This window comes from Megamonas sp. (assembly GCF_986095205.1).
The window spans coordinates 1-54,580 of sequence record NZ_CFQVBI010000038.1 but is presented as its reverse complement, the minus strand read 5'-3'; the positions used below and the strand labels follow the sequence as shown (position 1 = coordinate 54,580).

Here is a 54,580-nt window from a genome sequence, read left to right as displayed (position 1 = left end):
GAAGATTATAGAGCTGAATATTCTATTGGTAGCATAGATAGAAGACCTACTATTATGCCAACATTTACAGACACTACCGTATCACCGTTTGCACAAGGAATATATCATATATATGATAACAAAATGGTATAGCAAGATACTCAAGCTATAAACCCAATGGACGTTAACGGTATATTTGATTTAGTAACAGCTGATATATGTTTTAATAAAGAAAATTCAGATTCTATTGTTACTAGTAATATGAATATAGTTCCATTATATTGTGCTCATTCCGCTACATATTGTAATGATAATAGATATAAACATCACAGACTAGGAATACCTTTCACAAAAGTGTTAGGTAGAAATGATAACAATTAGACTGAAAATTCATTTGGTGGTGTAGTAGAAGGATCGGATTATGATGGAGATCGACCAGCTATTAAATTGGAATCTGGAGTATTTGATGGATTTGAGCAAAATGATGGCAGACTTAGTGGAGGGGTATGTAAATATTATTAGATGTTTGGTAAGAACTATGCTCATAAAGACAATTCTAATTTGCGTCAATCTTTTCCTATAAAAGACGTCGTTAAACCTACTAATATATCTCCTTACCAAGAAGCTTTTGATGCTAAACAAATAGTAAACTATATAGATAGATTTGGGTTTATCAATTATAGCATTGGTTCTAACGAAGCTCTTGGACCTCACGGAGTATGTTTAGCTGTTAGTGCCCCAGATGTATATTCTGGTGGTTTTACAGGTATACGTACAACGCCAATGTTGAGAAAGTTTAGATACAACTCTGTGCTTTTTGTTAATATAAAGAAGAGTGCTACTTAGTATGGTGGCAATACATTTATAAGTAGAAGTTATTCTACTTATTATAGTACTAATACTTATGTCAAAACATCTTGGGAAAAATATGATACAGCTATGTGTTTCGGTGGTGATACATATTTAGGAGTGTTAGATTATGCACACACCTTGTTGTTTACTAGAAATGATCCAGACGATAGAAACGGTTTCAAGAGATTTGTTGCAGCTTATATACCTTTAGAATCCAGTGTAAACTTGCACTATAGAAACGATGAACATTTTTCTCAAGATACAACAGTATCTACTGGCAATGCTCAAACTGGAGAGGCTAATATATATTTTTTAACAGAACCTGGTGCACTAAATACAAACTATACTCAAGGAAAACCTATGTATACATATAATTCAGCATATTCTAGTACTAATACCGCTAAAGGTTATATTCAAAGTTCTATATACGCTGAAGATAACGTAAAGAGTATGAATCGTATTACGTGTTCTGAAGTAAAGTCTATTAACGAATAGACAGATAGTTGGACTAAATTTAAATTTGCTAATTATTTAGATACAGATAGTACATACGGACCAGTTACTAATTTAAAAGTATTCAAGAATAGGTTATACTTCTTTTAGGACAGTTCTGTTGGTATAGCTTCTGTCAATGATAGATCATTAATTAATGACAACAACGCTGGAGAACTAGTATTAGGTACTGGAGGAGTATTAACTAGGTATGATTATTTAGTTACACAAAATGGTAGCAGTATCATAAATGATAAAAGTATTACTAATTCAGAAACAACTTTATACTGGCACGATTTTGATAAAAATATAATATGTTCATTGGGTAATGGATTTAATGAATTATCTAAAGTAAAACAAGTATAGACATATTTAAATAGATTGCCAGACTCAGCTAGAAAAAATCCAGTATCATTTTATGATAAGAAATATAATGAAGTATGGTTTAGAATATACGATAGATGTTTAATATTTAATGAATAGTTAAATGTATTTACATCTTTCTATACTCATAATCCAAACTGGTTCTTCCCATTTTCTACTAGATTAGTTACTATTAAAGATAATAATTGTTACTATCTACACAATATGTATTACGTAGATGATAGTAAAGAGAAAGAAGAACGTATATCTTATGTAAGGTTTGTAGTAAATAAAGATATAGCATATACTAAAGTATTTGATAATCAATGGTTTTCTGCTGAATTTGAAGATGTTGGAGATGAAGAAAAACCTACATTAATAACAGATATACATTTTGAAACTAAAACCCAAGTAACAGACTCTATTGATTACAACAACATAGAAGTTCGAGAAGATAATTATAGATTTGCGATAAGTAGAGAAAAACAAGATAAACCTGATTTACAATAGCAAACTAACATGTCTTATGCTGGAAGAATGAGAGGAAAGTATTTAATTTGTAATTACACATTTGATTGTAATGATAACAAAGAGTTCAAACTTCCATATGTTAAAACAACTTATAGATATTCAATGTTATAATATGAAAACTAAGAAATTAAAAAAAATTCCTCAATACGCTTTTGGCGCTGACGCTATTTCAAATTGGGGGAATATGAGTGGAGTAGATAAAGCTAATGTAGTTACACAAGGAGTTGGTGCTGTAGGTAGTATGATAGGTAATGCTACTAGTGGAAAGAAACCTACAGCAGCTGGTGTAATAGGTGGAATAGGATCTGGAGCTGCAATGGGCGCTTCTATTGGTGGACCTTGGGGAGCAGTAATAGGTGGAGCTATTGGTGGTATTACTTCAAGTATAGGTTCTGGTGGTTCTGTTAATGAGTAGACTGGTGAGTATGAATTACCATCAGGAATCGCAGGTCTGTTTGGTCATAGTAAAAGTTATATACGTAATAAGGCTGGTAGAATTAAAAATGGTATTCAAGCTAGACAAATGTCTGAACAAGTAGCAGCTGATTACTATTAGGAAAATGGATATAATGAATTAAGTTTATCTAAAGGTGGTGTAGTACCATCTACTATGGCTTACTTAGATGATGGTGAGATGTTAAGAACACCAGATGGAACTATAGGATCTATACCAGAAGAAGGTAAACCTACAGATTCTAATTTATTAAATGTACCTGTTGGAACTCAAGTATTAAGCGATAAGATTAAAGTTCCAGGAACAAATAAAACATTTGCAGAAATGGGAAAGAAATTAATGAAAAAAAGCAATAAGAAAGCTAATAATATATATGCTGAAAATAGTTAGATGCTAAATGAAAGAAACAATCAAATAGCATATCAAGTATTGTTAGATTAGCAAGAAGCTTTAAAAAACAGTAAGATAAACAAGAAAAATACAGCTGCTTATGCAGATGGTACTAGAGGTATTAAACCATATGGATATAATAAAAATATGTCTGATTTTAAATACTGGGATCCAAATAAAAATAACTATACACAAGATTATTTAAACTGGGTTAATAGTATTACAGATCAAGATGTAAAAGATATCTATGGCGGTAAATACGGAGACATGTCTACTTACTTAGGTAAGAACAAAGGAGTTATACCTACAGTAGAACAAGCTAGATCTTTAATGACAGACAGAAAGTATGGCGATTGGCATAAGATTGGTCAAGCATATGTGGATAGTAGATCTAATCAAAGTAGTGGACCTAGACATATACCATCTTCTGAAGTAGCAAATAGATTAGGTATTCCTTATAATATCAACGCTCCCATTGGTAACGTAGATACTGCTAATGCTAGAAGTAGTAAATACTTTAACTACACTAGTAATCCTGGATAGCTTCCAGTAGGTAATATATATGGTACAAATGGTAAAAAGCCAAAAACTCCAAGTGATAATAACTGGTTAGATCTAATAGACAATATAGCTGCATTAGCTGGACCTATTGGTAATATATTCTCAGGTAGTCCTGAAAGAGTAGAAACATATACTTATGATCCAGTATATGGTCCTACTGATTATAATATAGATCCTATACTTAGAGAAGCTACACTAAGTGATAGAATTGCTAGATACAATATGGCTAATCTTAATCCTAATACTGGAGCTAATATGGCATTTGGTTTGTAGTCAGCTGTTAATAGAAATAAAGCTATTGCTAATGCTTATGCTACTAAAAATAATGCTGAAAATCAAATGGCATTTAACAATGCTCAAATAGCTAATCAATGGGGACAACAGTATGCTAATGCTAGACATTTAGCTTCTGTAGAACAAGCTCAAAATGATGCAGCTACTAGAAATATTCGTAGAAAAGGATTTGGTGATTTATCTACAAGAATATAGTAGATAAGTAAAGATAAACGTTTAACTAAAAGAGACTCTGCTGTACTAGAAGCTATGTTACCTTATTTGGAATATGGTATGACATCAGATCAATTAACTAAATTATATAATAATTTGAAAAGATAATGGCAACGAATAGATTTGATAAACCAATAGAAAGTGAGTATATTAGTTAGTATACACCAATACCCTTTGAATAGTTATATGCTATAGGTAAAGCAAATAACGAAAGAGTAGATAAAGCTTATTAGGATTTAGGTAATCAGTTTACTAAGTGGTCAGAGTTTAGATCACCATCAGCTGTAGATACTAAGAGATGGTATGATTTAACAGTTGGAGCTGGACAAGATGTAGTAAATAAATTAGCAGCTAATCCAGATTTGATTAAAACAGCAGAAGGTAGATCCTTAATACAATCGTTTATTAATACTAGACCTTATAATGAGCTAAGTTAGTTACAACAGAGTAGAGAAGGATTACTTTAGAGATAGAAAGTAAATCAACAACTTATGCTGTCTGGTAAGTATAATCCTTTATGGCATGAAGTTGATTTTACTAATTATAATACTTTAGATAGTGGAGTATTTAATGATGTTGCTCCATTAGCTTATAAGTCAGAAGTAGACTTAGTAAAGCCTTATGTTGATAATCTAAAGCCTGGATTTATTAGACAAGAAGGTGCTTATGATTGGAGAGGAGTTTCATCTGAAAGAATAGATCAAGAAATAGCTAACAATATTTCTGCTATATATAACACTCCTGAAGCACAGAAACATATACAAGTATTAATACAGCAAGGATATACTCCAGAACAAGCTAATGCTTTATTTGCTAATCGTATATATAGAGCTGGTAGAGAATTTGCATATGAAGATAGAGAACTTAATCCTTTATCTAAGATATACGAAGAGGATAGATTAAAAAGAGCTAGAACAAAAGAACAACAAGCTACTTAGAAACCTTTCAGATTGACAGAATCTATTGCAGCTACTGGTGGAGATGCATTTAAATTAGGAACTCAAGCTTACATAGCTAATAAATATAGAGATCAGATAAATTCTTTAACCGATCAATATAATAAAGCTGTCGAATCAAATGATACTCTATCTGCAAATATATTTAAGGAACAATTACGAAAAATATATAATGAATCTAATAGTTACACACCAAATAAACTGTTTAATGAAATATTTAAAGAATATGCTACAGATGGTAAATTAACTAATATAGATTTATCAAACGCTACTAATGATATTTTGAATAGATTTGCAGCTCCATCTCCTATAGCTTCTGTAAATGATTTGTTACAAACTACTATACCAGGTGTTACATCTGAAACGGTTACTACTCCATTAGGTAAATATAGAGTAATAGCTAATCCTAGACAATTAGATTTAGCTACAGATGTTATATCTGAAATAGCTGGTTATAAACATGTAGAATCTGGAAAGAATAAGTTTAGAGATGCTCTTAAAAACGGTAAGCTTACTAATGTTATTCTTCAATAGGGAGGTAATATTCTTACTTTACCTGTAAATAAAAATGGACAAGTACAGCCTAATTCTAGTTAGGTAATTACAGTAGCTATACCCCAAAGTCAATTAGATGCGTTAGGTATAACAGACGCAGATATGGTTATATCTGGAGCTAAAAGAATATACGATCGCTCTGGTAAGGTGTCTCTATCTACAGAAATAAAAGAAGGAGATAAACGTAAACTACCATTTCAAAGATACTTAGAAGAAGGAGAGTATAGCAGTAAATATAACTATGAAGGAAAAGTATCTTACAATGTTCCTACAGAAGATGTATATTGGTAGATAGAATTACTAAATAAACTTCCAGATCCACAAGATAAATTAAATACTGAATACTTAGATCAACAAGCATGGAAGCTATCTATGACAGATGCATTTAGATCTGAATTATATCCAAGTACACAATAGGAAGCTTACGGCATTGGTTATTCTGCCGGAGAAGAAGAAAAATAAAATCGCATAAAAAATGGCTAAGAAAAATAAATTTAATTTGAATTCCCCCTCACTAGGACAATAGCTAGTGAGGGAAGCTATGACTCCGTACAGCGAAGGGTTTGATATATCGCAACTACCATAGTCATATGGAATAAATGAATTTACTACAGAACAAGAAGTGCCAGTAGTAGAAGAAGCTAAAGATAATAAAAGATCTTTAGCTGAAGATATTGTATGGAATACTGGAAAACTAATAACTAATGTATTAGATAATGCTAATCCATTATATCAGTATATACAAAAAGAAAGACTTAGTGTTGGATTGTCTAAATTACAAGACAATTTAATGGAAACAGAATCTAAATGGATACCACAGATATAGGAAGCTCAAAACTATTTAGAAGCTAAGTCTATTGTAGATAATATCTCTAATAATATACTTACAGATGAATAGAAAATGGCAGTGCAAACTGTTAATTAGTTAGAACCTAATATAAAAGAGTATGCTAAATCTAATCCGTACTTAAGAGATTTATTCTACGATACAGATCCTACGAATGTAAATGGTAGTATAGCTATAAACTTTAAAGCTTTGCTAAATGACTTTAAAAATAATAATATATTCAATGTAAATCCTCTAGATAATATAGCTACAGCGTTAGAAGATAACGCATTAAACTAGGAAGAACAAGATTTCTTATGGAACAATAAATAGCAACAAATGTCTGATAAAGAAAGATTAGACGCTATTTAGAAAGTGTTATCTGATGCTAATGATGAATACGAAGATAAAACAGCTAAGATAGTAAAAAGATAGAATACTTTAAAGAAAGGTAATTGGTTGTACGATCCTACTGCTCTTACTAAAGAATTTGAGCAGAGAGTAAATGAATCTGAGTTATCTATTACTGATCCTAAATCTTGGTTTTATAATCTAGGTCATATTGGTAGTTCTTTGTCTGAAATAGAAATGATGTTCTTACAAACAGGAACTTCAATATTAGCTAATAAAGCAGCTAGAAGTCTAGCTGTTAGAGGTGCTATAACTGCTGTTCCAGGTATTGGTCAAGCAGCTACAGCAATCGCTTTAGGAGAATCAGCTTTTAATCTTTGGTTAGCTAAATATTACAGGCAATCTGAAACAGCTAGTGAAGTATTTGATAACTATCAGCAAAGAGTATTACAAAGTGCTAACGATAATAAGACAGATGTAAATAGAGTATTAGAATCTTGGGAGCCTAGATTGGGTGAGTTAGGTTATCCTGTAGATTAGATGGACGAAAATGAAAAACTACAAGCTGGTTTAGCTCAAGGTCTTACTACAGATCAAAAAGATTTTGAAGAAATCAGAAACAATGCTTTTGATGGCTTACAAATGGTTAGAGATGTGAATGACGCTTTAAGTTATTCAGATTATTTACAAAGTATGCCGTTTTCCTATGGAGGTAAAATATTATGGAATTAGGCTAGTAAAGCATTAGCAAAAGCTAGAGGTATAGAAAGACCTTTAGATGAAATACCAAGTATAGCAGACCAGATTGGTTTGGGTAAAGCTATTGACAGAGGGGTTGAAAATATTCTGAACAAAGCATCTAGACCTGGACAAAATATTACTAGGAAACATTTATTAGAAAACATTGGTAAATTCGCTAAAGCTAATGCTATTAATTTTGTATCTGAACGTAGTGAAGAAGGTGTTCAATCTGTAGTTGGTAGTAGATATCAAAGAGGAGAATACGACTATTTAAAAGACAAAGGAATAAATCCTATATCTGCTGCATACAACGCTGGTCTTCTTGGGTATGAAGCCAATCTTGCTTACTTTGGTTTATCAAATGATAATTATCTAAATACAGATGATGAATTAAAGAAGGCGATGGATATTGGTGGATTCATAGGTTTAGTAATGCCATTTGCTGGTAATGCAGTACAATTGAAAAATGCAGTAAGACAGTATGCTTCAGATAAAGAAGTACAAAAACTTATTGCTAAAGGATATAGTAATGCTGAACAGGATAACAAAATGGATGTCTTCCTCGATGCTTTACAAGCTGGTAAAGATATTAATTATGTTACAGATTATTTAGAGTCTGCTAAAAAATTGAAACAGCCTGGAGTAACAGATGAAATGATAGATGAAGACAAAAATCTAGCTACTAATCTGTGGGCTGAATATCGTAATAAATCTATTGATGAAAATTTAAAAGATTTAGGTATTAAGAGAGGCAGCTCTGAGCATAGAAAAATAGTTAAGAACTATCTACATATTAAAGATAGATTGAATGAGGCAGAGCAATCAACTAACGATGTAGCCAAAGAGTTAGAAAAGATAATAGAGCAAGGTAAAACTAATAAAGATGATGTATTCCTACAAAAAGCTAGAGAATCTTATGATGCATTTGTTGAAAGTAAAAGATAGTCTGATGAAGATTATCAATACAAAATGAATGCCACTCCAGAATATGCAGACGAAATAGAACAAGATTTTTTATCTACTTTACCTACTTTTGATGAATATTCAAATGCTGTATATGATATTACTTATCTAAAATTATAGAATCAAGCTATAACAGATTTGTATAAAGCTCTTACTAATAGAACTAAAACTTTACAACAGTTATCAGAGGATACTGGTTTAGATGTAGATCTCAGAAATATAAATAATATGAGAAACTACATTAAAAGAGAAAAAGAAAGAATAGAAAGAAACGTTCAACAAATAGTAAGTACATACGGTATACAAAATTTAGATTAGGCTCAAGATCCAGTAAATGCTGAATAGATAAAGAATTATGTAACAGCGTTTGTAATGAATAAAGCTGTGAGAGATAGATTGAGAGATCAAGCTACAGCTTATATTACTGGTAAACTTAAAGCAGAATCATATTAGGATATCAAAGGATATTTGTTCAAAGATTTATCTGAAGAGCAATAGGATAATATTATACAAGAATATACAGATAAAGCACTAAGAGAAGGTAAACCTCAACCTAGTAGAAAATCTATTATATCTAAGTATAATCAACAAGCTCAGATGAAGTATAATGATTTACTAGAATTAGCTGATCAGGAACGTGCGTCTAGAATTGTAGCCAATTCGTTATTTGCTGAACATCTAAGTAAATCAGTTAGATAGGAAAAAGTTGCTAGAAAAGAAAAAGAGGAAGCTGGTGAAGTACTACCAGAAGAGGGAGTAATAGAAAATCCAGCAGCTGCTATTGAAGATACTACTAAGAAACAAGAAAAAGTAGAAGTTAAACCAGAAACTCCAATACAAGAAGGAGTACAACAACAGCCTGTAGTACAAGAAACTAAAACAGAAACAGCAGAACCTGTAATACCAGAGTCTATGTCTACAGATGTAGATGAAATTCTTAGAGAAGAAGAGCAAGCTTTACTAAATCAAAAAGGTAGATAGTTAGAAATAGAACCTAGTAGCGAAGATGTTCTGGTAGAAGGTTCTATAGAAGAATAGATACAATAGCCAGAAAAAGAAGTACAGGATATTATAGCCAGAGAAGAAAAAGTTGATGTAACTGTAGACGATGTTAGTCACGTAGAAGATAGCACACCTTCTCCACAAGAGCTAGAATAGGAAGATATACGTAACAGAACTTTATAGAATCCTGATGAAGTATCTGGTGTTAGTGAACAAACATCTGAAGAAGTAACAGAAATTGCTGTAGCTACAGATGCTCAAGAAGCAAACGAAGAACAGAATACTAATACAAAAGATAAAAGTAATCCAGTACCACCAGCTCCAACTCAAGTAGAAGACAGCAAGCCTGCTCAGGATGCTCCTACTATAACTATAGTTGATGGAGGTATATATGTAAATGATGGAACTACTTTTATATCTGATGAAGTATTGGCAGCAGAAGCTCAAATGCTAGAAGATACTTCTACTGAAGTATATGGAGAAACTGGCTACGCTAATATGAAACCTGAAACTGTTACTAATAACTCTGATGCATTGAGTAATAGAAAGGTATAGAAAGTAAAACATGTTTCTAACGCGTTTTTCTTCCAACCAGATGCTGCATCTCCAATGAATATTACTGTGAATGGTAAACCTATTACTTTTACTAATAGTAAAGGAGAAGTAATACCTGTATTACCAGGAAAAGAATTATCTAAAAGACTTTTAAAGAACGGTTGGATAAATTCTGTAAATGCTTATTATATAGTAACTAACCATAGATACGGAGACACTTCTCCATATATGCAAGCTATTCACTTAGTATTAGAAGATACTGATGGAGTAATGATAGCTTCTCTAAGAACTCCAGATTATGTAGATAAAGAAATAGCATCTGGTAATTATAATTCTGAACAAGTTCAGTAGTTACAAAAGTAGAAAGAAAAGTTAATAGAAATTAGGCAACAGATAGTAAATGCTTACCTTGGTAGTAATAAAACTATACCTACGACTATTATAAAGTCTGTTAAACCAGCTAAATTAAGAATAAGTAATGGAGAATTTAATAACCAAAAATCCCCAGAAGGAGCTCCTATAAGACGTAAACTTACAGAAGTTAATGACTTTGGATTAGAACAAAATAACGTAAGAAAGTTAGACCAACAAGTAAAGGAAATGCAAATTGGTTATGGTACTGGTTCTGTGGAAGACTTTGTTACTGAGCCTTTTGTAATTCGCAAATTAGGGTCCAATGACGAATTAGCGGGTAATGGTGTTGGTAGATCTGGAGCATTATATATATTCCCAAAAGCAGAACAAACACCTAATGGTTCTATAGCTCCTATTCAATTATCTATACATAAATTAGATTATGATATTTATGGAGATGAAGTTGAATTGGGAAAAGATGGTAAGGTTAATTCTTTAGCTGAATTAGCATATAAGTTATTAATTGGTAAAGTAAAACTTGGTGGAGCTGAGCAAGATGTGCTTGATATTATTGTTAATAATGGTTCCAAAACCATTATTAGTGATGAAGTTGGAGAAAAATATCCATTTCTAATGGATAAAATGTTGTATTATCATCCTGAAGAAGGTAATACGCATATACAATTTGCTGTAAGAAATTCTAATGGTAGACACATAAAAGTAGAATTTGATCCTAGCAGAGCTTCAGAATCTCAGCATAAATTAGCTATAAGAAAAATAGCTAAAGATCTGCATTGGAATACAGATAAGTATGCTTTATTAGAACCTATACCAGATAGTATTGTTAGACTAGCTACTTCTTATTTTAAACAGTATCCGAATGCTAAACAATTTAAGATAGCAGGTTTAGAGCAATTAGCTTTTACTAGAGAAGACTTAGGAATAGGTACTGATAAAGGACCAGTGTCTTTACTTACTTGGTTAATTAACACTGGTAAAATTGAAACAGATTTAGGTGATACTATATACAGAGCTCCTTTCATATATACAGACGGAGTAGCTGTACCACAAGTTACTGAAACAGAATTAGCTAGTGCAAGCAAACAATAGCCAGTATAGAAATCAGCATAGAAAAAGGTAGAGGAAACTAACAATAAACAAGTAAAATTAGATAATAAACCTATTTCTACTACAGGTATAGAATATGTTTCTACTGATGAGAATTGGTCTGAAGAATAGATTAAAGATTGGATGAAAGCTAATTCTCCTCAATACAAATATAAAACTGGTAAATGGCAAATAATTCGTAGAAACGGTAAACTGCAAGCTGCTCAGAAATTAGCTAAAAGGGGTTTAACTTCACAAGTAAAAGGCGAAGGTAAATTAAATGTGGATGAAGCTAGGTAGTGGTTGCAAGACAAACTGGGCATTGACAAATCAGATATTGTTACTTCAGAAGCAGTATTTAGAATGGCTAATGCTCCACAAGTATATGGTGCTTTAAAAGTATGTATAGATAGACTCAGTGGTGATGCAGCAGCTAGAATATTCTTATCAGAACAATCTGGGCAAGGAGTAGAATTCCACGAAGGTTTCCATTATGTAAGTTAGTTATTAATAAACGATAAGCTTAGAGAACAAGTATATCAAGATTATGTAAAACAATATCCATATTTAAAAGATGCTTCTAAACAAGAAGTAGAAGAAGCTCTTGCTGAAGAATTTAGACAATATATGCTAAATGAAACTAAGCCATCTATAGCATATAGAATTAAAAAACTATTCAACGTAATACTTAAGGTATTAGGTATTACTAGGAATGGAGATTTAGTTAGAACTTTATTCAATAAGATACGCAAAGGAGAATTTTCAAAATATAAACCATCTAAGTCCACATTAGAAGATTTTGAAAAAAGATTTGGTGGTGTATTATACTATTATGTTCCAGGAGTAGAGGATAAAGAATTAAAGAAAATGGCTTCTATAGCAGACGCTACTACTTTCTATGCAGTAGTAGATTCTTTAAATGCTACAGTAATGGATACATTTAATATTAGTAGTATTGAAGATTTACAAAGTTTGCCTAAGAAGATTAATGATATATTCGATGATATTCTAACTACTAACTTAGAGTTAGGAATGTATGATGAATCTCAAGAACAACTTATCAAAGATGTAATCAATAATAAAGAAGTATTCAAGAAGCAAATAGATGATTATTTAAGAAACTTTAGTATTATCAAAAAGAATACTGAAGAATCAGAAGAACAAGAAAGAGAAGAAAGAGAACTTGGGGATAATCCTGATAATACTTGGGATAAAGAAAGTTATACAATAAGTAAAAAAGCCAATGTAGCTTTCAAAGCGAAACTATTCTTTTATTCTATTCCTAAAACTAAATACGAATTTGATCCAGAAACAGGTAATAAATACTTAGTAGAAGAGGAAGATGACTTGTTGATGACTACTAGATCTGAAGATTTCAATGTTGTGTGGAATAAGATATTAGAGAATCTATGGAACGTTGAAAGTTATTTAGACTTAGTAGATAAGTGTTATAATCTTGGTAAAGTAGATCCGTTCTTTATGACTGTATATAATAAGTTAACTTCAAAAGATGATCCTATTGATGAAGTCACTTAGACTCAGATATTAAATACAGTTAAAAGTGCAAAAAATAGTTTAACTGCAATAATTGTAGAAAGAAAGCAGATACCTTTTGCACAGAGAGGATCTGATGAACAAATAGAATATGCTACACAAGAATATTCTAATAAATTAAAATGGAGAATTCAGAATTCTGATGTATATAGAAAGATAAGTAGATTACCAAAGAAATGGTCGCAATAGTTCTTCTTGTCAGATTTAATTGATGTTAATGAAGATGGTACTAGAACTATAAATCAAGATAAGTTTCATTCTGCTGTGTGGAAACATAAAATATTAATAGATAATGTATTAAAAAAGAAAGATAAAACTTTGGATGATTATATTAAAGTTAGATCTAATTTTATAGATATGTGTAATAATCTATCTATTAATATGGATGATTTAGCATTAGACTATTTACTTACTAATGGAACAGGTTAGCCTAACATGCAATCATTTGAGAATTTCTGGAGATCTGCAAATGCTAGTACTTCTTTAACTAAAAGTATATTAAATAATATTAACATAGCTGCAATTAGAGGTACAAGTAGTATAAAATCCAGAAGTGGAGAAACTGCTAGAACATTTGATAGAATATTTACTAGTAGAAAACCAGATGCTTAGATAAATCTAATGGCTATAGCTTGGGGTAGAACACACCCATCTCCAGAAGAATTTAGTGTAACTGGAGCGGATGGTAATCTAGTATATCCTATTACAGAGAATAATTATATGTCAGACCAAATAAGATGGTTGAAATATAATTTGAACGGTAAAAGAGAATTATTAGGCAAAAATCCTTACTCTGCAAATTCTTTGTTATTACAATCTATAAACAGTAATGCTGATTTAATTAAATTAAATACTTATCTAAACTTAGAAGAGAATCTGCAAAACACTAATCGTGATTACTTTGGTATATCTCCTATAGAGGATTACTTATCTAAAATGACATTTGGATTTAACAATCACTTATTTTGTCCTACTATGTCTGATAAAAAGACATGGCACACTATAAGTGGTATTCAAATGGTCAAGGATTTCTTACCATCTACAGCTATCACTGATTACGAATACAATGAAAACGGAGATATAACTAGAGTTATATTTTAGGATCAAAAGAGAAGATTCTCAGATAGAACTTTAAATATATTCAAGGGATATTTAAGAGATGAATATAATGCTATATAGAAGTATTTTGCTACTAAACAAAGTGTTATAGATAATCCCAATCTATCTGTTGGTAATTACTATGGTAGTAAAAAAGGTAAATACTCTGATGGTAATGGAGGAAGATTTAGATATTTTAATAAGATAACTATTAACGGTGATACTTATAATTTAAATGAAATTCTAGCTAAAGCTGAATATTCTAATGATTCACAGTCTATACAAGATATTCTGAGTGTAATTAAATAGGCATTAGATAACGACACAGTAATCAAAGAAGCTATCAATGATTTGTTAGTAGATTATGTAAATAATGAAATATCAAAAGCTATAGAACTAGGTGTGATAGGTGAAGACTTAAGTAATAAATATATACCTATAAACTTTGTAGAAGAATTTGAAAAAATAAGTTCTAAAACTGATAGTAGAGATAAAGGAACAGATGTGATATACTCTATTATAGCTTCACATGCTATTAATAGTGCTATTTCTACTATAGAAATAGAGAAATGTTTTACTGGAGATCCTGCATTATATAAATGGCAAAAAGAACTTATGATATATAAGCCTAATGATGATTCATTTGTACCTGTTATATCAGATGAGAGAACATTAGAAGCTTGGATAGATAAACATGATCCAGATGGAGATAAATCAAGCTATTCTGCTTATTATATGATAACTGGTCGAGATGTAGATAAAATTAAACGTCTATCTTCAGTATTGTCTACTGGAACAAACTTGAGAACTAAATGGGGAGATACTAAGGATTAGGAAGATAGAAGTGATTCTAAATTCCAAGTATTATAGTTATCAGATAATGAAATAGGATCTACAGTATATGATACATTATATAGTATGTTTAGAAAATCCTTAATAAAGGATATGTTCCAAAAAGAGTTTGGTGTTACTGATTAGCAAGCATTAAATGCCGTTAAGGACGATCATGCTATAGAAAGTACATTAGGTAGATTACGTAAAAAGAATCCAGATGCTATTAAGTTTATTGAACAACAAGCTAAAAATAGCGCTAAACCATATGCTGACGGAGAAATTAATCAAGCAGATGCTGCTGTTTACATCCGACCAGAATTCTATAAGAGATTGATGAAGTCTTTAGGAGAATGGAGTCCTGAAATCGAAGAAGCCTATAACATTATGGAGTCTGATGATAGCTGGTTGAGTGATACTGAGAAGTATCAAAAAGCAATTAAAGCTATTACACAACCTCTTAAAATGGTTTATTTTGGTGATCACTTTGATTAGACTCTTGGTATGAATGTAAATACGTTCGATAAGATGGCTTTGTTCCCGCTATTTAAGACTTTTGCTAAAGCTGATAATAAATATTTATACGATCGTATGAATGATGCTAGTAAAGGTTATATAGATATGGTAGCATTTGAATCAGCTATTAAAGTTGGTGGTAGAAAGAAGTTATCCTTCTATAAAGATGGTAAAGTAAACTTATCTGAATTAACATCTAATAGTGATGTAGATGGCGTTTCTGGTAAAGGATTGGCAACATATACTTAGGATTTAACCCAAATTAGATTGCAGTTAAATACTGATCCACACGAACACCTTGAAAGATCATTTGGTACACAAGCTATTAAAATTGGTTTTGCTAATGTAGTAGATACTCGTACTTATGGAGAAAATAAAGGATTAGCTGTAAAAGGTTCTGAAATTAAGAAGAACATTATGGACGCTATTAATTCACTCTCCAGAATAGGTTAGAATAAAATAAGAAAAGAGTTCTTTACTAACGGCAAAGTAGATAATCGCAAAATAGTAAATTATCTTTAGAGATAGGCTACAAATTCAGGTATGTCTGCTGAAATAATTGCCAATTTAACAGTTGATGAAAATGGAAATATTATAGTACCAATTGAAGCTCAAAGTATTAGAGATTGGATTCAAACTAAGATAACTTCTTTTGTCAATAAAGCAGTAGTAGATGTAAATACTCCTGGTGGTTCTGCTATTCAGATGTCTTCATTTGCATATGAAGCTGTTGGTAGAAGTGTAAAAACTGATGCAGAATTAGGTTCAGCTTTTAATCAAGGAAAGAAATTAAAATTCTTAGCTAAAGAAGGTCATATGCAAGTTATACTTAGTGAAAACTTCTTTAGAGATATATTACCAGAAGAACTTAAAAGTGCAAGTTTTTATAGTAAACGCAAATGGTTAATTGATAATGGTATAATAGGTAGTAGAATGGTAGACGGTGTAGAAGTAGAATCTAAACCTTATGGTATAGGATATCGTATTCCTACACAGGGTTTGTCTTCCATGTTCTCATTCCAAGTAGCTGATATTATGCCAACTACTATTGGTGATACAATAATAGTTCCGGAAGAATTTACAGCTATGACTGGTTCTGACTTCGATTAAATAATAGTTGAAGTAAAACTCCTTTAATTGCTGGAAACTCCTTAGAGCTTATGACTACCGCTATAGACAAGCGGTAATAATGTCAAAGATTGGATAACCAGCAGCCAAGCCGATACGTTATTATCTATATAACTAATCGGAAGGTTCAACGACTAACGCTCAACGAACGCTTCCTAAATGGATAGCAATTATGAAAACTAAAATAAATAAAAAATCTAGAAATTTGTTAATAGGTCTATTATTAGGCGACGGCACAATAAGTAATAATTACGTATTCAAACTTTCTCATTGTGAAGAACAATTAGATTACTTAGAATGGAAAGTAAAACAATTAAATGAAGCCGGATTAAGAAACAACGGTATTAAAGAATATGTAAGTACAAAGGGATTTAATACAGGGAAAAAAGTTTATTATTCACAATTGAATATAATTCCTTTTGTAAAAGTTCTTAGAAGAGTTTTCTATAAACCTTATAAAAAACTTGGAAATAGAAAGTTACTTAACAGATTAAGCGCTAAAGAAATTGCAATATGGTATATGGACGATGGACATATAAACTATAGAAAAACTAAAGGTATTGTACACGGATTCTATATTAAAATTGCAACTTGTATACCTAAAGAAGAATTACAAATAATAATAGATTATTTTAAAGAAGTTTGGAATATTCAATTTTATATGTTCCATGAAGGAAAAAGGGAAAACAGTTATTCTTTATGTTGTGGAACAAAAGAAGGAATAAAATTTATAAATATTATAAAACCTTATGTTAATCAAGTTCCTTCAATGAAACACAAAATTGAATATGATTTGAGCCAACGCACTAGAGGCGTTGAGTAGCTGAAAAGCGAAATGGGGAGCACCAATCAAGGTGAAGATATAGTCTAGTCCCTTTAAATACTGCGAAAGCAGGGGTGTAAACGGTTGATAAACTTTATCTAGCTACATATGCATATAAAGATGGTAAAAGAGTAAGTTCAGACGAAAAATCGGAACAAGGTTATGTTAATAAGTTGCTAGATAATTACTCATTAGTACTGACTGACTTTACCAATATTGCTGAAACTAGAGCTTCTATTGATACATTAACAAAGATTCTTCAAAAGCAAATTCTTCCAATCGTTCAACCAAAGAATACTGTAGAAGTAAATCCTATGTATGAATTAGCTCCTTCTTTCTAGCTTTCTAGAAAGACAGAGTATACTGGTGGTAAAGCAGGTATTGCTCCATTTGCACTTAACTCTACTAATCATGCATTAACTCAATTTACTCACTTGTGTATAAATTATTCTAACGCTAATAGATATAATTTAGGTCAATTAGATTAGGTATATGGAGAAGATGATCAACGTATTATGGACTGGCTGTCAGCATTGATTAATGCTCACGTGGACGTTGCCAAAGACCCATATATTATGGCTTTGAACGTAAACTCTATTACTTATAATATGACCTCTTTGCTTATCAGAGGTGGTAAAGGTGAGAATACTTTCTACTTCTTAGCACAACCTGCATTGCGTAGGTTTACTAAAGAAATGTTAGAAAGTAAAGGTATAATAGGTGCAGAAAAAGGAATAACTGAAAGAGATAAACTTAAATCTATAGCTAAAGAATATATGACTTCTTTGAGAGAAGCGATTGTATCATTAGATGATAGTGATTCTAATAAAGCAAAGTATGCACAGTATTATAATAGTTTAGCTAGTGAATATTCACTTCCATCTATAGAAGGATATGATGCTGTTGAGGTCAATTATAATGATGTGTTTGATAAGAAAGTAGCATCTGAAGCGTTAAAAAAACCAAAAGAAGTCAATGGATTATATCAACAAGTCATATCTATTAGAGCTTATCAAGATTTGTCTTCAGATACAGAAGTTTTATCAAATTTAGTTCAATTATCATAGATTGATACTAAGAAATTTGGTAATACCTTACCGTTACAGTTAAATTTCAAACGTAGATTAAATAGATATATAGATAATTATCAAAGTAGGTTCTATATAAATGGAGCTGATAACATAGAAAAACCTATAAACTATTACTTATCTTCTACATTCCTTAAGTAGAAACTAGATGCTGGTATAAATACTCCTAGAATATTATTAAGCGGACAGGTCATAGAAGCTACAAAAGGATATAAGACAATATTTAATGCTGCATGTGACTTCTTTTTAGGTAATTCTTCAGATAAAAACACTGTAGCTGAATTATCAAAAATATTAACTACCTCACTAAGAACTAAAGCTGTAGTGAATGCAGTTGAGGACTTTAATATTAGCGATAAGAAATTCCTTAATATGTTAAGAGGACCTAAAAGTATAGCTAAAAGGTTAACTTAGATTAAAAATGATTTAAGAAAACGTAATGATTTACCAGCAATTGCGTTCAATGGTCATATTAAGAATGAGTTACTTAACTATCTACAAGAATATGCATCTGATGGTACTAACTAGAAATATGATAGAATAGTAACAGCAGATAACGCTTTAACTAATACTGCTACTTATGAAAACAGATTATTGTCAGCATATCAAGATCTACTAGACTGTGAAGATGAAGGTATAAGAAAGTTTGCTAATAGATTGGGTGTATATGCTTACTTAACTAGTTTCGATAATAGAAGTACTGATTCATTCTTCGATGTAATAACTACTGCTTGGAAGAAACAAAAAGGTTATTCAGATGCAATTAAAGCTGCTATAGAAATACTTAATAATGATAAATTAGTAGGTATGGATTATTTTGGTTTTAATTCTGAAAACATGCAGAATAATAACTTTACAGAGTTATTTACAGAAATAGCTAGAAATGCTTATAGAAATGATAAAATAGTTAAACCATATCAGTTAAGTAATTATGATAATAAGTATGGTACTCTAGTTCAAATAAAACCCGAATCTAAGCCAATACCAGCAGTATTTAGTAGTTGGAGAGCTAATCAACCGTTTATTAAGATTCAACTTAATCCTAATGACATCAATAGTTATATATTGTATCAGAAAGTAGCAACAGTATATCAAACTGATGAAAATGGTGATCCAGTAAAAAATACAAAACAATCTGTATATAAAATTATACCAGCTTTAGGTACTAAAGATGATAGAAAAGTTTACTATGAATATCAAAAACAATCTGGGGAACAATCTGCATTTGAAGAAAACGCTTTACCTAAAGAAGCTATTTGGAACAATGGACAAATAGAACAATTAGTCTAGAAATTTTTTGAACCTATGACAAATAAAAATCATACCACTTTAGTGTATGAATCTTCAGATGCTATAGTAATTAATACTGTAGAAAAACAAGAAATAGTTAGCTTTGAAGAGCCAGAAGTTACAACAGTAGGTTCAGATTTAGAAGCATCTAATGAAATACATAATACAGAAGATACTTAGTCTTCTACTATTTATGGAGAAGTAGACGAACAAATTTCTACAATAACGGTAGGACAAGATGATTCTGTTACGTTATCAGATATGCAAGTAGATATGGAAGATGGAACTTAGACTATAATAAGTGACGATGTATTGAATTTTACAGAAATAACTGATGATGTGTTTGGAGAAAGTCCATACTTTGATTCTATATTAAATGCTGGTATTACTCAGTATGAATAGGTACAAGATATAATTACAGATATGAATACTGGGACTGATACTGTTCAAGATATGAAATTTAATGATGAAGCTTATAAAAACTGTAAAGGTAAATAATTATGATTATATGTCCAAATTTTAGTGATAAGAATGTCCTAAAAGAATTTAATGAATTAAAAGAATTGGTAGGCGAAATTGGCGCCTACCATATCTGGAACGAAAACAATGGTAATCCTATTGATTAGACAAAAGATGGTAAGCCATCTAAGCTATTTTCAGACTTACTGTAGTATTATAATGGAGACAGAGCTGCTGCTATAAAAGGAAGAGCTAAAACCTTTACAAAAACGTTTAGTACGTGGTTTGAAGGATCTACAGCTATAGATGAAAACGGTGAACCTATTATTACAGAATTTGATGGAGATAGAGTGTTTGTTTCTGATCCAGAATATGATTCTACTAAAGAATTAACAGAATTAGATACATCTAAAATTAAATCTGTTGATAATACTGGTTCTTTTTCCGCTTCTGACAGTAGAATAAAAGGATCAGAGCTAGATGAATCATTGTAGTATTACTTAACTAATAGTCTAGATGAAAGGTATCAACAAGATGTACAAGAATATATAGAAGCATACAGATAGTATTTTGATAAATATGATTATGCTACTAAAGAAAATCTTGAAAAAGAATTAGAAAGAGTAATACAAAAAATACACGATGGTCTTAAAGCTAGATTATATACTCTGAATAAAAAAGACACCAATGTTACAGATGAATTTAAAGCAGCTTTAACATTACAAATATCTGAATTAGAAAATAGGACAGTAGATAGAATTTAGAATATAACTAACTTTATATATAGTACTAAATATGATATATTATCTACCATAAGACAAATCAGAGATGTGGTAAATGGAGTGTAGGATAAAATGACACTAAAGTAGCTGTTGGATTTAAAACAAGATTTCTTTAATTTTTATTGTCCAATGCTAGATGAATGTATTAATACTTTATCTGCTACAGAAGAATATAAATATATAGTTGGAGAAAATCTATATAGAAATTTATTAAAGGAAGCAAAAAGAATGCAGACTATCCTAAATGTAGGAGCTAACAATGTTAATAATATGATTACTAAGTAGTCTGCTGAAGAAATTAGAAGAATTGGTATATCTGTTAATAGTCCAACTATAGAAAATTATATATAGGAACATCAAGAAACAGTAGGTAAAGATATATTAGCTATTACCGCTTGGGTAGGAGCTGGAGATAAAATTAACGACGAAGCTATTAGAGCTTTATTTCATATAACTCAAAATGCAGAATTTGAAGTTAATAGAGCTACTTATGAAAAGTATAATAAACTAACAGACCTGTTAAAAAAAGCTGGTACTTTTAATCAAAAAAAATTAGTAGAACTTGATGAAAATGGTTTACCTACTGGATATCTAGTTAGAAAAAGAAACTATGGTAGATTTAACAATGACTATAAACAATTCTTAAAGCAGCTTAGAAGTGATTTAGGCATGTTAGATGTAGATGATTTACGCTCTGTAAATCCAACTATACGTACAGAGTACAATAAAAGAAAAAACAAATGGTTATCAGAACATTGTGAAAGAAAATATACTCCTGAATACTATGAACTATTTAACAATCTATCACCTTTAGCTGCTGATGCTAGAGAATTAGTACAAATCAAAATACACAAATTACTAGATACTGTAAAAGACGCTAATGGATTCTATGACACAAGTAAGTTATCAGAAGAAAATCAAAGTAAACTAAAGGATTTATATTTAGAAAAAAAATAGTTAGCTAGTATATATGGTATAGATGGAAAATTAAAACAAGGTGAAGAATATGAAATAGCTGTAGAACTAGCTGCATTAAATGATAAGTTGTCTAAAGGTATGGTTTTAAAATCAAATAAAGCATTATTTGATAAAATCAAGGCTGAAAAAAAAGCAAATTTATCTGAAGCTCAGTATCAAAGATGGTTATAGTATAATTCTAGAGATGAGTATACTTAGGAATTTTACGATGATCTTTCTAAAGTAGAAAGATCTGAAATAAATAATGAATCAGATAAAAAGCTATATGAATAGTTACAAGAAAGAAAAAGAGCCATACTTAAACAATTTAGAGATGATAAGACACACGAAATTGAAAAATTAATACCAGGAGTTGCTCAGGCTGAATTAGATAAAATAGATGTAGATTTATATAAGATAAGAAAAAGAAACGGTAAAAAGAAAACTACTGGATTAAAATTCAATGATATAGCTAAAGTAATACCATCTAAATTATTTTATAAACTTAGAGCTGATGCCATTGCTAATGGAACTTTAGCAGAATTTGAAATGACACATTGTAATAGAGATAGTCAAGGTAATATATATCCTAAATCTTATCTTACAACAGTTGTTCCAGTGAAAGAAAAATATATACTTAAAGAACAGCCATCTATTTACTTTTCAGAGGTAGATTAGAATTCTCCATTCGTTAATAAGAATTATAAACCAGAAGTTGAAGACCAAGGAGAATATTACTTGCCTAAATTAGAATTATATAATAATTCGGACGCATTTAACAAAGTATCTTCAAATGAAGATTTACACGAATTGTATAAAGAATGCGTGAATACTCTTAGAGAATCAAATGGTAAACTTACTAATCTTACTAATTTAAGCTCATATAGATTACCACAAATATCAGGCTCTATGTGGAGATATGTTAGAGCTAGAGGATTTGAAGGCTTTAAAGAATACTGGAAAGATAAGGTGTCCACTAGAAATGATGATACTGGTTTAAACGATGAAACAGTAGATACTGGCACAGATAAATTATATTTTGTTCCACAGAATTATGTTAAAAGTCTGGATGATCCTTCTACTATTACAGCTAATACTGTTGGCTCTATAGTAGAGTATTTTAAAATGGCTGAAAACTTTAGAATAAAAAGTGAACTCAAACCTAAAACCGAAGCTATCTTACAATTTATAGGCAATCGAGACGTTAAAAGTAAGTACAGAGGGAGAAGTAAAAAAGGATAGGAATCTAATATATATAAGTTTGCTAAAAGTTTCGTAGAGATGAATATATATGATATTAAGACTAAATCTGCTATATGGGATATCAAAGAAAGAGATTATTCTATACTAGGATTTAAAGGTCATATAAAACCTAGAAAAGTTAATTTTACTAAATTAATGCTAGGATTAAAAGCATTAGGAACTACCGTAAATCTAGGTTTAAATATTATATGTGCTACTACCGGCTTTTTTACGGCAGTTTATAATGATATAATTAATTCGCTTTCTGGTAGGTATTATAGTTTTGGAGATAGTATTAATGGTGCTAAAGCTTTGATTGTAGACTTATTTAAAAATAATTTCAGTTTACTTAGTGATTATCACAATAGTACATAGATGAAACTAATGGAATATTTTCAAGTAGGTGCTGAAATAAAAACAGATAGACTTAATCTATCTACTTTTCAAAAACAAATAGCTAGAAACTGGGCTTTTGGAGTATACTCTTTAAGTGATTATGTCGTAAAGGGTCATATACTAAATTCTGTTATGTACAACTATAGATACGTAAATGGAGAGTTTCTTAGTAGCGAAGAATTTAAACGTAAATATAGTAACGACGAAGTAATGTTAAATCAATGGAACACATTTAGATCCTCTAGAGATTTAGTAGAGTATAAAAATGGAAATATCGTAACCAAAGACCCTGCTTATCAAAAAGCCTGGGATGCTAAAAAAGAAACCATTGGTAACACTGCTAGAAATTTAGCTCAATCTGCTGATGGTTAGCTTACTCCACTATAGAAAACTATGTTAAGTAGTAATATTATAGGAAGTTTAGTAATGATGCATAGACAGTTTATGCCTATTATACTTCAAGAAAGATGGGTATAGAATAGACAATGGGATTATAGTTCTCAAAGATATAAAGAGGCTTTGTTTAGAGTTCCTTTTAGTATTATTTCTGCAATAAGAAGAGATACTAGGAATATTAGTTTATGGTAGAAGTATATGTAGAATTCTACATACGATTAGCGTAGAGTAATAAGACAATTATCTTTAGAACTAATAGGTGTACATATATTGCATTTCTTCTTAATGCCAATAGCAAAGGCTTGGGCAGATGATGATAAAGATAATATATTAAAACAATTATTAGCTTTTGCTTTAGTAAGAACAGATTTTGAAACTATGATGTCTTCTACTCCTTGGGCAATCCAAGACGCTATCTCAACTATCAAAACTCCATTCCCTATTTATAGTTATTATGATAACTTTTCTGGATTAATTTCTACTGTACCAGCATGGGTACATAATCTGATTAATAATGAAGATGAAAAAATAGATAGAGGCGCTTATAAAGGTTTTTCTCCTACTTTTAAATTTGGAATGAAAATAACTCCGTTTAAAAATATATGGGAATTATAGGATATACCTTCTAAAAGAAGATATTACGAAACTCAAATTGCAAATAGAGATTCTGATTAATGAAAAAGGCTGGATTATTTCCAGCCTTTTATTTTTAACAAGTACAAGTATAATCAGAGCAAAAGTCATTTGACTTAAGCAAATCATCAAATTGATCTAAGTAGTCTTTCCAAATAACAACTAAATCTTTTACATCTAAATAACTATCAGTAAATCTACCTTTTTTGCAGAATTCTAATTCTTGTATTTTATCTTTACTAACTTTAAATGAAAAGACAATATAAGATTGTTTATTTATAGTATAAGGAAACCAGTTATAATATGTTTTATTACAACTGATTTCCTCTATTTTTTTAGATAGTTCATAATGACTACTAAACTTATAAACTAAATATAATTTTCCTTCAGAATTGTCTCCTTTTAAATTTGTATACATATTTACAAATGCTGGACAATCAAAGTAAGATATCTTTGCTTCTATAAAATCACTTAAAAATATTAAGCATTTATTATAGTTTTTCAACACCATCACCTTCGTAGTATTCTACTGAGTGATCCCATTGATCTGTACTGATATGATATGAAATTTTCTGTAAAGAATTGTTAATTAAATCAACTTTCTCACTGAGTATTTTATCATTTTTCATGTTAAACACTCTAATTTGATTTTCAGAATCTTTACCTATAGCAATAATATATGCTTCAAAATCATATTCTTCAGAATTAAGATTTAATATCTCTTGCATATACCATTGAATTGCTAATCCATAATAAGCAATTTGTCTGTAATAATCATATTCTTCTACAGAATGTGCAAAATCATAGACATTTACAGTTGTTTTTAAGTCAATTAGAATTATCTTCTTATTAACATGATCAAAACATACTCTATCTAGTAAAGATTTACATTTAATATTATTGATTCTATTAACTTGCCAGTTAATATGAAATTCATTATGAGTTTCAAAAGTAGATGGTAAATTAAAAAGCAATTCATTTGCTTTCTTGTGATTCTGAATATTTTCCTTAATCTTCTTAAGCATTTGTAAATCAGCAAAGCTAATTATCTTCTTATTATCATCTTTCTTACTCAAGTATTCTAAGTAATCTTGATAAATCATAATAAGACCTTCAGCTTCTTCAATACATTTCTCATCAGATTTCTTATTACTATAAGCTTTTTTATAAGCAGATAGTTTAAGCTTATCTTGAGATTCTAATGGATTTACTTGCATAAGTCTATGATACTCATCTAATAAATCCTTTTGCTGTTTTACTTTAGGTGTTGCAAAATCAAGAATAATATAATCTTTCCAGAATTCATCTGGTTGAAGTAAATATTCATGAATCATAGTTCCTTTTTCAAGAAAAGAAAAGTTCATTCCCTCTTCTTTTCCATCAAGCATATCACGAAAATACCTAGGACCTCTTTTAATAAACCATCCTATTGCAGAATTACTTACTCTGCTATTATCTTCGTAATAAGGAATACTAATATCCATCTTATTCTTTAACATACTCTATAATTACTTTTTCTTCTATAGCTTGTATTTCTATAGTATTATCAATAACATTATTGAACATTGCTTCAATTGCAATACGTTCATTATCTGTAACAATTCCTTCTACTTTCATACTTAATCCTCCATGTCGCTAATTACAGCTGACTCAGGAACTTCTGCTGAAGTATCCCAAACTAATTCATCTTCTTTATCTTGTTGTAGTTCAACTTCTTTAAATGTCTTAAGCCAATCTGCTACATTATTATTGTATGCTTGACTAATAAGTTTATCTAAGAATGCTTGTTCTACTTGTTTCTTTTCTTTTTCTGTCATAATATCTAATACTACAAATTCATAATTCTTTTTAAAACTATAACAATTATTCAATCTAGAACAATTGTATCTTCCAGAATTTATATCACTAGATCCATCATGCCAATGCCCATATAAATGATATTTACTCTTTCCAAAGGAGAAAACATCTAGAGCTTCATTACAAAATGGATTATCATGTGTTAGTAGTATATCACACTGTGGTATATCTTCGTAAGTATCAAATCTACTAAATGCCCACCTGTCCTCTTGAAATTCAATTGGCTTAATCCAAGGTGTACCGTAGAATTTAATATCTTCGTATGTATATAATTCATCTATAAGTATTGTTAACTTATCATCTGTTCTTACATAAATATCTTGTTTTAATTCATTAAGATATTTTCTATTATATGCATCTTCAATTATAAAATCATGATTACCTGGTACTAAGATAACCTTTTTACAAGGTTGTCTTTTGACCCAACTAGTAAATCTATTATAAAACCAATGCCTAGACTGTTCGATATTTCTTTGTACAGATAAAGGCATTATATCACCGCATATACATAGTACATCACACTCAGGTATATTCTCAATGAGATTACCATGTATATCACTTATACCGCATATTTTCATGTTTATATAAGTTAAAAGGCTAGAATATATCTAGCCTTATTTGTTTTCATGCTGCATCACAACATTCGTAATCATCATCACTATATTCATTATCTTCATTATCATACTCATCCTCGTATTCTACAGTATCACTAACTTTAGTTGGTATATTTTCAGTAGAGATATTCATAATGTTTATGATTTCCTGAAGACTAATATCTTCATCTTCTAGCATTTTGACTTCACTCATGAAAGAAATAATATTATCCATAGAAAGTAGTTTAATATTTTCTTTACAGAATTTTACTACTTCTTCTTTGTTCTTAATACCAAAGTCATCAGCTAACATCGGTAAGAATGCAGCATTTTCATCAGGAGAATATCGACGTAAATAACGAATACGTGAACAGCGATCTTGCATATACTGACTAACTTGGCTTAAGTCATTGCAAGTCATAATTACTAGTTTCTGTGCAGTCTTTTCAACTCCATCTAAGAAATCTAGCATATACTCAGTTTTGAAGTTCTTTTCAACTTCATCAAACAAAACACATACTGGAGTAGTAAAGGACTTAAAAAACTTAATAAGTTTGCCTTCTGGATAATCAGGATTAACTACAATAATAGGTAAACCTGATTCTTTAGCTAATGATTTCATCATCAGAGTTTTACCGGTTCCCTTTGTACCAGCTAGCATTACGCCAGTAGTATTTGTATTTGCTTTATTAAAATAGGTTATAATACGCTTCTTAAATATGTCATCAGTTTTAGTAGAATAGATTTTCTTTGGTAGATTTAATTCACCATTCTCCTTAAATATAGGTGAATCTTCCCATCTATTCCAACTTAGATCATATACTTTACCAGGTATTAAATCATAATCAGCACCTTTAGGTTTTGCAATTATCTGTTCTCCTATTTTAATAAATTCGTTCTTTGCCATAATCTGAAAATTTAAGATTTTAATTTGTTGATTAATTCATCAACTTGTTTTTTATTCTTTACTAAATAAAATTTAGTATCTGGTTCATTCAAGCTTAAATAATACTTGAATAGTTTTTCTCTATTTGCCCAAGAATCTGTAGCAAATCCTTTGCATTCTATAACAAAACCATCTCCTACAAAATCTGGTAAATAAGTAATAGCTCTAACTGTAGAGTTATTATATACAAACTTAGGAAGTAAAGTATATCTGTGCTGTTCATATTCAGCTGATATACCTGCTTCCTTTAGTTTCTAATATGTATAAGCTTCTAACTTAGATCGAAATACTATTCCGTCTATTTCTTGTTTAGTAGCATTACGCACTTTCTTGTTTAAGACTTGTTTTAGCATAATTAATATAATGTTGCATACTATCACTAGTTACTTTAAACGTTTCAATTCTTTCAGAGAAATTACCATTTTCATCTGTAAATCCTACTGAATATAAGAAAGAATAATCTTTATTATATTTGAAAGCTTTAAACATTTCTTTAATTGAATTTACTATAAACTTACGTTTTTTATTCCATTCAGTAAATTCTCCATGCAACAATACACTCACTAATTTGATTGGAATTAATAATAACTTTCCAAGTATTAGAGCTAAATCAAAAGGTAACGCTATTACTTTACCTATAGTTTTTAATAGTTTCATTTAACCAATTTTTTATTTCTTCAAAGCTATTTGCTTTAACAGCATCAGATACATCTTTAGCTTTGAATTTTTTGTTAATAAATATTGCTTCTAAGCCTGTTTCTCGGCTTAATTTGCGACTTCTTTTTACTCCAGCTACATCTCTATCAAATAGTATTATAATACGCTTAAAACGCGTCTTAAGTTGCTCTAATACATCTTTAGGTAGAAATGTACTCTCTGAAGATGGAGAAACTGCTGGATAACCCATTTCATGCAAACACATAACATCTTTCATGGACTTTGTGATAAATAATATATCACCTTTCTGAGGCAACTGCTCATAGCCTTGGATATCATAGTCTGTAAGATTGTTTCTCCACTTAGTATATTTATCTGCTAATGGTCTATATATCTTAAAGTTATTATAGACCTTATATGCATACATTGGATTTTCTCGTTTATAAGTACCCTTTACTATTCCGTTACATAAATAATATTTAATACTATTTACATTGAATTTCTTTAGAGTATTTATAGAAATATTAAACTGTTTCCAGTAATTGATATCTACATCAGTAAATTCCTGACGTACTACACCAATTACTGTTTCAGTTGGCGGTATATATTGCTTAGAGCTAACGAGTTTAGTGTTGTTAGTAATATTTAACTTATCTACTATATCAGATAATATATCATTATATTCTGTTTTACCAGTAAATAATGACACAAATTTAATTACATTACCACATTCACCTGTTCCATGATCTTTAAAAAGTAGTTGTTTAGTACGTTTACTATAGTAAATACCAAAGGATGGATTTTTATCCTTCCTAAATGGACTATTGTATATCATACCTACTTTAAATTGACCTATATATTTTGCATATATATCATATTCTGTTACTTTAGAAAGTATCCAATCTAGAGTAATATTATCTGGGAGTTTTGCTCGCTTTCTACTATACATATGCAATCTGTTTTAGTTTGCTACTAGTCGTGGAATCGAACCACGCCTATCCAGAGATAGATTTTTATTTCTGCTATGCAGGCTCACGCTTCCACAAATTATCTAATATCCTTAAATTGATAGTGCCATATAGGATTATTATAAATCCTCCTAGTAGTTGAAACTATTCTTCTTTGCTAAATAGTTTCGATATTCTTTCTATAGTTGATTCTGCATCTTCATCAGTTAAAGCTTCACCTGTCTGAATGTAGATGTCAGAAGTTGTTTCTTTCTTCATTGGTCTAACTGCATGTCCATATCCGAAATTCATATTAAATTTAGCATTCCAGAACTTAAACATCCAGTATCTAAAGAACCAAGGAGATATTGCTGTAAGTATTTGTCCTTTAATTAAAGGATCTTCAAACTTTTTAATTATAACTTCAACTCCAAGAAATCCTATAGGTTCTTCATTAAAATAACCAGGATCTTCATTATCTGCATATGCAGATATTTGTACTCGGTATCCTTGAGATTCTAGCATATCTATAATTCTCATAGCGGTATATGCACGAACCATAAGAGCTTGAGCTGAACACCAGCAATTCTCACATATAGAAATATGAAGTTTAACGAACTTACCAGTACCTATACCATGTGTAGGTATTCTTTTCTTTAGGCAAGGTAGACCTTCTATGTACCGATCAAAGTTCATATCATCTCCATCAGAATCATCGTATTTATATTTATGTTTACGACCTCCTAGATTTATATCCTTTTCTATTTTCTTTAAATTATCTAAACCTTTGGTATAACTATATTTAGAATCATGTATTTCTGCTATAGATAATCCTCTAAAACAAGGATCATCGCTATTTTCAATATTATTTATTTCAGCAGGATTACCTCCTTCAATATTGTCACATTCTCTGTAAAATTCATCTAATGAATTTATATTAATATTTAAATTCAGTTTTTTCATTACGCTGCTGTTTTAAGTTCCATTGTTGAAGTAGAATTTGAAAAACGGTTACGTATAAATTCAATTGTTGAATCAACACTTTGTCTAGTTTTATTTTCTTCTACTTTTTGAATATATTGTTTTACTATATTCTTTTCGGTATCAGACCAGTTAATAATAAGCATATCTTTCCAGTCTGACATACCTACTTTTTTCATCTTTTCTGCTGCTTGAATCATACGAGTAGATGCAATACGGCGTAATGAATTTATTTTAATGCAGTCGCGTAGTAAATAAATATAATCTACTACTTCGTGATCAAATTGTGACTCATATTTAACAGAGTAATTTACTTCAATTATTGCTCCAGTAAAACGGTCAATTGTTGAAGCATCTAGTTGGTTATTAGCAACATACTGACGATCTGCTCCATTACCAAAAGTATTTGATGTAGCAATAATGATACATTCAGGATGTCGTAAAACAGTACCTGTAGTAGTCTCTATTTCACCGTTTGCTAATGCTGCATTAATAACCTGTGCTACAGATGGATCGAGCGCAGTCATCTCATCTATAAGGATTATTGACTTCTTAGCATAGAATTCAGCAAACTTAGTTGCTTCACGAGTAGGATATTTATATCCTGTAAATTCTGTTGCAGAAGTACCAATACCACAAGAAATACATAAGTAAGGAATATCTAGTTCTTTAGCTGTATTACGAGCTATAGTTGATTTACCACAACCAGCTGGACCAACCATCCAGATGTTATTCATACCTGCTTTAATTAAACTTTTAAGCTTGTCTTCTGGTTCTAGTGAACTAAATGAGAATTGAATTTTCTTTAATTCTTCTTTTTCCTTTTCTTCTTCCTCTTTCTTTTTAAATTCTTCTTCTAATTTGTTAAGCAATTCTTTGATTTCTGTTTTACTTCCAAATTGTTCTAGTGCTTTTTTCTCTATTTTTTTCTTCTTTTTGAGATCTGCTATATTAGCTATTTTAATAGCTCCACTACATACTTTGTACTCTTGTCCAGTACAATTTGTCATAGTATATTCTCTGGATTGTCCTTTCTTTCCTTTTACTTCTGAAGTTAATATTAAGAAAATACCTTGCTGTGCTTGTTGTTTTCCTTTAGGATTGTTATATTTTATACTACCATAAAATCTATTTCCAGGTTTTAAATCATGAACATTTGTGTTACTATTAACTAAAATATTATTTTCAGGTGTATTATCTTCTTGATTTTCAATCTGTTTATCATGCTCTGTAGCTTCAGATACTTCAGTATCTTGAGTTTCCGTATTTGCATCTACAGGATCTTTTAATTTTTGCTCTTTCGCACTAGACTTTGCAGGTTGATCTTTTTCTATATCTTGAATATGTTCTATTTCTACCATGATGATTTATTTTAATGATTAAAAAAGAATAAGGGTAGCTTTTACACTACCCTTATTTATTAATAATGATCTACTTTATATTAAAACGGCAGATCATCTGTTTTATCTGTAAAAGCTTGTGTATTAGTAGTAGATGAAGTTGTACTAAACGGATTATCGTTTTTTACTTCTTTATCAGCTACAACAGGCTTTGTAAATTGGTCAATATTTAGCATAGCAATAGAAGATGATTTACCTTCTGGTAATTCCATAGGTTCAATAAAAGTATACTTAGCATAATTAGGTAAAGTAGTATATCCTTTATCATTGTATACTATTTTCGCTCTAAGTTTTTTACTCTTATCTACTTTGTTCAGCATATCAGTAATCCACTGAGCAAACTGTTCAAAGCTTTCTCCATTAAAGTCAAGCTCTTCATCTTTATAGTAACAGTTAAGTATCTGCAACATACGAGAATACTGCTTATCCATTTTTGTCTGGAGTTGTTCTTCTGTAGTTACAAACCCACCAAGTGTAGGTTTCCACTCTGTATGGGTTAATGTTGCTCCATCTTTCTCAAAAACAATTTCTAAGAATTGATTACCATTCGGAGAAACTTCTGTTTTTACACTTTTCAATACTACATTTTCAATAATACCAGCGGGAATATACTTAATATCACTTTTGCTAATACTTGCTGCACGTTCTTTACTATATGTCATAATTTCAATATTTTTAAGTTTTTAAATCAGGCTGCACACTCGTCTAAATAAATCTTATCCCAGTGAACATTAATAACATTATTTTCATCGCTTTCTGCGATAACTATCTTCTTACCTCGTAAGTGAGGAGCTCTAGCTTCTCTTACTGAGTTATCTCCACCTTCAAAAGATATAATAGTTTCATTCTTTTTACGATAGACATAACCAACAGCATCTGCTTCTCCACATACTATATCACCTAGTTTTCCTACTAAATCTAGTGCCATTTCTGATAATTCTTCTCCTTCTTTATTAATCATTTTTTCTTTAGTATGACCAATAAGAATAAAATTATCACATAGATTACGAAACATATCTATTACTTTTCTAACTGCCATGCGAAGATACATATATCCACTACCATTTGGTAATGTACGTATATCATCTCCATTATAGGATTTACCCATTGGAGTTTGACGATATAATACCTTAGCATAACCTAGACACATTTCTTCTAATCTAGTAGCATTATCTATAGCAATATATTTGTAAGGTTTGTTACCAGTTTTAGCTGCTTCTTCACCAATTGCTCTAGATATATTACCTAAGTCTTCAATAGTACGAGCTTGAATAGAGAGAGCTTCTAGAAACTCTGAACCTCCCTCTAAGTCTACAATAAGACAGTTATCAAGCTTCGATAATAAAGTAGTTTTACCTGATTTGGGTCGACCAAACAAGATTAAGAATCTTGGATTGTTAACCTTTGGTTTGTTTTTCTCTTTTGGTAGTATTAACATATTAAAATAGGTTAATGCTTTACCTGTGAGATTCTGAAATTATCTGACAAAAACTGAAATTTTACACAATGTAAAGTTATTCGTTATTCATTGTTGAGAATATTGTTAACAGTAGTACTGTTACTAATATTAATAATAACATTTACTATATTATTTTTATCTGCTTTACGATAGTTATTCAAAAACAGACTAGGATTATCAATAGGAATGATTGTATAACCAATTTGAATAAACTTCTGGTAAATACGTACAGGTTGACCCATGTAAGTAAAATCGTAACCACGATCTTCTTCATAGTCTTCCATAATCTTAGCATATTCTGCTAATCGTTTTAATGCTAAATCAAATTCTGAAATAGCATCATATTGACGCAACTTAAATGCTCGATTTGCGAACGGACATGTAAGTGAATTATCATATGAACATGTCGGTCGATAATATTTTTTATTGAATGCAGAGAAATGTGCATTTCGGTTGCATCCAAAACATAGCAAGTCTTCAGGACCTGCATATGATATACTGTATTCCGGATCTTCCGGAGTGTGAATTCCATACCATTTAGCAAACGGTAAGCGGTTTTTAACTTCGTTTAATATACGATTTTTCAAAGAACCCTGAGGGTCAATATTTTGTTTCGGAAGTTTAATTGTAAAACCTTTCATAATCAGCCTTTTTTAATTTGTTTAAATACTACTTTTTGTTCTTCAGCACTTGCAGTATTTGTTTCAATTAGATTGCCATATTGAAGTTCGTTTTCAAATTCTAATATACAGGGTTCACCATCTCTTACTTTTAAGAAATGCATATAAACCTTATTTTTTACAGGTAGACGACGTACTCCATATATAGCTAGATTAAGTATCTCTGGTCTGTGAACAGCAATAACAAAATCACTAGCTTGAAATATTGCATCAGATGCTGATAAATCACTTCTCATTGGAAAGTGAGTACTTGGATTATTAATTCTATCAGGACTTTCAATATTACGATTCATCTGTGAAAGCTGTATTATACTAGTATTAGAAAGTTTTTTCTTCTGTATAAACATTTTCTGTAAATCGACTATTGTACTTCTTTCTCCACCTTCTCCATTTACTAGAAGAACGTGGTCTAATACTACTATTAGCCAACGACCGTTAGCTACAGTATTATGAAAGTAATCTATAGTATTACCTATTTCTTCTACATTACATACTTTATCAACAAAGTATATATTGTATTTCTTAATGGTTTCAGCTGCCGATTCAGCTTTTAATAAGTCTTCATCGCTAAGTGTTTCTACTGAACTATATAATTCAGATACAGTTTTCTTAGTTTTATTACTTATTACACGACCAACGTTTCTGTAGTCTACCATCTCTAAACTAAAGTATAATACTACGATATCCTGATCAGGATTAAGATCAATTAAATCCATTACTAACATATTTGCAACTGAGCTCTTACCACTACCTGATATACCAGCTATAGTAAATATCATATTTGGTTCAATTCCGCCAGTAGCTTTATTGAATTTATCCCATCTAGTTTTTAATGATACTATACTATGATTTTTTCTAGCTTTAATGTAGTTTATGGATTTATTTGCTACCTGAGATATTGACTCAAAAGGTAGTATTTTAACGGCATTCTGTTCCGTATTCTCCATAACTTACAGGCGTTTCAGATTCATAACTCATTTGCTCTTCAATAACCTCCCACTCATGTTGAGTGAGCCATTTCCACATCGTCTTCATATAACCTATTTTACCAGTTATCATTTTGTTTTCAATTTCATATTGAAGACATTGAAGAAGGTGTTCGTGCATTGCTCTAGATTTACCTACGATACGATTATATTCTTTACGACACTTATTTATATTAGATCGTAAAAAACCTTTAGTACCATCTGGTCTTAAAACATACACTGGAAATACTTCATAGAACTCATCAAACCATGTCTTATCTTGTTTTACACTTGATAATAGTTTTTCTGTAGGACTATAAATTTTATTATCTCCTGAAGTAGTAAAGGAGATAAGGTCATTGTCGATTAACTCTTGTATGTCGTTTTCACTTATTCGGCTGAGAAACTTGTGAACGTCTTGATTATTACTTTGATTATCATTCAACACAAGAGTTAAAAATACTAACTGATTAATTGATATTTCTCCAAAAATATCTAATAATGTTGTATCTAATTCTAGTATCATAATATAGTACTTTATGAACTAACTTTTGATACAATCTGGAAATATTTGTTAAAACAACGTTAGTTGTCTTGGTTTTAATTCTTCAATGATCTTTAACGCTTCCTTTAAATAGTAGCGATAATTGATCTTTCTTTCTTCTATAGGTTTATTATCAAATTTGTTTAGTATAGTAACACCAGATGCAGTGAGTAGATTAGTATAGTCTACTCTAGTACCTTTAGTTATAATCTTTGAACTATAAGGCAATATCTGTTCTACATTAGAATTATAGTAAAACTGATTTGGATCTGTAGTTATTATACTTTCTCCTGTTTTGAGACATACAAGATATTGCGGTATCTCAACATCTCTATTTACTATTTTACATTTATATAAATAAGGACCATTAGTAGATGCATAGAATCTATTGATTCTTTGTGTCAGTTCTCCATTATATTCTACAGAGAATTTCTTATCTACTTTCTGGTAAGTAAGAAACTTCTTAATATCTTTACAATTGTAGATAGTATCTTTTACAGGAATACCATCAACAAAATAATCTCTAATAGCTTCTGGAATAATCTTTGCAGACATTCCCTTACCAAGTAAAACCTTAGTAATGAACATGCCTTTTTCTTTAATATAATCATCTTTAATCATATCTAAAGAAGTATAAGGTTTTTTCTTTTTGTTTAGAGCTTTTTCTGGTTCAGTTTCAAACAATTTCTTCATTGCTTGATAACCTTCTTTTACAGCTATATAATCATTAATAGCATACTGATACATAGCTTCAAAACGATCTTCCTCAAGGGTTAGTCTCGTTTGTTGTTCCCATTCCTTACATATACTTTGTAATTTTTCATACAGATTCTTCTTAAGAAGAACAAATAAACCATCTGTATTTGCCTGTACTATTCTACAGCCAATATCAGATAATCTTTCTGCTAACATAAGTAATAGTAATTGTCCGTTTATTCTAATCTGCATTACTGCAAAAGGACTATAACAGAAATTATGTTCATTCTGTAAATTACCACTAAGACCGTTTAATGCTAATTTAAGCGTTTTATCTTTAGTCTTAATACCATTATGTTTTGCTTCTATTCGTTCATCTTTAACTTGATTATAAACTTCTAGAAATTCAGAACCCAAATGTTTTGGGTAGAATTTATACTCTATTATCATACTGGGATACAGAGATGCAACATCAATATCTATTAACATTTCATCTTCCTTAGGAATAATTATCTCAGGTTTGTTTTCAGAGTGAATACCACCAACTCCTACAGAATATTTTAATCCTCTAAATACAAATTTGTTTTCGTATCCTTTTCTACCTGGTGATACTATCTGCTTTTTCATATCAGATAGTACATTACGAAGTATAGGATCTTTATATTCTATATAAGGCAATATTACTTTATTTAGGTCTATAACATCTGCTGGGCTTCTTAAATCTTTAATATCCCACCATGATAAACCAGTCTTTTCAAGATATTTCTGCGTTAGAATTTTCATTCCAATGTTTACTCCATCTTTACTTAGTACTCTTACTTTATATTCATCTTCGATAGCTATTCTTAATTCTATATCTTCAGAACACAGATTTAATAATTTTTCAGTAGAATTAACGTCATTCACATTATACTCAATCATCTCTTCTATTCTATCTTCTTCTAGAAACTTATTAAAGTCTCCATTGAATTCTAGAACATTAGGATATTGCATAGTTACTTGCATTTCCTTCAATCCAACACGCAATTTCTGTGAATATAACATAGTAAGTATATCAAATGAATCATACCATACTTGATATTTCCATTTTTTCCATGCTTCTATGTTGTCATCTGCTTGAGATGTAGTTATAGTTCTACTTAAGTTAAAAATACTATCACATATCCTTAGATATGGTTTATTTTTAAGTATATTATAATAATCTATTATATAATTAATAATAGGATTATCATAATGTAAATTATTATATCCTGCAAAGATTTTATTTGAATCAATTTGAGTTTCAGTAGTATAGAGATCTCCAAATTTTAATGGTATATTAACATTTGGTACACGAAAAAAATCAACTAATTCTGATAATTGATTTTTTCTGCTTGATATCTCAAACTTATGAAACTTTCCTGATTCAGTATTCTTTGCTGTGCAATGAAATACATTTGGGAAAACTTCAATATCATAGACATATACTGTTTTTCCTCTTATCTTCATAGCGTATAAATTTAGTGGAGTGTATGGGAATCGAACCCATGATGCCGATTGGTTGCAGCACTATAAATAGTGTATTAGAGTCTCTCTAATATTCCTCCCTGTACCCTGCGCTTGCCTGCTAGCTGAACACCCCTTGAGGCAGGATTCTTTATAGACTATCCTGCTAAAAGTCTGTCGCTCTACGCTGCTTGCTTTATCTCTGGCAAATGTTTAGCAAAGCATTTCTTTTCTAAAGTTGCTCTATCTACTATCGTAATAGATTCATAGTTACTATATTTATCGGATAACTTTGTATTCAATTTAGTAACTACTTCAGTAAGTTGTTCAATAGGTAGATTAGAGTAGCTTGTCTTAAACTCTTTATCGTTTGTAGTAGCTATAACTACTTTATACGGTCTTTGTTCTAAATACTGTAGCTTCTTAGACATCTTGAACTCTGCAAGTTGTTTAGCTACTTTCTTAATTTTCTCTTCGTGAGCTGCTTTATAAGCTTGTTGTTTAGCAATACGTTCTGCTTTATTGCTACCATATAGATTCTGTACCAATTCTTTATGGTAACCAGAATAAGGACGTTCTTCTAATAACTGTTTTTTATCCTTTTTATCAGATACCTGTGTAGGTTTCTTAGGAATACTAGCTATGCCTTTTTTAGTTTCATGATACTCCTTTCGTGCATTAGTAGCTTCAGGAGTCCATTTATAAGTATATACTTCTCTACTTACTATTTTATCATGACGACGAGTAGTTACAAATTCCTTTGTCATAGGTTTAATATTTTCTGACAAAGATATTCCTTTACTACACATAGCTTTATAATCTGAGGATTTAGTTAATCCGTAACGTTTCTGTAAGTTTTGCTGGTATTTAGCATTTTTCTTATTTCTAGTATCTTGATTCATAACAATTGATTTTAATGATTAAAAACTAAAGGAAGCTAAATAGGTTAATATTTTAAGATTTCCCGTACGTACTCTCCCTATCGCTTCCTTATTATATTTTAAGCTGCTAAGCACATTGGAGCAGCAGAATCATCAAATTCTGTTTCTTCATTGAACTTAGTAAGTTTCTCTTTTAATTTCAGAATCTCTAAATCGAGTTCTTTTATTCGTGCTTTAACCCAATTTGAAGTTAAAACTTCAGTCTTATTTAGAGCTTTTTTACCTTTCTTAGATTTAAGAACAGGATTCAAAGTTCGTATACGACTTAGATGTACTTTCATTTCTTGCAATTCACATAGTTTAAATACATCCAATTGATTACAATCAGCTGGTAAATCACTAAATTTCTTTATACCCATATTGATACATAGTATCTTTAATTTAACAATTACTCGATCATCTGTAAGACCTTTGATTGTATTATAAAGTTCTTTCAAATCGTAAGTACGTTGATAATTACGATTTACTACATTCTCAATAGAAATGATATTCCAATACTTAGTAATATCTGCTGATAGTTTATCACGCTGTTCAATAAATTTATTTGCTTTCATATATACTTGATTTTAATAATTTGACAATTAGTTAATTACATAGTATATTAGAAAGTCTACCTGTGTAGTTAATAGACTGATCAAAGTCTAATAACTTAAAATATCAGCTATCTTCACAGACCGCTGATATGAATAACAATAAAATTAAGAAATAAGACAGACAAGATCAAAGAGTTAGTGCCTCTGTCACATCTCGATACGGCATCCGATTCTTCTTCTCTCGGCTTTCCAACACTTAGTTACCTTAGTAACATTATCAGAGGCAAGTAAGTAAGAGTATATACGAACCCAACCAAATGTATACACTCTTACTGATTTTATGTTGATTTTCAATTATTTTCTACTTAATACGAACCCAACCAAATGTATATATTCGACTATAAATCTCCTTCAACATGTAAACTGACGGGTATTCTTTCATACCCAAAATCTATGCAAGCATTTGCTACCCCAACCATTTTGCGTCGCTTGCTGTTATTACCCATATTTTTGTCAAAGCCTGGGTCATCTTTTGTAATATCATAGGTCAATTTCAATGGACTGTTTTCATCAAGTAATGTACAATAATACAATAATAACTCGATTACTTTTTCTTTTTCATCTTTCTTAAGTACTTTATCAATTGCTTCTGTCAGAAACCCAACCAAACCTGACTTATCGCAATTATTACTTTCTACACCTGTGATGATAAAAGCTATTCTTTGTACTAAACTAAAAAAGTCTATTACGTAATAGGAATTAAACCACTTATTTACCCAACCATATTTGTGGCGTCCTATTAATACTGTTCCATCATATCCAACTTTAATTGTTTTGCTCCCATCCATTAGCAAATTATTTTGAATACGAGGATCAGACATAATTAGCTGTAACATCTGCAAGTGATATGAATCTATTGGCTTTTTACTTGTTGCCATAGCTTTATGTACTTAAGATTAATTACTCGTCGATGCTCTTGTAGTAAGCAGTAGTGTCGTCCTTAGTAATCTTATTGATTTGTTCCAGAGAAGCTCCCTGATTTGCCAATTCATCAATAAAATTGTTAAGATCAGTCAAATTACTCTGATTCAACTGAGTGACAACTTCTGTTACCATTTTAACATTCCAGAACGGAGACCGTTCTCCAGTTGCTTCAAACTTCAAGATAGCATCTTGAACATCTTTCGGACCAGCTTTCAATACGATATCTACATCTGCCCGTAAATCAAACTGCAACTTTTCGTCATTATTAAACATAATAACAATCTTACCATTTGCAGTCCGCACGATATCTACGTTGAACAAATCAACAGTTTCAATCATATACTTCTTCATCGGATTTGCAAGTACAAGACCCGGCATATCACCAGCTAGTTTCTTCTTGTAATTCAAATCTAAATAATCACTTACGGGGATTGCCAACCGCCGACCAACTAAAGCCCGGCTAAATGCAATTACTTTAGTACGTAACTGTGTGATTTCTTGCTGAGTAAAACCTTCTGGATTTTTGAACACGCTTTCATATTTTGTTGTTTCCATAATTTCTCCTTTCTTGATTCCGTGGTTGATTCCACCTACGGAGTAAGTTAATACTAAGTTTATTTAAAAGTAAGCTATAGAGTTCTTTTATCTAAGTGGAATAGCGTCTAATATCTATTCGTTTGTTAAAAACTTAAAAGCCACTTCTTGTATTCAAACAGTAAAACTCTATAACGAAATTCTGCTAAGATTTGATAATTAATCTGAAAAACTATAATATAAGTCTTCATATTATTAATATTACTACTAGAACGTGATGTTATTACTTCACTCGGCATTCCCCGTAGGACTTTACTCATGAGACAGATGAGTCAGCCGTTCTTCATAAAATTATTAATACTAAACTATGAAAAGATATGTAATTCGATATCTGAAAATCGAATGCTATGCTAGTTAATACCTAAAGAGGTACAACGGGACTCCAACGGTAGGAGATTTATACCCATCAAATAACATTATAACTGAAATTATCTGAAAATCGAACGCTATGCTAGTTTCTGATTGTTTAAAGAGCCTAACAGCAACTATAACGTGCTCTTTTTCCTATTATAGTAAGGAGTACTGTATATGATTCATAACCTACAACTGTTACTTCACTATCGGTAATACTTCTACCGAATTTTATTTTGAGCTGTTTATGTTTCAAAACACCCACTCTATAGCCTAATAGTTTATTCTAAGGCTGCGTGTACTTACGACTTTGTTCTTATTCTGCACATAACTTTAGGATTTCCACCTATTATCCTTTAATGTAAGGAATCAGCGTCACTTTACATATATTGTTGCGCAATATACTTTAAATGTTTCAAATGTCAGCAATTATATTGTACAGTCGAGGGTGGCTCGGATTTACTTTCGTCTTCTTATCACTACTCGTCCTAAAACCTACCATTGAACTTCCTCATTAGTTAAGTTAAACATGTTTATTCTCTCGTAAATAGAGACTTCCTAAATAGATTTACATTCTGTCACTTCCCGTTAAGACTACTATTTAGTGCAATGCACAGATTTTTCTCCGGTCTGCTTCGTGTCCGTCTCTTAATGTGTCTGCTTCTCTTCAACCTAGGAGTAGGGCGATGCTCACTTTCACATATACTCTTAAGGATAGAGTATCTCACCTTGTGCAAATTTGATAAAACTCCAGTTATGCTTCTGGATAAAATTATTTAGTACTTCTAAGCTTTATGTCTTCTACTTAGTATTGAAATAGTGTTATTGCGCACTTCATCCGCTAGTTATCTTTATATTCCTGTTGCAAAGCACTCTAGGTTTATACTCAGATAGATAACAACTGAGTTTATTACAATATTACTTGAACTCACATACTCCTTATTTTCTAAAGAGGTCCGTTGCAGGATTCCTTATTTATTAATATTGGATCATTGCTACTCAGCCAATAGGCACACAATCTACTACTCACTTTGTCACTCTATCCCTCTATACTGGAGTGTATAGTAATACAAGCTTAGGATTAGCTATGTACTGATTAACATAACATTGCGCATAGGCTTTACGCCTAATCCAGGTAATCTATCAATATTTTTTCAATAAGTAGTGCTATAATATTATAATTAAGTACCTTCATATATACTATCTCTAAACTTATTAAGTTACAATATAACTGTTTAGATAAGTATAGAACACTATACTGACATTTTTATATGGTCTATGCCATAAAGGGGAGTTTGGAGCTACCCTAGAGCGTTATATGCTCGATAATGTTCAGCACGTAGTCTTGGACACTACGATTTGTTGGGCATCATCGTGTTTATTACTCCTTCTTGATTCAAACTATGATAAGTCTGCGAGTAACTTAAGAGGATTTCGTTCCCCTTGTACTGTTTAATTTTGTAGACTGCTCTCTACTAATTGCGTCTTCTGTTTCTGTCTCCAGTCGGTTCTCACCAAAAACAAGAGGGTTGTACACGCTCTCCCTCTATCTTATTGCCTCTTCAGTTTATAGATAGTATATAAACACAATAAGTTATTATACTTTCAGTAATAGCCTATAGTTGTAGCTATACTCTATTCCTACTAATATTCTGTACTATCTTAATTTTAAGAAAGTAATCTAACCATTTACTTTCTAATCCTTTGATTTAGATATCTCTGGATATACACCATTATAGCTCTATAATCGCATTGGCTATTCTAGTTGCGACTCAGATTCATCTTCTCTGATTGTTGTTGTTTCAGTCTTTGGAGAATATCCGTACAAGTGGTTTTATTCTCTTTAACTGATGGCAGTTCTCTTACCTTAATGTATTTAGGTACTTCCTTCTCTACAATAGAAGTTAGATAGATGATACTGTCTTTCTTTTTGATTTCAACATTGATATTTTGTTCTGGGTTGCTTTGTCCATTTAATTTTATAGCGTTATTGTTCAAATTAATATCAATATTAAAGTCTTTTGTCCGAGGTACATCTGTGAACTTCGGAATCACATACTCGTGTGCGGTGGCGGTATTTGTATAGTTAGTTACAAATCCTACATATCCACCGAAAGCTAGCATTGCTAGCGTAAATAAAACTGTTGGTTTTTTACTCATTTTGATAATGCGTTAATTGTTACTTTTTAGTAGCATACGCAGATTTCTCAATATAGAAAGTAAGAGGATTTAAAGAAGTTGATGTATACAAGCCAGATACTTTCTGCATTACTTGTTTCAACATCTTATCATTCATTTCTGCTCCATAAGCAATCCGCAGATTGTTTACAGTCTTTATTGCTGAAATGTGTTTACCTTTAAGATTTAGACCCTTGATTTCCGGATATACAAGTTTGTCTTCATCTTTACCTTCGTTATTAGCAGAAGTAATAATACGATTGATCAGATCATCATTAGTTCCACTAATTAATTGAGAATACCGTTTTGCTTCTTCTTCGTAATTATTGTTTTTTGCAGTTTCATCAGTAATCTTCTTAGCTAAGAATACTTTCACAACATTAGCAACTTGCGCATCGTTGTATGTTGTTAATTGATTCTTAAGCCAAGCATGAGATGCTAAGACTGACAAATTACCTGTTAGGTTACCCCAAATAGCATTTGCACAACCTTCAAGCAATGTAGCATTCCGTCCTGCTTCTTTCATCTTAAGCAATACAGTTGCTAATACCTGTGCTGGTTCTGCATTTTTATCAAGCTTATAGGCTTCCCGTGCAAATTCAATCATATTTGCTACATTCTTACCTATACCTCCTGATTTCTGCTTGTGCCGCATGTTCATAATAGTACACATTGCTGCTACTTTCTGTTCATCGGTAACACATTCTTCGGGTTTTGGCATTTCCTGAGTTTGCGGAACTTTAGCATCTTGTTCTAAAGCTTTCTGCATTTCAGGATTTGTCTTTGCGACAGCATCTTTGAAGTTAATCTCAAGCTGTCCATCAGATGTTTTGCTAGGAAGCAAATTAACACCGAGGAACAAAGAAGCTGTTTCATTCAAATATGCAAACATTTCTTCGTTCACAGTAAAACCTTGTTCTTTTGCATCATTCTTGAACTGGTCGTTCCATTTCTGAATTAATACAAACATCATAAGGTCTGCCTGTTTTCCTGTTGCTTGATACATTGCCCGATCGTCTTTAATCTCTTCACGGCGTTTCAGAATTGCATTCATCAAATCTACTGAGTGATTTGCATCAATTCTGTCACTGTTTTGAGTTACGATATTAGGCGCAGGAGCTGCTGCTGGTTTAATAGTTGGAGCACTGCTGATGTCAATTTCTTCAGCTTCTACTTCTTCTATTTTTTCCTTCTTTGGCTTCTGCTGTTTAGGTTTCTTTTCAGTAGGTGTAGATTTAGGATCTTCCTTCTTTGGCTCCTCAACTGGCTTAGTTTCAGGAACTTCAGCAGGAATAGGATTCTTAATTCCTTCCTTAATCCGTTTGACGTCAATTCCGTCTCCCTCCTTTACATTAGATACTGGGAAGAGAACACTAGTAGTTTCACTAGTTTCATTGTTCTTCCACTCGGCTTTGATATTTTCAATGCCTTTACTGTCTTTCTCAATCTTAAGAGAAAGTAGACTCATATACGGTGATTTTGTGCACAACATATGAGTTTCATATGCTGATTTACCCATTGGAGTCTGATAGACACCACCTTTCTTTTGTTCAGCTGGTTTCTCTTCAGGCTTCTTTTCTTCTGGTTTAGGATCTTCTACTTTTGTTGTTTCTACTTTAGCTGAAGCTTCTACTGCTTCTTTAGCTTTTTTCAAAGCTTCTAAATTTCTTGCTGCTTTTGCACTTGGAGTCTTTCCACCTTTATTTCTTTTTGCCATATTGATTATGTTTTAAATAAATTAATAACTTAACAATTAATACACTTAAATTATGAAATTAAGTGCAGTCAACTGTCATCTTCTATCTCTGCATTGTTAGGCATAGTAAGTACATCTTCTCTATCAGTTGTTACTAACGTCTCACCTCCATCTTCCTGACCCATTTCATAAGATTGGTTATCTACTGTCCCTACAAAAGCAGTAGAACCTTGAGATGTGGGATTAGGAGCCATAGTAACAACTAACTCTTGAGAAGGAGTATCTGAGGTATTTGCAACTACCTTTTTTACTCCAGTACCTACAACAAAGCCTAGTAAAAGTACGCATACTAAGAATACGTACAAACTAGCACTTTTACACATTCTAGAAATGATAAAAGATGCTAATGCTCCTAAAAGGAGTAAACAAAAACTAGTCATATTGTTGAAAGTGTTTGTTAATAATCTGTTTTCTGTTTAAGTTTTTGTCTTGCTTTGTTTAAATCACCTTTTACAGCTAATTCATTCATTGCAAGCTTACTAGCTATCTCTTTATAAGATAAACCATCTATGCGAGCATTAATCAAATCTCTATATTTCTTCTTAAGAGTAGGTATAGCTTGTAAGACTATATCTAGTTTTTCCTTTAGAATTAAATCTTCTTCGGGACTTCTCTCTAAAGCAGATAGTTGAATTGGATTTTCATCCTCATCAACATAGTTATTTAATTGCTCTTTTTTGTTTCTACGTATATAGTCTATTGATGCATTAACAGCAATAGTCTTTAACCACATATTAAATGAAATATGTTGAGTATACATAGATAATTTCTCATAAGCTTTAGTAAATACTACTGATGTTAAATCATCAGCAACATCTGTATTCTTAACTACACCCATAATAGTGTACCAAATATCAGTTTTATACTTATAGTATAACTTACTAAATGCTTTTTGAGAACCTTGTTTAGCTTGCTCCACTAGATCTATTATTTCTTGTGTCATATAGCTAAATTTTAGTGGATTGTAGTTAACCCAATAACTACAATCCTTAAATTCAGAAGGGAAGTTTTATAATTTCTTTGCAATAATAATTATTTACTGCTAGACATCTTTTATAGAATACATCTGAGATATGTTCTCTCCATTCTTCTTTCTCTTCTTCATTGAGAGGATATGCCATTTTCAATGACATATTAATAGCAATCCTTACTCTTACTAATCTAGTCTGAAGACTTAATATTTTATCTTCTAATAGATTGTTAAGAATATCCATCCACAGTCTTCTATTTATCCACTTATTGATACTTAGACAAGTGTTACTAGTAACTATCTTAGATTTTAAATTAGGTGGTATATTTGCCCAATCATCCAATACACTATCTGCATATCCTAATACTTTAGTATCAAAATTTGCAGAAGATATAATCTTGTCTAAAGTAAACCTATAAGGTTCCTCTAATTCAGCATTGAGTGCTTCAATAAGTCTCTTAAAATCGCTCATTATGGTTCTCTGTTAAGTGCTTTACAAATTACAGTAAATACATAGTTAGCTTGAGACATTTTTAGGCTGTATTTCTTCTTTAAATGCAGTCTAGTTCTTACTTTAGCTTGTTCTATACCATATAATGGTAAAGTTGATTTATAGTAAGCAATACCTTCTTCGATGATTTTATCTTTTCTAGAATCTTCTCCTAAGCCTTCTAGAGTCTGTAAATCACCAATACCTACATTATCAACTACTTCAGTAATAGATGGTAATGCAAATGTATACTTTTCAGGATACATCATAATATCTACTACTTCAGGACTGTCTTTAGTAAGATCTTTAGCTTTACCATTCTGTTTAAAGTAATTAAGATCAATTGCACCTACTACTTCTAATAATGGTTCTACTCCGCTTAAAAGGAGTAATACATTAGTTTCTGGACCTTGTGCGACCCACATACCTGCTTTTAACATAATCCTTTTGTTTTAAGTATTTTGATAAATTCGTTTTTGAATCTTTTTACTACAACTGCTGCATCCATTGGACTAATGTTGAATTCAGAAGCTACTTTCTTTCTAAATTCCATTTCTCCACTGCATTGCTGCATTACTTCCTGTAGTCTTTCTCGCTCTCCTGGTTCAGTCCAGCGAACATATTGAACAATTTCCATGTTAATTCATTTGATGTTCAAGATCTTTAATTTTATTATAGATGCCTACCCAATATATCAAGCCTTCTTTACTCTTTTCAGCTTGAAACATTTCATAGATTTTGCATCTATTGTATCCGACTGTAATGTTATGTACACCACGTCGCCAACCTCTACCTCCCTTCATTACTGATGGAGTTGATTCATATACATACTCAATGAACGCAGTAAGTTTACGTTCTCTTGTAAGAACAATTTCCCAAGTCTTAGGCAATTTATTCCTAATAAAACCTCTTAAGCCTTTTTTATTCATGTTTATATTTAAATATTTTTGAATTACTTCCAAATTCAAATCTAATTGTATAGATACTATTTTTAATAGTTGCTCCATTAAGTATTATTATGATTTCACTCATAAAGCGATCAAGATAATACCTAGTATTAATATACCACGCAACTATCTTATAATAGTCTCTTCCATCATTATCACTAATACTCGCTTCTGCATAATAATCATGTGTACTACATGCTAATATATCTTCACTTATTGCTAGTAATCTATAAAGCTCTTTTTGTATAAAGTCTAAGATTTCTGCTTGAGTATTGAATGCTTTTTCTTTACTCTTTTTATGCCGACCACGATTCATAAGTAGTTTCTTTAATTGAAGATCTAAGTCTTTCTATAGCTACCAACAGTGTATCTATTCTTATTACTACTTCTGTGTCTCTAACAAAATGTTTAATGTGTTTCAGATTAGTAATCATACCTGCTAAAAGCATAAGAGATAAGTTCCTTCTACTTGCCTTTAATTGATTTAAAGTCTTTTTCATCTACAAAATGTTTTTAAGTATTGTTCATAATGTTTCTTTTCATTTATTGAAGCTAAAGCATCTAATTGATTATAATTCTTTTTAGTTAAAGTAAAATCATAATCTAATAACGCTTCTTTCAGATTGTAAAATACATTATAATCAAACAAATCTCTGTTACTTATTTTGATTTGTTCAACGAGAGCTGTTTCAAATATAGCTAGTAATCTCAGAATATATTTATTATTCTTTTTAACTGCTAGTCATAAACCTTTACTTCCTTTACTATAATCTAAAGGAATGATTGCTGTTTTGTTATAATCTGTTTTCATACTCTAAAATTTGTTTTATAATACTTTTTAATGATTCTTACAGCTTCGTCAAATTCTTCTTTATTATCAAAAATATTACAAAAAGTATAATTGTTTTTATTTAAGAATATAGGATGAAAATAAGCTACAAAGAATGTTTTAAATAATCTACTCTTTTTAATAGGAATTAAATTATCTAAAGTAATATCACTAGTTATATTTACTACCCAAGCTATATTTAGTTCTGCATCTATTTTATAGATTACTCCATAATGTTCACATGGACCTATTTTAGCTTTTATAACATCATACTTTTGTAAAGGTATTTGATCTACACCTTGCCCTAGTATTTCTGTAGGAAGTACTACAGTGCTTTTATCAATTTTAACTGGTTTAGTTAGTTCATCTTCAAATGTACTATTAATAAATTCATTTACTAATAGTACTGCTTCTGAAATTTTGTATTCATCGGTAGTTTTTAACTTAGTTGTTACTTTACATCTCATTGAATTTAAAAAATCCATTTTCTCCTTAGGAGATTTACTTTTTAATAGTTGATCTATATCCATATTCTTACTTTTAGTTTTTAATAATATTGTTCACGGAGTGGGACTCGAACCCACACTTTTAGGCATTGTCTGCTTGTGTCTAACCAATTGCACGATCCGTGACCTGCTTTTTACGACATTAGCTTAGCCGTTGACTTATCGTATCACGCTGCGATACGAGTATAGTCTGTTACAAAAGATTTGTCATTTCTGACATTTATTGACCTATTCATTTTCATCCTCGCTGTCAAAACCATAATGCCCCAATGTGCCGTTATACGCTACGGTCAAACGGCAGCTAACGGTTCTTTGCTGCAACCGTGCGGGACACTCCGTTATTGGACTAGTTATATGTACACGTACATTTTTAGTTTGTTCCAACTGTTTTATTCAACCGCAAAGGGCGTGGAGCATGAGGGAGTCGAACCCTCGTCCAAACGATTCATCCAATGACCTAACAGTCAATATACTTTTATTTCTATAGGATTATCTCCAAAACACATATTTCTTTTATCAAATGGTACATAATGAGTATATAAGAATCCTGCATCATTAAATAGTTTAGCCGTACCTATTGGTACACTAATAGAATTATTATGTTTTGGATCTATCCACCAACTTCTTTTTGTTGTTTCATGAACATATCTAACAGGTTTATTATAGAATAGATGTTCACCCCACATATCTGCTGCAATATAGCTCATGATAAATAATTTTAAGTTGTAAATATAAAGAGTTTTGCACACCTCTGCGCCTTCATATCCTGGCAGATCGGATAACGCCTCAATTAGAGAGATATACATCATACACGAGTTTTCATATATCATTGGGTTGATATAATAGTGCAATATACTCTTTTAGTAGTATAGAGAGCGATCAAACTCTCTATACTTAATATGTAATTCTAAAGTAATAGTACATACCGTTGATTATGAGCATAAAAGCATTAAATCTAGTATATAATAGCATAAAGCTGCTATTACTTTAGAATTTATAGTCTTTGACAGAATACATATTATACTAAGTGCTCATCTAGCAAGCTAGAGACTCGATTGAAATATAGACATAAAAGTACTATATGTATATGTATTTTGATATACTTACTGTTTTTCGTCTATGAGACTATCCTTTATTTGTTAGCATAAAAGCATTTAAATAAAGAATGATCTATTTATAGCACATGATCAGTAGGCATAATATCCTATTACTAGCATAAAAGCATTGAATAGAACTGTCAATTCAGTTCATGTTGCCCCGAACTCCTCAATGCGACAATGCGACTTATATAGTTTGCAGGGTTCACATTTATTCTATTTAGCATAAAAGCATTTAGAATTTGGATGTTGATTAAAGATAGATATTTTCGTATCTTGAACCAAAGATTTCTTCTTTCGCTTTTGCGATAGCTTCGTCTTTCTTGTCTGTGAGTTCTGAGTACTTTTTGTCCCAAGCTTTGTAATCACCAGTAGCTTCAAATTCAGCTTGAGCTTTCTTCAGTCCTTCAGAAAAGTCTTTCATAATGTTCTTGTGTTTTGATGCAAAACGTCCGTATCTTTCTGCTCTAGAAACAGCTTTTTCACAATCCTGAATTCTACGTTTTACTTCACGAGATTCACGTTCAAGTTGTTCTTGTTGGATCTGTTTCTTTGCTTCAGTAACTGCTGATGCTTCAACTTTACCGTCTTTTTCTTCTTGTTTTTTCATACCAGCTTCAAAGTTGTAATTTTCATCAGTTGCTTTGTCACGTAACATTGCTACACCTAACATAATTGCAGTTAATTTCATAAAATTCTTCATAATTTTTTGATTTTTAATTGTTAATAATTGATTTATTTAAGTGAATGAATAATTTTTAAAAAGTATCTAATAAACGTCTGCGATAGATTTCATCTCTTTCTTCTCGAATATCTATCTGCATTTTAATAATAATGTTTACTAGTTCTTCTTTTGTTTTCTTTTCTAGTTCTTCTTTTGTCCACATAATAATAAAGAAATAGAAAGTTATACTATCTATTCGTACGCCTTATTTGATAGCTAGCCCTTTTCCTTCTCCTGACCTTAAATAAGGTTGACCGTTGTATAGTCCGTAGGTATTAATCACCTTTAGGGGTCTGGCGTTATAACCTTCTGTGTTGATTGGATTCTATCATAACTACTTAATTAGTAATTCTGTTTACTTGCCAATAGCTGCTAAATATGCAGCTTCTCAACGTTTATTTGCTTCTTTTATTCGAGGAAGTGTTTCACTTAAGAATTTCTTCTTCATTTCCTCTTTCTCTTTTAGCTTTATATAAAGACGACGATAATATGCTTCTAAGTTGTTAAAATTAGATTTATGTGCTTTATAGTGTGTTCTAAACACCTTAAGAACAGATGTTCCATCTAATAATGCTTCCTTTAGATATAGTTTATTATGCATCTTTCTAGCTAAACTTTTTTGTTTTCTGCTTATAATTTCACTTATAACAAAAATTATACTATAGCTCTTTCCCTTTTATACGGTTGCATTTTAGAATGTCTAACTCTCTTTTTAGACTGATATTCAGCTGCTTTTCCTGATTGCTTAGAACCTGGAAAATGAGATTCTTTATAGGTCTTTCCCATGATTATAACACTCTAATTGCTTGTACTAAAAGATCAAAGATATAAGCGCATCCCTTTTTGTTGAGATACTCGATTGTAACTTCTTTTTCATCCAGCATCATCTCAATTTGTGGTCTAGTTAACTTACCATCTTCAATTAATTTCCAAAAATTGGCATTAATTGCAGCGATATTCATTAGACCAGCTGCTGTACACACAGTAATAATATCTTTCAAGATGTTTTCAATCATTTGTTTATTTGAAGAACTAGTTACAAATTTACTTGTTTCAAGTATTTCTGTATGTACTTCTGATAAACCAAGTTTTTTAGCCATAAGAGCTACTGCTGTTACAATACTTTCCTGATTGATTGATGCAGGGATTCCAATAATTACAAAGTTTAAAGATTTCATTTGATATGAATTTAAAGTTGTTTATAAATTTCTTGACTATAGTACTTACCGCATCTTTCACAGTAAGTTCTTTTAGTAATAGGAATATTTAATTCATTGTTATTAGGCTCATTTTTCCATTTGTGCCCATGAATTAAACATTGTGAACGTAATGCAACTTCTTTCTGCCGTTTAGGATTATCTAATAATTCTAATTCAGCAAGTCGCTTGATGTTACTATGATAGGCTTTTAGCCTTCTGTAACTACTGATTTTCAGTTTGATTTTCTTAAAAATATTCATTCTTTCATATTTAATAGTTTTAATTATACAATATTTTGAGGACGTCTAGCTGCAACTAGATGGTTTTATCAATCTTAATTATATATTAACACACATTTTCTACTGTACGCTTACAGTAAATAAAGAAGGCATGTAACAGTTTATACAATATATTGCAGTATATTGCAGGCTCGACGATTCACATCGTTGTGTAACTTCTACACTAATACAGCTTAATTGAAATACTAATTAAAATGACTCTCACTTAGTTTTAACTCATAAGCAGATATAGCTGTCAAACTAATCTTATTGGAGTACATGGTTTTAACGTCTGCACTAATACTAATCTCCTCCACCTACCTTCAAACGACAGCAATGCTGCCCTCTGAAATGATTAGATATAAGCCCCACATGTTTGTCACTGATTCTCACAGTAAGAACGATTACTCCTATCTTCACAGACTGAAGTAACCTTGTTTAATTTAATAGTTAACGGCTTCATGAATTGAGTCACTATTAAGTTGTGGTAATGAGGACCTTGGCATACTATCTGGTATATATTCCTTTTGTATATCCATACTCCTCTTTATTAATTTATCATAAAAGTCTTTGTTACTAATATATATAGAAACAATTTCATGATTTGATAAATCTGTACCTTTAGTTACAAGTATTTGAGTTAGTACTTGTTCTGGCATAACTAAGAACACACTATCTACATACTTGTCTAATCTCATACTTTCACGCCATTGTAGCACTTCTTGTACTGTTGGTGCTACTACTTGTTCAATTGTATCCGTTTCAGGGATTTGTTTTTCTTTAGGACTACGAGGTCTTACACAATTGACAAAAGCTATTAATGCAAATATTGCAATAATTAGCCAAAATACATGTTTACTTTTCATTTTTGATAAATGTTGTTTAATTGTTTAACATATTATAAATCTCTGTTACTGATTCTTCTGCTTCAAGAATTACACATTCTTCATCACCAGGCTTAGTAAAAATGACTGCTCCGTCTAAATAATCTTCTGATGGAATAATTAAAGCAATAATACTTTTTCTTACAGCAGCTGGTCTTCCTTTTGACTCGTGGTCATGTAATAATAAAAATTCACTCATTTTGATAATGTTTTTAAGTTAATACTAAGTATATAAATGCTATTAATATTGCATCTATTACAATTAATACTCTTGTAACTGGATGTGTTTCATACCAGTTTTCAAATTTATCCCACCATATATCTGCTAAATCAGCTTGGTTTGATTTCTTTGTATCCATTGTCTTTATCTTTATATCCACTACCAAGTGTATATACGAAAGATAATACGCAGAATATAAATAGTGCGATTATCACTACTTTAGAGTAATACCAATAATTCCAATAATCGGTATATAACAGTCCGTACACTTCTTCATCAAAGAAATATATTCCTTGATGTTCAATAATCATCACAGCTGCAAATAATGCAGTTATGAGTCCAAATAAAAAATACATTAACTTTTGCATAATAATTATTTATTGATTAAATACTATTTGCTACAAATACTATTGTTACTACTATTGCTAATAATATTAGTAAGTATACTAATAATCTGATAGTAATAACAATGCGCCAGAATCGTTCATTTCCCATATGTTTTTATATTTATTGTGAAGTTTTCTCCAAAAATGATGTCCTTCTTTTGTATATCTCCATATAAGTGTACATTCAATTGCCATATCAGGAATTCTTAATATTCTATAAAATGATTCTAGGTTTATTTTATTATCATGAGCATATTTACTACTGCCGTCTAAAAAGCTATCTAATACTTTTTCTTTGATAAGAAAAGTAAGCAATAAATAAGGCATATTAAATAATATTTGCCTTCTGACTTTTTGTTGTTCTGTTAACTTTTTCATTGATTGAATTGTACTTTTTTATGAACTTTAAATGTTACTTCAGTATCACTCTTAATTTCGATAGTAAAGTGAGGAGATGATTTACTATCTATTCTTCGTTTGATCCATTTAACTACATATTCAGCAGTTAATACTTCAAATTGCAAATAGCTACGCCATTTTCCACTCTTACCGATGTGTAGTTTTAGATTTCCTCTGTCAATATTAGTAACAGGGTTAACGCGACTTTGTTTTGAGTTAACTAATTTAGCTACTACTATGTCGCCGATTTTAAGATTTTGAAATTGTTCTAATGTCATTTGATAAAGTTTTAAGTTTATTGTTTAAATTTTCGATAGTTCCTAATAAGTCTTTTAGTACATGTTTACTTTTCTGTAACTCTATAAGATCTTT

The 54,580-nt window shown here is 30.8% G+C and carries 85 protein-coding genes, 2 tRNA genes and 1 pseudogene; 43 read left to right on the top strand and 45 right to left on the bottom strand.

The window, feature by feature from the left end; translation table 11 throughout:
* The first annotated feature begins 156 nt into the window (after window positions 1-156).
* The 43 genes and pseudogenes from AC5LAX_RS05315 (at window position 157) to AC5LAX_RS05105 (ending at window position 24,714) form a co-directional block, all read left to right on the top strand.
* Window positions 157-360: a hypothetical protein gene (locus tag AC5LAX_RS05315; protein ID WP_493263690.1), complete on the top strand. Its 204-nt coding sequence runs from the start codon at window positions 157-159 to the stop codon at window positions 358-360.
* Window positions 361-501: 141 nt separating this feature from the next.
* Window positions 502-825: a hypothetical protein gene (locus AC5LAX_RS05310; protein WP_281537376.1), complete on the top strand. Its 324-nt coding sequence runs from the start codon at window positions 502-504 to the stop codon at window positions 823-825.
* A 12-nt stretch (window positions 826-837) separates the two neighbouring features.
* Window positions 838-1,689 (top strand): annotated as a pseudogene (locus AC5LAX_RS05305) (hypothetical protein); the annotation flags it as partial.
* Between the two features lie 222 nt (window positions 1,690-1,911).
* Window positions 1,912-2,196, top strand: coding sequence for a hypothetical protein (locus AC5LAX_RS05300; protein ID WP_493263689.1), 285 nt, complete (start codon window positions 1,912-1,914; stop codon window positions 2,194-2,196).
* Window positions 2,197-2,293: 97 nt separating this feature from the next.
* Window positions 2,294-2,632 carry a hypothetical protein gene (locus AC5LAX_RS05295; protein WP_493263688.1) on the top strand — a complete coding sequence of 113 codons (339 nt, stop codon included), beginning with the start codon at window positions 2,294-2,296 and terminating at the stop codon, window positions 2,630-2,632.
* 195 nt (window positions 2,633-2,827) lie between these two features.
* Window positions 2,828-3,061 (top strand): hypothetical protein, encoded by a 234-nt coding sequence (locus tag AC5LAX_RS05290; RefSeq protein ID WP_178650095.1) that lies wholly within the window; start codon window positions 2,828-2,830, stop codon window positions 3,059-3,061.
* Between the two features lie 147 nt (window positions 3,062-3,208).
* A complete protein-coding gene (locus AC5LAX_RS05285; RefSeq protein ID WP_493263687.1) occupies window positions 3,209-3,604 on the top strand; it encodes a hypothetical protein in 396 nt (131 codons plus the stop codon).
* 357 nt (window positions 3,605-3,961) lie between these two features.
* Window positions 3,962-4,111, top strand: a complete 150-nt coding sequence (locus AC5LAX_RS05280; protein WP_288305556.1) for a hypothetical protein — start codon at window positions 3,962-3,964, stop codon at window positions 4,109-4,111.
* A 509-nt stretch (window positions 4,112-4,620) separates the two neighbouring features.
* A complete protein-coding gene (locus AC5LAX_RS05275) occupies window positions 4,621-5,067 on the top strand; it encodes a hypothetical protein (protein WP_493263686.1) in 447 nt (148 codons plus the stop codon).
* A gap of 12 nt (window positions 5,068-5,079) precedes the next feature.
* A complete protein-coding gene (locus AC5LAX_RS05270) occupies window positions 5,080-5,619 on the top strand; it encodes a hypothetical protein (RefSeq protein ID WP_493263685.1) in 540 nt (179 codons plus the stop codon).
* A gap of 123 nt (window positions 5,620-5,742) precedes the next feature.
* Window positions 5,743-5,931, top strand: coding sequence for a hypothetical protein (locus tag AC5LAX_RS05265; protein ID WP_483251556.1), 189 nt, complete (start codon window positions 5,743-5,745; stop codon window positions 5,929-5,931).
* 331 nt (window positions 5,932-6,262) lie between these two features.
* Window positions 6,263-6,466, top strand: a complete 204-nt coding sequence (locus AC5LAX_RS05260; RefSeq protein WP_153163728.1) for a hypothetical protein — start codon at window positions 6,263-6,265, stop codon at window positions 6,464-6,466.
* 459 nt (window positions 6,467-6,925) lie between these two features.
* Entirely contained in the window at window positions 6,926-7,357 is a 432-nt protein-coding gene (locus tag AC5LAX_RS05255; RefSeq protein WP_483251555.1) for a hypothetical protein, read from the top strand.
* Complete coding sequence (locus AC5LAX_RS05250) at window positions 7,358-7,549, top strand: hypothetical protein (protein WP_493263684.1); 192 nt, start codon at window positions 7,358-7,360, stop codon at window positions 7,547-7,549.
* A 78-nt stretch (window positions 7,550-7,627) separates the two neighbouring features.
* A complete protein-coding gene (locus tag AC5LAX_RS05245; protein WP_153170270.1) occupies window positions 7,628-8,503 on the top strand; it encodes a hypothetical protein in 876 nt (291 codons plus the stop codon).
* A 1,449-nt stretch (window positions 8,504-9,952) separates the two neighbouring features.
* Window positions 9,953-10,078 carry a hypothetical protein gene (locus tag AC5LAX_RS05240; protein ID WP_262895085.1) on the top strand — a complete coding sequence of 42 codons (126 nt, stop codon included), beginning with the start codon at window positions 9,953-9,955 and terminating at the stop codon, window positions 10,076-10,078.
* Between the two features lie 54 nt (window positions 10,079-10,132).
* Entirely contained in the window at window positions 10,133-10,429 is a 297-nt protein-coding gene (locus AC5LAX_RS05235) for a hypothetical protein (RefSeq protein ID WP_153170235.1), read from the top strand.
* Between the two features lie 249 nt (window positions 10,430-10,678).
* On the top strand, window positions 10,679-11,542 hold the full coding sequence (locus AC5LAX_RS05230; protein WP_493263683.1) for a hypothetical protein: 864 nt from the start codon (window positions 10,679-10,681) through the stop codon (window positions 11,540-11,542).
* Window positions 11,543-11,683: 141 nt separating this feature from the next.
* Window positions 11,684-11,839 carry a hypothetical protein gene (locus tag AC5LAX_RS05225; RefSeq protein WP_331871065.1) on the top strand — a complete coding sequence of 52 codons (156 nt, stop codon included), beginning with the start codon at window positions 11,684-11,686 and terminating at the stop codon, window positions 11,837-11,839.
* Between the two features lie 3 nt (window positions 11,840-11,842).
* Window positions 11,843-12,043: a hypothetical protein gene (locus tag AC5LAX_RS05220; protein ID WP_493263682.1), complete on the top strand. Its 201-nt coding sequence runs from the start codon at window positions 11,843-11,845 to the stop codon at window positions 12,041-12,043.
* Between the two features lie 123 nt (window positions 12,044-12,166).
* Entirely contained in the window at window positions 12,167-13,075 is a 909-nt protein-coding gene (locus AC5LAX_RS05215; protein WP_493263681.1) for a hypothetical protein, read from the top strand.
* Window positions 13,076-13,288: 213 nt separating this feature from the next.
* Complete coding sequence (locus tag AC5LAX_RS05210) at window positions 13,289-13,522, top strand: hypothetical protein (protein WP_288305569.1); 234 nt, start codon at window positions 13,289-13,291, stop codon at window positions 13,520-13,522.
* Between the two features lie 6 nt (window positions 13,523-13,528).
* On the top strand, window positions 13,529-13,705 hold the full coding sequence (locus AC5LAX_RS05205) for a hypothetical protein (RefSeq protein WP_288305570.1): 177 nt from the start codon (window positions 13,529-13,531) through the stop codon (window positions 13,703-13,705).
* A 9-nt stretch (window positions 13,706-13,714) separates the two neighbouring features.
* Window positions 13,715-14,194 (top strand): hypothetical protein, encoded by a 480-nt coding sequence (locus tag AC5LAX_RS05200; protein WP_178649877.1) that lies wholly within the window; start codon window positions 13,715-13,717, stop codon window positions 14,192-14,194.
* A gap of 348 nt (window positions 14,195-14,542) precedes the next feature.
* Entirely contained in the window at window positions 14,543-15,025 is a 483-nt protein-coding gene (locus AC5LAX_RS05195) for a hypothetical protein (protein ID WP_178649879.1), read from the top strand.
* Window positions 15,026-15,358: 333 nt separating this feature from the next.
* Complete coding sequence (locus tag AC5LAX_RS05190; RefSeq protein WP_288305572.1) at window positions 15,359-15,517, top strand: hypothetical protein; 159 nt, start codon at window positions 15,359-15,361, stop codon at window positions 15,515-15,517.
* A gap of 9 nt (window positions 15,518-15,526) precedes the next feature.
* Window positions 15,527-15,787: a hypothetical protein gene (locus tag AC5LAX_RS05185; protein WP_288305573.1), complete on the top strand. Its 261-nt coding sequence runs from the start codon at window positions 15,527-15,529 to the stop codon at window positions 15,785-15,787.
* Window positions 15,788-15,805: 18 nt separating this feature from the next.
* A complete protein-coding gene (locus AC5LAX_RS05180) occupies window positions 15,806-15,991 on the top strand; it encodes a hypothetical protein (protein WP_419024561.1) in 186 nt (61 codons plus the stop codon).
* A gap of 90 nt (window positions 15,992-16,081) precedes the next feature.
* Window positions 16,082-16,648: a hypothetical protein gene (locus AC5LAX_RS05175; RefSeq protein WP_493263680.1), complete on the top strand. Its 567-nt coding sequence runs from the start codon at window positions 16,082-16,084 to the stop codon at window positions 16,646-16,648.
* Between the two features lie 190 nt (window positions 16,649-16,838).
* Window positions 16,839-17,489: a hypothetical protein gene (locus AC5LAX_RS05170; protein ID WP_493263679.1), complete on the top strand. Its 651-nt coding sequence runs from the start codon at window positions 16,839-16,841 to the stop codon at window positions 17,487-17,489.
* A gap of 173 nt (window positions 17,490-17,662) precedes the next feature.
* Complete coding sequence (locus tag AC5LAX_RS05165; protein ID WP_493263678.1) at window positions 17,663-17,830, top strand: hypothetical protein; 168 nt, start codon at window positions 17,663-17,665, stop codon at window positions 17,828-17,830.
* A gap of 174 nt (window positions 17,831-18,004) precedes the next feature.
* Window positions 18,005-18,556 carry a hypothetical protein gene (locus AC5LAX_RS05160; RefSeq protein ID WP_288305576.1) on the top strand — a complete coding sequence of 184 codons (552 nt, stop codon included), beginning with the start codon at window positions 18,005-18,007 and terminating at the stop codon, window positions 18,554-18,556.
* A gap of 615 nt (window positions 18,557-19,171) precedes the next feature.
* Window positions 19,172-19,867, top strand: a complete 696-nt coding sequence (locus AC5LAX_RS05155) for a hypothetical protein (protein WP_178649889.1) — start codon at window positions 19,172-19,174, stop codon at window positions 19,865-19,867.
* A 42-nt stretch (window positions 19,868-19,909) separates the two neighbouring features.
* Window positions 19,910-20,047: a hypothetical protein gene (locus AC5LAX_RS05150; RefSeq protein ID WP_178649891.1), complete on the top strand. Its 138-nt coding sequence runs from the start codon at window positions 19,910-19,912 to the stop codon at window positions 20,045-20,047.
* Window positions 20,048-20,367: 320 nt separating this feature from the next.
* Window positions 20,368-20,493 (top strand): hypothetical protein, encoded by a 126-nt coding sequence (locus AC5LAX_RS05145; protein ID WP_331871072.1) that lies wholly within the window; start codon window positions 20,368-20,370, stop codon window positions 20,491-20,493.
* 183 nt (window positions 20,494-20,676) lie between these two features.
* The gene (locus AC5LAX_RS05140) at window positions 20,677-20,820 is read left to right on the top strand and encodes a hypothetical protein (RefSeq protein ID WP_178649893.1); all 144 of its coding nucleotides are present in this window, start codon (window positions 20,677-20,679) and stop codon (window positions 20,818-20,820) included.
* A 378-nt stretch (window positions 20,821-21,198) separates the two neighbouring features.
* Window positions 21,199-21,393, top strand: a complete 195-nt coding sequence (locus AC5LAX_RS05135; protein ID WP_493263677.1) for a hypothetical protein — start codon at window positions 21,199-21,201, stop codon at window positions 21,391-21,393.
* 384 nt (window positions 21,394-21,777) lie between these two features.
* Complete coding sequence (locus tag AC5LAX_RS05130; RefSeq protein ID WP_178649897.1) at window positions 21,778-22,065, top strand: hypothetical protein; 288 nt, start codon at window positions 21,778-21,780, stop codon at window positions 22,063-22,065.
* 549 nt (window positions 22,066-22,614) lie between these two features.
* A complete protein-coding gene (locus AC5LAX_RS05125; protein ID WP_493263676.1) occupies window positions 22,615-22,743 on the top strand; it encodes a hypothetical protein in 129 nt (42 codons plus the stop codon).
* Window positions 22,744-22,803: 60 nt separating this feature from the next.
* Window positions 22,804-23,307: a hypothetical protein gene (locus tag AC5LAX_RS05120; RefSeq protein ID WP_493263675.1), complete on the top strand. Its 504-nt coding sequence runs from the start codon at window positions 22,804-22,806 to the stop codon at window positions 23,305-23,307.
* Window positions 23,308-23,346: 39 nt separating this feature from the next.
* Complete coding sequence (locus tag AC5LAX_RS05115; RefSeq protein ID WP_493263674.1) at window positions 23,347-23,682, top strand: hypothetical protein; 336 nt, start codon at window positions 23,347-23,349, stop codon at window positions 23,680-23,682.
* Window positions 23,683-23,691: 9 nt separating this feature from the next.
* Entirely contained in the window at window positions 23,692-24,075 is a 384-nt protein-coding gene (locus AC5LAX_RS05110; protein WP_331871076.1) for a hypothetical protein, read from the top strand.
* A gap of 309 nt (window positions 24,076-24,384) precedes the next feature.
* Window positions 24,385-24,714: a hypothetical protein gene (locus AC5LAX_RS05105; protein WP_203041931.1), complete on the top strand. Its 330-nt coding sequence runs from the start codon at window positions 24,385-24,387 to the stop codon at window positions 24,712-24,714.
* Window positions 24,715-24,808: 94 nt separating this feature from the next.
* On the opposite strand, the gene AC5LAX_RS05100 is transcribed toward AC5LAX_RS05105, so the two are convergent.
* From AC5LAX_RS05100 to AC5LAX_RS04880, 45 genes are all read right to left on the bottom strand, one after another.
* A complete protein-coding gene (locus tag AC5LAX_RS05100; RefSeq protein ID WP_153170288.1) occupies window positions 24,809-25,237 on the bottom strand; it encodes a hypothetical protein in 429 nt (142 codons plus the stop codon).
* A complete protein-coding gene (locus AC5LAX_RS05095) occupies window positions 25,224-26,096 on the bottom strand; it encodes a PD-(D/E)XK nuclease-like domain-containing protein (RefSeq protein WP_493263673.1) in 873 nt (290 codons plus the stop codon). Before AC5LAX_RS05095 ends, AC5LAX_RS05100 begins: the two co-directional genes overlap by 14 nt.
* A 121-nt stretch (window positions 26,097-26,217) precedes the next feature.
* Window positions 26,218-26,349, bottom strand: coding sequence for a hypothetical protein (locus AC5LAX_RS05090; RefSeq protein WP_288305582.1), 132 nt, complete (start codon window positions 26,347-26,349; stop codon window positions 26,218-26,220).
* Between the two features lie 2 nt (window positions 26,350-26,351).
* A complete protein-coding gene (locus tag AC5LAX_RS05085) occupies window positions 26,352-27,167 on the bottom strand; it encodes a metallophosphoesterase family protein (RefSeq protein ID WP_493263672.1) in 816 nt (271 codons plus the stop codon).
* Between the two features lie 46 nt (window positions 27,168-27,213).
* Window positions 27,214-28,089, bottom strand: coding sequence for an ATP-binding protein (locus AC5LAX_RS05080; RefSeq protein ID WP_493263671.1), 876 nt, complete (start codon window positions 28,087-28,089; stop codon window positions 27,214-27,216).
* Between the two features lie 11 nt (window positions 28,090-28,100).
* A complete protein-coding gene (locus AC5LAX_RS05075) occupies window positions 28,101-28,364 on the bottom strand; it encodes a DUF1064 domain-containing protein (protein WP_353936780.1) in 264 nt (87 codons plus the stop codon).
* Between the two features lie 82 nt (window positions 28,365-28,446).
* Window positions 28,447-28,785, bottom strand: coding sequence for a hypothetical protein (locus AC5LAX_RS05070; protein ID WP_493263670.1), 339 nt, complete (start codon window positions 28,783-28,785; stop codon window positions 28,447-28,449).
* Window positions 28,760-29,734, bottom strand: coding sequence for a CHC2 zinc finger domain-containing protein (locus tag AC5LAX_RS05065; RefSeq protein ID WP_493263669.1), 975 nt, complete (start codon window positions 29,732-29,734; stop codon window positions 28,760-28,762). The genes AC5LAX_RS05070 and AC5LAX_RS05065 overlap by 26 nt, the downstream gene beginning before the upstream one ends.
* Before the next feature lie 163 nt (window positions 29,735-29,897).
* On the bottom strand, window positions 29,898-30,695 hold the full coding sequence (locus AC5LAX_RS05060) for a DUF7192 family protein (protein ID WP_493263668.1): 798 nt from the start codon (window positions 30,693-30,695) through the stop codon (window positions 29,898-29,900).
* Entirely contained in the window at window positions 30,695-32,074 is a 1,380-nt protein-coding gene (locus AC5LAX_RS05055) for an AAA family ATPase (protein WP_493263667.1), read from the bottom strand. The genes AC5LAX_RS05060 and AC5LAX_RS05055 overlap by 1 nt, the downstream gene beginning before the upstream one ends.
* Before the next feature lie 80 nt (window positions 32,075-32,154).
* Entirely contained in the window at window positions 32,155-32,775 is a 621-nt protein-coding gene (locus AC5LAX_RS05050) for a hypothetical protein (RefSeq protein WP_288875516.1), read from the bottom strand.
* A gap of 26 nt (window positions 32,776-32,801) precedes the next feature.
* A complete protein-coding gene (locus AC5LAX_RS05045; protein WP_493263666.1) occupies window positions 32,802-33,551 on the bottom strand; it encodes an ATP-binding protein in 750 nt (249 codons plus the stop codon).
* 83 nt (window positions 33,552-33,634) lie between these two features.
* Window positions 33,635-33,925, bottom strand: a complete 291-nt coding sequence (locus tag AC5LAX_RS05040) for a hypothetical protein (protein WP_493263665.1) — start codon at window positions 33,923-33,925, stop codon at window positions 33,635-33,637.
* A 290-nt stretch (window positions 33,926-34,215) separates the two neighbouring features.
* Window positions 34,216-35,199, bottom strand: coding sequence for a DnaB-like helicase C-terminal domain-containing protein (locus tag AC5LAX_RS05035; protein ID WP_331871180.1), 984 nt, complete (start codon window positions 35,197-35,199; stop codon window positions 34,216-34,218).
* A complete protein-coding gene (locus AC5LAX_RS05030) occupies window positions 35,171-35,743 on the bottom strand; it encodes a hypothetical protein (protein ID WP_281538759.1) in 573 nt (190 codons plus the stop codon). Before AC5LAX_RS05030 ends, AC5LAX_RS05035 begins: the two co-directional genes overlap by 29 nt.
* Window positions 35,744-35,791: 48 nt before the next feature.
* Entirely contained in the window at window positions 35,792-37,945 is a 2,154-nt protein-coding gene (locus AC5LAX_RS05025; RefSeq protein ID WP_493263664.1) for a hypothetical protein, read from the bottom strand.
* Window positions 37,946-37,960: 15 nt separating this feature from the next.
* Window positions 37,961-38,078, bottom strand: a tRNA-OTHER gene (locus AC5LAX_RS05020).
* A gap of 46 nt (window positions 38,079-38,124) precedes the next feature.
* A complete protein-coding gene (locus AC5LAX_RS05015; protein WP_493263663.1) occupies window positions 38,125-38,844 on the bottom strand; it encodes a hypothetical protein in 720 nt (239 codons plus the stop codon).
* Between the two features lie 98 nt (window positions 38,845-38,942).
* On the bottom strand, window positions 38,943-39,437 hold the full coding sequence (locus AC5LAX_RS05010; protein WP_153163775.1) for a hypothetical protein: 495 nt from the start codon (window positions 39,435-39,437) through the stop codon (window positions 38,943-38,945).
* A gap of 377 nt (window positions 39,438-39,814) precedes the next feature.
* A complete protein-coding gene (locus AC5LAX_RS05005; protein WP_493263662.1) occupies window positions 39,815-40,354 on the bottom strand; it encodes a hypothetical protein in 540 nt (179 codons plus the stop codon).
* Between the two features lie 22 nt (window positions 40,355-40,376).
* Entirely contained in the window at window positions 40,377-40,955 is a 579-nt protein-coding gene (locus AC5LAX_RS05000) for a hypothetical protein (protein WP_203041863.1), read from the bottom strand.
* A gap of 2,151 nt (window positions 40,956-43,106) precedes the next feature.
* Entirely contained in the window at window positions 43,107-43,505 is a 399-nt protein-coding gene (locus AC5LAX_RS04995; RefSeq protein ID WP_278510709.1) for a hypothetical protein, read from the bottom strand.
* A gap of 19 nt (window positions 43,506-43,524) precedes the next feature.
* Window positions 43,525-45,240 (bottom strand): hypothetical protein, encoded by a 1,716-nt coding sequence (locus AC5LAX_RS04990; RefSeq protein WP_493263661.1) that lies wholly within the window; start codon window positions 45,238-45,240, stop codon window positions 43,525-43,527.
* Between the two features lie 68 nt (window positions 45,241-45,308).
* Window positions 45,309-45,659: a hypothetical protein gene (locus tag AC5LAX_RS04985; protein WP_493263660.1), complete on the bottom strand. Its 351-nt coding sequence runs from the start codon at window positions 45,657-45,659 to the stop codon at window positions 45,309-45,311.
* A gap of 17 nt (window positions 45,660-45,676) precedes the next feature.
* A complete protein-coding gene (locus AC5LAX_RS04980) occupies window positions 45,677-46,222 on the bottom strand; it encodes an RNA polymerase sigma factor (protein WP_493263659.1) in 546 nt (181 codons plus the stop codon).
* A 52-nt stretch (window positions 46,223-46,274) separates the two neighbouring features.
* Window positions 46,275-46,721 carry a hypothetical protein gene (locus AC5LAX_RS04975; protein WP_288875538.1) on the bottom strand — a complete coding sequence of 149 codons (447 nt, stop codon included), beginning with the start codon at window positions 46,719-46,721 and terminating at the stop codon, window positions 46,275-46,277.
* Window positions 46,721-47,179 (bottom strand): hypothetical protein, encoded by a 459-nt coding sequence (locus AC5LAX_RS04970; RefSeq protein ID WP_493263658.1) that lies wholly within the window; start codon window positions 47,177-47,179, stop codon window positions 46,721-46,723. The genes AC5LAX_RS04975 and AC5LAX_RS04970 overlap by 1 nt, the downstream gene beginning before the upstream one ends.
* On the bottom strand, window positions 47,173-47,376 hold the full coding sequence (locus tag AC5LAX_RS04965; protein ID WP_153163799.1) for a hypothetical protein: 204 nt from the start codon (window positions 47,374-47,376) through the stop codon (window positions 47,173-47,175). Before AC5LAX_RS04965 ends, AC5LAX_RS04970 begins: the two co-directional genes overlap by 7 nt.
* A gap of 1 nt (window position 47,377) precedes the next feature.
* Window positions 47,378-47,629 carry a hypothetical protein gene (locus tag AC5LAX_RS04960; RefSeq protein WP_493263657.1) on the bottom strand — a complete coding sequence of 84 codons (252 nt, stop codon included), beginning with the start codon at window positions 47,627-47,629 and terminating at the stop codon, window positions 47,378-47,380.
* Window positions 47,630-47,660: 31 nt separating this feature from the next.
* The gene (locus AC5LAX_RS04955; RefSeq protein ID WP_493263656.1) at window positions 47,661-48,002 is read right to left on the bottom strand and encodes a hypothetical protein; all 342 of its coding nucleotides are present in this window, start codon (window positions 48,000-48,002) and stop codon (window positions 47,661-47,663) included.
* Between the two features lie 180 nt (window positions 48,003-48,182).
* On the bottom strand, window positions 48,183-48,335 hold the full coding sequence (locus AC5LAX_RS04950; protein ID WP_281538091.1) for a hypothetical protein: 153 nt from the start codon (window positions 48,333-48,335) through the stop codon (window positions 48,183-48,185).
* 158 nt (window positions 48,336-48,493) lie between these two features.
* Window positions 48,494-49,045 carry a hypothetical protein gene (locus AC5LAX_RS04945; RefSeq protein WP_493263655.1) on the bottom strand — a complete coding sequence of 184 codons (552 nt, stop codon included), beginning with the start codon at window positions 49,043-49,045 and terminating at the stop codon, window positions 48,494-48,496.
* A 29-nt stretch (window positions 49,046-49,074) separates the two neighbouring features.
* Window positions 49,075-49,147: transfer RNA gene (locus AC5LAX_RS04940), tRNA-Cys, on the bottom strand.
* A 338-nt stretch (window positions 49,148-49,485) separates the two neighbouring features.
* On the bottom strand, window positions 49,486-49,728 hold the full coding sequence (locus tag AC5LAX_RS04935; protein WP_278510386.1) for a hypothetical protein: 243 nt from the start codon (window positions 49,726-49,728) through the stop codon (window positions 49,486-49,488).
* Between the two features lie 643 nt (window positions 49,729-50,371).
* Window positions 50,372-50,821, bottom strand: a complete 450-nt coding sequence (locus tag AC5LAX_RS04930; RefSeq protein WP_493263654.1) for a hypothetical protein — start codon at window positions 50,819-50,821, stop codon at window positions 50,372-50,374.
* 55 nt (window positions 50,822-50,876) lie between these two features.
* On the bottom strand, window positions 50,877-51,005 hold the full coding sequence (locus tag AC5LAX_RS04925; protein WP_483251529.1) for a hypothetical protein: 129 nt from the start codon (window positions 51,003-51,005) through the stop codon (window positions 50,877-50,879).
* 225 nt (window positions 51,006-51,230) lie between these two features.
* Entirely contained in the window at window positions 51,231-51,443 is a 213-nt protein-coding gene (locus tag AC5LAX_RS04920; RefSeq protein WP_493263653.1) for a hypothetical protein, read from the bottom strand.
* A gap of 53 nt (window positions 51,444-51,496) precedes the next feature.
* A complete protein-coding gene (locus tag AC5LAX_RS04915; protein ID WP_281538094.1) occupies window positions 51,497-51,628 on the bottom strand; it encodes a hypothetical protein in 132 nt (43 codons plus the stop codon).
* A 2-nt stretch (window positions 51,629-51,630) separates the two neighbouring features.
* Window positions 51,631-52,020, bottom strand: a complete 390-nt coding sequence (locus tag AC5LAX_RS04910; protein WP_483251528.1) for a hypothetical protein — start codon at window positions 52,018-52,020, stop codon at window positions 51,631-51,633.
* Window positions 52,021-52,031: 11 nt separating this feature from the next.
* Window positions 52,032-52,301 carry a hypothetical protein gene (locus tag AC5LAX_RS04905; protein ID WP_493263652.1) on the bottom strand — a complete coding sequence of 90 codons (270 nt, stop codon included), beginning with the start codon at window positions 52,299-52,301 and terminating at the stop codon, window positions 52,032-52,034.
* 461 nt (window positions 52,302-52,762) lie between these two features.
* Window positions 52,763-53,185: a hypothetical protein gene (locus AC5LAX_RS04900; protein WP_493263651.1), complete on the bottom strand. Its 423-nt coding sequence runs from the start codon at window positions 53,183-53,185 to the stop codon at window positions 52,763-52,765.
* Between the two features lie 16 nt (window positions 53,186-53,201).
* The gene (locus AC5LAX_RS04895) at window positions 53,202-53,402 is read right to left on the bottom strand and encodes a hypothetical protein (RefSeq protein WP_493263650.1); all 201 of its coding nucleotides are present in this window, start codon (window positions 53,400-53,402) and stop codon (window positions 53,202-53,204) included.
* A gap of 131 nt (window positions 53,403-53,533) precedes the next feature.
* Window positions 53,534-53,791, bottom strand: coding sequence for an Asp23/Gls24 family envelope stress response protein (locus AC5LAX_RS04890; protein WP_493259661.1), 258 nt, complete (start codon window positions 53,789-53,791; stop codon window positions 53,534-53,536).
* 78 nt (window positions 53,792-53,869) lie between these two features.
* Window positions 53,870-54,187, bottom strand: a complete 318-nt coding sequence (locus AC5LAX_RS04885) for a hypothetical protein (protein WP_493263649.1) — start codon at window positions 54,185-54,187, stop codon at window positions 53,870-53,872.
* Window positions 54,184-54,486: a hypothetical protein gene (locus AC5LAX_RS04880; RefSeq protein ID WP_493263648.1), complete on the bottom strand. Its 303-nt coding sequence runs from the start codon at window positions 54,484-54,486 to the stop codon at window positions 54,184-54,186. Before AC5LAX_RS04880 ends, AC5LAX_RS04885 begins: the two co-directional genes overlap by 4 nt.
* Window positions 54,487-54,580 lie beyond the last annotated feature (94 nt).

What these genes read in the sequence shown, in the direction of transcription:
- AC5LAX_RS05315 (WP_493263690.1), top strand. Translation starts at nt 157, where the DNA reads ATGGACGTTAACGGTATATTTGATTTAGTAACAGCTGATATATGTTTT.
- AC5LAX_RS05310 (WP_281537376.1), top strand. Translation starts at nt 502, where the DNA reads ATGTTTGGTAAGAACTATGCTCATAAAGACAATTCTAATTTGCGTCAA.
- AC5LAX_RS05300 (WP_493263689.1), top strand. Translation starts at nt 1,912, where the DNA reads ATGTATTACGTAGATGATAGTAAAGAGAAAGAAGAACGTATATCTTAT.
- AC5LAX_RS05295 (WP_493263688.1), top strand. Translation starts at nt 2,294, where the DNA reads ATGTTAAAACAACTTATAGATATTCAATGTTATAATATGAAAACTAAG.
- AC5LAX_RS05290 (WP_178650095.1), top strand. Translation starts at nt 2,828, where the DNA reads ATGGCTTACTTAGATGATGGTGAGATGTTAAGAACACCAGATGGAACT.
- AC5LAX_RS05285 (WP_493263687.1), top strand. Translation starts at nt 3,209, where the DNA reads ATGTCTGATTTTAAATACTGGGATCCAAATAAAAATAACTATACACAA.
- AC5LAX_RS05280 (WP_288305556.1), top strand. Translation starts at nt 3,962, where the DNA reads ATGGCATTTAACAATGCTCAAATAGCTAATCAATGGGGACAACAGTAT.
- AC5LAX_RS05275 (WP_493263686.1), top strand. Translation starts at nt 4,621, where the DNA reads ATGCTGTCTGGTAAGTATAATCCTTTATGGCATGAAGTTGATTTTACT.
- AC5LAX_RS05265 (WP_483251556.1), top strand. Translation starts at nt 5,743, where the DNA reads ATGGTTATATCTGGAGCTAAAAGAATATACGATCGCTCTGGTAAGGTG.
- AC5LAX_RS05250 (WP_493263684.1), top strand. Translation starts at nt 7,358, where the DNA reads ATGGACGAAAATGAAAAACTACAAGCTGGTTTAGCTCAAGGTCTTACT.
- AC5LAX_RS05235 (WP_153170235.1), top strand. Translation starts at nt 10,133, where the DNA reads ATGAATATTACTGTGAATGGTAAACCTATTACTTTTACTAATAGTAAA.
- AC5LAX_RS05230 (WP_493263683.1), top strand. Translation starts at nt 10,679, where the DNA reads ATGCAAATTGGTTATGGTACTGGTTCTGTGGAAGACTTTGTTACTGAG.
- AC5LAX_RS05225 (WP_331871065.1), top strand. Translation starts at nt 11,684, where the DNA reads ATGAAAGCTAATTCTCCTCAATACAAATATAAAACTGGTAAATGGCAA.
- AC5LAX_RS05215 (WP_493263681.1), top strand. Translation starts at nt 12,167, where the DNA reads ATGCTAAATGAAACTAAGCCATCTATAGCATATAGAATTAAAAAACTA.
- AC5LAX_RS05205 (WP_288305570.1), top strand. Translation starts at nt 13,529, where the DNA reads ATGCAATCATTTGAGAATTTCTGGAGATCTGCAAATGCTAGTACTTCT.
- AC5LAX_RS05200 (WP_178649877.1), top strand. Translation starts at nt 13,715, where the DNA reads ATGGCTATAGCTTGGGGTAGAACACACCCATCTCCAGAAGAATTTAGT.
- AC5LAX_RS05190 (WP_288305572.1), top strand. Translation starts at nt 15,359, where the DNA reads ATGAAGTCTTTAGGAGAATGGAGTCCTGAAATCGAAGAAGCCTATAAC.
- AC5LAX_RS05185 (WP_288305573.1), top strand. Translation starts at nt 15,527, where the DNA reads ATGAATGTAAATACGTTCGATAAGATGGCTTTGTTCCCGCTATTTAAG.
- AC5LAX_RS05175 (WP_493263680.1), top strand. Translation starts at nt 16,082, where the DNA reads ATGTCTGCTGAAATAATTGCCAATTTAACAGTTGATGAAAATGGAAAT.
- AC5LAX_RS05170 (WP_493263679.1), top strand. Translation starts at nt 16,839, where the DNA reads ATGAAAACTAAAATAAATAAAAAATCTAGAAATTTGTTAATAGGTCTA.
- AC5LAX_RS05160 (WP_288305576.1), top strand. Translation starts at nt 18,005, where the DNA reads ATGGACTGGCTGTCAGCATTGATTAATGCTCACGTGGACGTTGCCAAA.
- AC5LAX_RS05145 (WP_331871072.1), top strand. Translation starts at nt 20,368, where the DNA reads ATGATTATATGTCCAAATTTTAGTGATAAGAATGTCCTAAAAGAATTT.
- AC5LAX_RS05130 (WP_178649897.1), top strand. Translation starts at nt 21,778, where the DNA reads ATGTTAGATGTAGATGATTTACGCTCTGTAAATCCAACTATACGTACA.
- AC5LAX_RS05125 (WP_493263676.1), top strand. Translation starts at nt 22,615, where the DNA reads ATGACACATTGTAATAGAGATAGTCAAGGTAATATATATCCTAAATCT.
- AC5LAX_RS05115 (WP_493263674.1), top strand. Translation starts at nt 23,347, where the DNA reads ATGAATATATATGATATTAAGACTAAATCTGCTATATGGGATATCAAA.
- AC5LAX_RS05110 (WP_331871076.1), top strand. Translation starts at nt 23,692, where the DNA reads ATGGAATATTTTCAAGTAGGTGCTGAAATAAAAACAGATAGACTTAAT.
- AC5LAX_RS05105 (WP_203041931.1), top strand. Translation starts at nt 24,385, where the DNA reads ATGCCAATAGCAAAGGCTTGGGCAGATGATGATAAAGATAATATATTA.
- AC5LAX_RS05095 (WP_493263673.1), bottom strand. Translation starts at nt 26,096, where the DNA reads ATGAACTTTTCTTTTCTTGAAAAAGGAACTATGATTCATGAATATTTA.
- AC5LAX_RS05090 (WP_288305582.1), bottom strand. Translation starts at nt 26,349, where the DNA reads ATGAAAGTAGAAGGAATTGTTACAGATAATGAACGTATTGCAATTGAA.
- AC5LAX_RS05085 (WP_493263672.1), bottom strand. Translation starts at nt 27,167, where the DNA reads ATGAAAATATGCGGTATAAGTGATATACATGGTAATCTCATTGAGAAT.
- AC5LAX_RS05080 (WP_493263671.1), bottom strand. Translation starts at nt 28,089, where the DNA reads ATGGCAAAGAACGAATTTATTAAAATAGGAGAACAGATAATTGCAAAA.
- AC5LAX_RS05070 (WP_493263670.1), bottom strand. Translation starts at nt 28,785, where the DNA reads ATGAAACTATTAAAAACTATAGGTAAAGTAATAGCGTTACCTTTTGAT.
- AC5LAX_RS05065 (WP_493263669.1), bottom strand. Translation starts at nt 29,734, where the DNA reads ATGTATAGTAGAAAGCGAGCAAAACTCCCAGATAATATTACTCTAGAT.
- AC5LAX_RS05060 (WP_493263668.1), bottom strand. Translation starts at nt 30,695, where the DNA reads ATGAAAAAACTGAATTTAAATATTAATATAAATTCATTAGATGAATTT.
- AC5LAX_RS05055 (WP_493263667.1), bottom strand. Translation starts at nt 32,074, where the DNA reads ATGGTAGAAATAGAACATATTCAAGATATAGAAAAAGATCAACCTGCA.
- AC5LAX_RS05050 (WP_288875516.1), bottom strand. Translation starts at nt 32,775, where the DNA reads ATGACATATAGTAAAGAACGTGCAGCAAGTATTAGCAAAAGTGATATT.
- AC5LAX_RS05045 (WP_493263666.1), bottom strand. Translation starts at nt 33,551, where the DNA reads ATGTTAATACTACCAAAAGAGAAAAACAAACCAAAGGTTAACAATCCA.
- AC5LAX_RS05035 (WP_331871180.1), bottom strand. Translation starts at nt 35,199, where the DNA reads ATGGAGAATACGGAACAGAATGCCGTTAAAATACTACCTTTTGAGTCA.
- AC5LAX_RS05030 (WP_281538759.1), bottom strand. Translation starts at nt 35,743, where the DNA reads ATGATACTAGAATTAGATACAACATTATTAGATATTTTTGGAGAAATA.
- AC5LAX_RS05025 (WP_493263664.1), bottom strand. Translation starts at nt 37,945, where the DNA reads ATGAAGATAAGAGGAAAAACAGTATATGTCTATGATATTGAAGTTTTC.
- AC5LAX_RS05015 (WP_493263663.1), bottom strand. Translation starts at nt 38,844, where the DNA reads ATGAATCAAGATACTAGAAATAAGAAAAATGCTAAATACCAGCAAAAC.
- AC5LAX_RS05010 (WP_153163775.1), bottom strand. Translation starts at nt 39,437, where the DNA reads ATGAAAGCAAATAAATTTATTGAACAGCGTGATAAACTATCAGCAGAT.
- AC5LAX_RS05005 (WP_493263662.1), bottom strand. Translation starts at nt 40,354, where the DNA reads ATGGCAACAAGTAAAAAGCCAATAGATTCATATCACTTGCAGATGTTA.
- AC5LAX_RS05000 (WP_203041863.1), bottom strand. Translation starts at nt 40,955, where the DNA reads ATGGAAACAACAAAATATGAAAGCGTGTTCAAAAATCCAGAAGGTTTT.
- AC5LAX_RS04995 (WP_278510709.1), bottom strand. Translation starts at nt 43,505, where the DNA reads ATGAGTAAAAAACCAACAGTTTTATTTACGCTAGCAATGCTAGCTTTC.
- AC5LAX_RS04990 (WP_493263661.1), bottom strand. Translation starts at nt 45,240, where the DNA reads ATGGCAAAAAGAAATAAAGGTGGAAAGACTCCAAGTGCAAAAGCAGCA.
- AC5LAX_RS04985 (WP_493263660.1), bottom strand. Translation starts at nt 45,659, where the DNA reads ATGACTAGTTTTTGTTTACTCCTTTTAGGAGCATTAGCATCTTTTATC.
- AC5LAX_RS04980 (WP_493263659.1), bottom strand. Translation starts at nt 46,222, where the DNA reads ATGACACAAGAAATAATAGATCTAGTGGAGCAAGCTAAACAAGGTTCT.
- AC5LAX_RS04975 (WP_288875538.1), bottom strand. Translation starts at nt 46,721, where the DNA reads ATGAGCGATTTTAAGAGACTTATTGAAGCACTCAATGCTGAATTAGAG.
- AC5LAX_RS04970 (WP_493263658.1), bottom strand. Translation starts at nt 47,179, where the DNA reads ATGTTAAAAGCAGGTATGTGGGTCGCACAAGGTCCAGAAACTAATGTA.
- AC5LAX_RS04965 (WP_153163799.1), bottom strand. Translation starts at nt 47,376, where the DNA reads ATGGAAATTGTTCAATATGTTCGCTGGACTGAACCAGGAGAGCGAGAA.
- AC5LAX_RS04955 (WP_493263656.1), bottom strand. Translation starts at nt 48,002, where the DNA reads ATGAATCGTGGTCGGCATAAAAAGAGTAAAGAAAAAGCATTCAATACT.
- AC5LAX_RS04945 (WP_493263655.1), bottom strand. Translation starts at nt 49,045, where the DNA reads ATGGATATAGATCAACTATTAAAAAGTAAATCTCCTAAGGAGAAAATG.
- AC5LAX_RS04935 (WP_278510386.1), bottom strand. Translation starts at nt 49,728, where the DNA reads ATGAGCTATATTGCAGCAGATATGTGGGGTGAACATCTATTCTATAAT.
- AC5LAX_RS04930 (WP_493263654.1), bottom strand. Translation starts at nt 50,821, where the DNA reads ATGAAGAATTTTATGAAATTAACTGCAATTATGTTAGGTGTAGCAATG.
- AC5LAX_RS04925 (WP_483251529.1), bottom strand. Translation starts at nt 51,005, where the DNA reads ATGTGGACAAAAGAAGAACTAGAAAAGAAAACAAAAGAAGAACTAGTA.
- AC5LAX_RS04920 (WP_493263653.1), bottom strand. Translation starts at nt 51,443, where the DNA reads ATGCATAATAAACTATATCTAAAGGAAGCATTATTAGATGGAACATCT.
- AC5LAX_RS04915 (WP_281538094.1), bottom strand. Translation starts at nt 51,628, where the DNA reads ATGGGAAAGACCTATAAAGAATCTCATTTTCCAGGTTCTAAGCAATCA.
- AC5LAX_RS04910 (WP_483251528.1), bottom strand. Translation starts at nt 52,020, where the DNA reads ATGAAATCTTTAAACTTTGTAATTATTGGAATCCCTGCATCAATCAAT.
- AC5LAX_RS04905 (WP_493263652.1), bottom strand. Translation starts at nt 52,301, where the DNA reads ATGAATATTTTTAAGAAAATCAAACTGAAAATCAGTAGTTACAGAAGG.
- AC5LAX_RS04900 (WP_493263651.1), bottom strand. Translation starts at nt 53,185, where the DNA reads ATGAAAAGTAAACATGTATTTTGGCTAATTATTGCAATATTTGCATTA.
- AC5LAX_RS04895 (WP_493263650.1), bottom strand. Translation starts at nt 53,402, where the DNA reads ATGAGTGAATTTTTATTATTACATGACCACGAGTCAAAAGGAAGACCA.
- AC5LAX_RS04890 (WP_493259661.1), bottom strand. Translation starts at nt 53,791, where the DNA reads ATGCAAAAGTTAATGTATTTTTTATTTGGACTCATAACTGCATTATTT.
- AC5LAX_RS04885 (WP_493263649.1), bottom strand. Translation starts at nt 54,187, where the DNA reads ATGAAAAAGTTAACAGAACAACAAAAAGTCAGAAGGCAAATATTATTT.
- AC5LAX_RS04880 (WP_493263648.1), bottom strand. Translation starts at nt 54,486, where the DNA reads ATGACATTAGAACAATTTCAAAATCTTAAAATCGGCGACATAGTAGTA.